This is a genomic window from Candidatus Latescibacter sp., from assembly GCA_030692375.1.
Classification (GTDB): domain Bacteria; phylum Latescibacterota; class Latescibacteria; order Latescibacterales; family Latescibacteraceae; genus JAUYCD01.
In genome coordinates this window covers 1-55,915 of the sequence record JAUYCD010000054.1, presented here as the reverse complement: position 1 = coordinate 55,915, position 55,915 = coordinate 1, and the positions used below count along the sequence as shown (strand labels likewise).

Below are 55,915 nucleotides of genomic sequence, written 5' to 3'. Positions count from 1 at the left end.
GGGCGGGTGAGGTTTTACGCCAATTTGAAAAATAATTGGAATTAGATCCTGAAACGAGTTCAGGATGACACGTGTCATGCCGAACTTGTTTCGGCATCTATTTTTACATCATGGTAATCCTCTAATCCAGTGAATCATGGTTCAGACATTTTTATATTTTTTTTCCTCTCATTTCCTCGGCTTATCGATAGTCTTTTGCAATACCCGCAGGAAATTGCCGCCCCAGACTTTCTTTATTTCTTCTTCGGTCAATCCGCGAGCCATCATGGCGCGTGTGAGATTCACCAACTGCGAAACTTCGGGAACTACCGGAATCGTTCTTCCCAGGCCGTCATAATCGGTGCCGATTCCTACCGTGTCGATACCAACCAGGTCCGCCGCATACAGGATATGATCCACCACGCGGTCGACAGTTGCCTTTGCGGGATCGGCGTCGATGAACATGGGGGCGAAGGCGATGCCCATGACCCCGCCTTTTGCGGCGAGCGCCTTGATCTGGTCGTCCGTAAGGCACCGCGCGTGCTGGCAGAGAGCGAACACCGCCGTATGGGACATGATAGGCGGCCTCGTGGAATGCTCCATGACATCATAAAAGGCCTTGTCGTTGATATGGGCCGTATCGGTGACGATACCCAGCTCATTTTCCGCCTTCAGAACCTCAAAGCCGAACGGAGTCAGCCCAATCGCGTTCTTTCGGTCGGCTTCACGTTCTTCCATAGTGCAGGGACGGTAAAGACTTGGGGAACCCTGGAGGTTGTTCGGGTCTTTCCCGCCTTCCCCGTGGGTGATGCCCACAAGACGCACCCCAAGACGATAGAATATATGAAGGGTTTCGATTCTCCCTTCGAGCCATTTTGCAGCTCCCTCTATGGAGAGGATGACGCCTACTTTTCCCGACTTTCCGGCGCGTACCGCATCGGCAGAGGTAAGCACCTGCATGATATCTTTCGGGTAGAGATCAATCGTGTCCATAACCCGTTCGGTAGTGGCCCAGACATTGGCCACAAGGCCGTTCCCAACGATCATGAATGCTGTGTACTGCTGCCCGTTTCCCTTCATCCTGGGGATGTCGGTATGGTAGGACATATCCTTCTGCATCCAGTTCATCGGATTCTCTTTCCGCGCGACCCGTTCGACCGGGGTATCATTGTGACCGTCGATGATGAGGCATTTCTTATGCACTTTCCAGGCCTCTTCCAAAGTGATGCCGCTTTTGGCAACTCTTTCTTTCGCAAAAGCAGGCGCTACCCTGGATGCAACGATTCCGGCAATTCCGGCTGCCGCTGTTTTCTGCAAGAATTCACGCCGTGTTTCCATATTTCCTCCCGTTGTGATTGAACAGTGATTTATTGTACGTTTAGGCAACCGATATACCTGGGATAATAATGAAAGGATGAGCTGCACCAATAATCTTTTCGATACTGAGTAATAATACTTTTCGATTCTGTAAACAAGTTTTTTTCAGTTAAAAAGTAAATTTGAGCTTAAAACTCAGGACAATTGATTGATTTTCAAATCGTTCTTGTCCTTTTTTTACCCATCTGATATATTATAAAATCTATCATAAAACCCTGTGATAGAAAAATACCCATAAGCGACAAACCTATGTCATGCCGAATCTGAATCTGTATTTTCCAAGAGAAATATTTCATTTTAATCAATACCCATAAACGCATACCTTAACCATCAGGGGAAGTTCATGAAAATAATCGTTCCGATAAAACAGGTCCCGGAGACCGGCAATGTAAAAATGGATGAGAAAACGGGCACGATGATCCGTGAAGGAGTGGAGAGCATCGTAAACCCGCTCGATCTTTATGCAATAGAATGCGCCCTGCAGCTCAAGGAACAGTTCGGCGGGAATATTTCGGTGCTCTCGATGGGGCCGCCGAAGGCGGAGAAAGCCATACGCGAGGCGCTCTCCATGGGGTGCGATGACGGCGTCCTTTTGACCGATAAGGCGTTTGCCGGCTCGGATACCTGGGCAACCTCCTATGTGCTCTCCCAGGCGGTAAAAGATCTCGGTGAATTTGATATCATTGTGGCAGGTGTCCGCGCCACTGACGGTGACACGGGCCAGGTGGGGCCGGAGATGGCTTCCATGCTGAACCTTCCGGTGGCGACTTTTGTGAGCAAAATCCTCAGCATCGAAGGAAATACGGTGACGGTCGAGCGGCTCATCGAGGGCGGGTATGAGACGGTGCGCCTTCCGCTGCCCTGCCTGATCACTGTGGTAAATGAAATAAGCTCGCCGCGTCTTCCTACACTCCGTGGGAAGCAAAGCGCCCGTAAAAAAGCAATTCCGGTCAAGGGCAAGGACAACCTGACTGTGGCGGAGGATGACCTGGGCCTCAAAGGCTCTCCGACCCGGGTGGTGAAAATCATGCAGCCCAAGGTAACCCGTAACGGCGTTCTTGTGGACATGAAGAAGACAGGGGTGAAGAAAGCGGTGGAGCAATTGGCGGATTTTCTCGCAGAGAAGGATTTTTTATAAGGAAAAATTGTCTGAACCACTGATTCGCATGATGAGAATGATAAAATATGAGGAGGATCGGTTTTGGCCAAAGGTGTGTGGACATTCGCCGAACAATACGAAGGGCGCCTGGAGCCGCTGGCTTTTGAACTGCTTTCCAGGGGCCGCGCCCTGGCGGACAAGCGCGGGACAGAGCTGGCGTGTGTGCTCATCGGAGCGGATATTGACCGTGGAGGCTTACAGGAGCTTTTCGAGCGCGGAGCCGACAAGGTCTACCTGGTCGAGGAGCCCCGTTTGAAATACTATGTAAACGAGCAGTATTCCAAGGTTCTGGTTCATCTCATTAAAACATACGACCCGGAAATCTTCATTGCAGGGGCGAGCACCCAGGGACGGACACTTATGCCCTATGTGGCCGCGAAGATCAAAACCGGTCTGACCGCCGACTGCACGGAGCTGGATATTGAGGCGGATACCGGCAATCTCCTCCAGACCCGCCCGGCCATCGGCGGCAACATCATGGCTACAATCAAAACTCCGAATTACCGTCCCCAGATGGCCACAGTCCGCCCGAAATCGACTCCGATTCCGAAACGAACACCGGGCCGTAAGGGGAAAATTGTCGAGGTAACAATACCCGAAGAACTACTGCAAGGCCGTGAGGAACGACTCGGTTTCCGTCCGATTGTGACCGGTGATGTCAATATCGAGGAAGCCGACCGCGTGGTGAGCGGAGGGCGGGGGATGAAAAAGGGCGAGAATTTCAAACTGATCCAAGCGCTGGCCCACACGCTCGGCGCGGCGGTGGGCGCAAGCCGGGATGCGGTGGACCGCGGCTGGGCGGAATATCCCCAGCAGGTCGGTCTCAGCGGCAAGACGGTGGTTCCGAAGCTCTACATTGCGGTCGGAATATCCGGTTCCATCCAGCACCTGGCAGGGATGAAGACCTCCGAGACCATCGTGGCGATCAACAACGATCCGGACGCCCAGATTTTCCATGTCGCCGATTTCGGGATTGTGGGCGATCTGTTCGAGGTGGTTCCGGAGCTGATGAAAGAACTGGACCAGCGAAAAGCGCAAAAGGGAATGTGATATGAGCCAATATCAATACGGAAAAGTGGATAGAGAGGTGCTGGAACGGCTGCGACTGATTCTCGGGGAGCAGTTTGTCATCACCGATGAAGAAAAAATGGAGCCCTATTCCCACGACGAGGTGGCGGAGGCGGAATACGCCCACATGCCTGAGGTGGTGGTCAAGCCCCGCACTGCTGAAGAAATCGCCGCCATCGTGCGCCTGGCCAACGAAAAGCGGATTCCGGTCACCCCGCGCGGGGCAGGCTCCGGCCTATCCGGCGGTGCGGTTCCTCTGTACGGAGGAATTCTCCTCTCGATGGAACGGATGAATCGTATCCTTGAAATCGACGAGCGGAATATGATGGTGGTGGTCGAGCCCGGTGTGGTGACCAACGAGATAAACAACCGCATCAAGGACCTCGGCCTTTTCTTCGCCGGATACCCCATGAGCCTCGAGACCTGCTATGTGGGCGGAAATGTTGCCGAGAACGCTGGCGGCGGCAAAGCGGTCAAGTACGGGGTCACCGAGCGCTATATCATGGGAATCGAGATGGTCACTCCCACAGGCGAGATAGTATCGTTCGGCGGCAAGCGCATGAAAGATGTTTCCGGCTATAACATCCGTATGCTCATGGTCGGCTCCGAGGGGACTCTCGGCATCATTACCAAGGTGATCATCAAGCTCCTCCCGCTTCCCAAGGCCAAAGTCGATCTTCTGGCGTTGTTCCCTGATGTGCAGACTGCAATCAGCGTGGTTCCCAAAATCATGACCCAGGGCGGCATAATCCCGACCGCAATCGAATTCATGGACCAACTTTCGGTGCACACCTCCTGCAACTACCTCAACGAGAAGATTCCCTACCAGCAGGCGGGGGCGATGCTCCTCATCGAGGTGGATGGCACCAACGAGCAGGTGGTCGAGGGCGAATACGACACCATCGGCAACCTCTGTATGGACAACGGCGCCCAGGAAGTCTATGTGGCCGACAACTACACCACCCAGGAGCGTCTCTGGAGCGTCCGGCGCAATATCGCCGAGGCGTTCAAAGTGGTCAGCCCGCATCAGAGCCTCGAGGACATCGTGGTTCCCACAGCGCAGATTCCCGACCTGATGCCGGAAATCGCCCGCATCTCCAAAAAGTACGACATCCAGATACCCTGCTACGGACACGCCGGCGACGGCAACCTGCACGCTACCCTCATCAAGAATCCGTCGCACACCATGGAGCAGTGGTACGGCATCATTCCGCCCGCGCTCGAAGAGCTCTACATCGCCGCCAAAAAGCTCGGCGGCACCATCTCCGGCGAGCACGGAATCGGCCACAAGCGCAAGAAATACATGCACATTGTCAACACCGACGCAGAGCTTGAGTTCATGCGCAAGATCAAGCGCGCGGTCGATCCCAACAACATCATGAATCCGGGGAAGATTCTGGATGTATGAGGGGGAAAAAGATTAGCCGCGGATTTCGCGGATTGACGCGGATAAAAGAAAGGCTCGCTTGGAGGTGGGCGGGCCTCTTTTGATTATATATAAAAACCATTGACAAATATTGTTTATAAATTTATAATTATAAAGCAATTTTATCTACCCTCAACCAAAGAAATGAAAAATACATGTCTTCAAACAACCCAAAGGAGAGCAACTATGACAAATTTTTTTAAAAAGATATTCTCAAATCAGATAAGTGAAAATGAAACTGATTTGAAGTCAATTTGTCCATATTGCAAAAATATTCTTGAACAAAAGCCTACACGAAAGAAGAAATGTCCTTTCTGTAACAATTTTATTTATGTGAGAACATTGCCAACAAACAAAAAGAAGGTATTAGTAACTGAAAATGATGCTAAGAAAATTGAAATGGAATGGGATAAGATAAATTATAGAAAAAGTATAATGCAACTATTGGGTAATTATGGAATAACAGAAAAAGAATATGATAAACGCAAGAAAGAACTTACTATAAAATTAACATCGGAAGCAAATGATAGAGATGTTATATGGTCATTATTTAATGAACTTATTATGAAAAAAATTAAAAATAATGAATTGGGAGAATTATATATAATATATTATCAAATGGCATTATTCTGTAATAGAGAAAGAAGAGATTGTTTCCATTTGCTAAAGAGTGCAGCGGAAATGTATTTATTACATGAAAAACAAAGTGGAATAACAAAAAAAGTAAAAATAAATACCATGGGTACAAATTCTTGTGAAGCATGTCAAAAATTAAATGGGAAAGTTTTTACAATTGAAGAAGCATTGGAAAAGATGCCAATCCCATGCAAAGAATGCACTCACAAACAATATGATGATGAAAGAGGTTTTTGTAGATGCCAATATACTGGTGTTTTTGATTGAAATTCTTAAATATCGAATTCAATGATGTTTGCGTCGGGGATGAATAAGATTAAATATTTTCCTTATATTGTCGAGATATAGCCGAGACAACTCGGCTTCATAGGACAACCTGTACCACTTTTTATGAGAAATTATTCTGAAAAAAACTTGCAAAGATTCCTTGAAATAGTATATACAATGCATATTATAGGAGGGTGGTATGATATTTCATTTAAAAATCCAGAAATGGGGTAACAGCCTGGGAATTAGAATTCGAAAGACCACTTCCGAGCAGTTGAATCTGAAAGAAAACACAGAGGTTCTTATCAGTGTCGAAGGAAACAGTCTTGTTTTGACTCCCATCCAAAAGAAAAAGACTCTTAAGGACATGCTTGATGGAGTCACTCCGGAAAACCTTCATCCAGAAATTGATTTTGGGCCACCAGTGGGGAAAGAGATATGGTGAAAAAAAACCAAGAGCTCTTCAACTTAATCCGTAAGTTCCATTATCTCAATTTACTTATAAAGTAAACAGGGGTTTCCCCCTCTGTTACTTGTAAGAGAGGGGGATCAAGGGGGTGAGTTTAAAATGTATGATTTGAAATTTCCGGGCAATTTTATTATGTTAAGGCGTTGAATACGTTGATTGTCGCCCCGGAAAATTTTATGATACGCTTCTTACTCCTCTTCTCCGCCATTATCTGTCTGCATCTCCCTTCTGTATCTTTCTCGGAAACCATCACTACTCCCCATTTCACCGTCACCTATGACGGCTTGAGCGAAAGGTACGCCCGGAATGTGGCGGATGCGGGTGAACGGAACCTGGCGCGCATAACCCAGGTGCTGGGGCATGCTCCGGGAGGAAAGGTGGCAATTACACTGACCGCCAGACAGGCGCAGTTCAACGCTCTAACCGAGGGTAGGCTGCCGGACTGGAGCGCCGCGGTTGCGCTGACCGGGCGAAGGATCGTGGTTTCCCCCCTTGCCGGGCACAAGATAGAGATCGAGCGCATTCTGGCCCATGAGCTTGTGCATGTCATCATCGAGGAGAGCGCCGGGGACGGCTTTGTACCGCGGTGGTTCCATGAGGGCTGCGCGCAGATTTATTCCGGCGAGTGGGGTATAAAGAACGAAATGTACATGGTCTGGAAGGTCTCGCGGGGGAACCTGCTCACTTTTGAGGACATCCAGAATGTATTCACCGCCGGGAGCCTGGACGCCGGCCTCGCCTATGATCAGTCCATGATCGCGGTGCAGCGGCTGATTTCCATTTTCGGACCCAGGGTACTCCCCGCAATCCTTGATGGTATGAGCCGAGGCCGGGAATTTCCCCAGGCGCTCCGTGACGCAACCGGTTTCTGGCCCAGCGAGTTCGAAAAGGAGTACCTGAAATATCTCCGGGAGAATTACGGCCCCAAGACTCTCCTTACTCTGGTTCCGGGAACCTGGGTGCTCATTGGGGTGCTGTTCCTGGTGGTTTATGTCATCAAGCGCTTCCGGGCCAGGAAGAAGCTCAGGGAATGGGAGGCGCAGGAACCGCGAGAAGAACTATCTATGGGATTCAATGAGGAAGACGATAGAGATGAGGCTGCAGGGATTCGCCATGTTGAACCTTTTCCCGATGAGTTCGATGAGGAAGATGAAGGTGACGAACCTGAAGGGAGACGAGATAATGTCATCCCTTTCAAACCCCGGCCAAAGAAATATGATTAAAGCAACAACCGGAAGCATTTACTACAATGACTTAATTTTCAATCAGATAAAAACCTTCTGAATATAAATAACATGCAAAAAGAGTTGCCATCCCGGTTTCTGTTTGTATCTTCTCAACAGAGCCTTTTTCAAAAGTCGTTTTAAATATAAAGGCTATACCGGGCGTGTTGAATATGATGATGAAGCGAAAGTATTCCACGGCGAACTTGATACGAAAGATGTAATCACTTTCCACGGTACCACGGTTTATGAGATAGAGGCTGCTTTCCGAGAATCCATCGATGATTATCTCTCATCCTGCTGTGAACGCGGCGAAAAGCCTGAAAAACCATTTTCCGGCAAGTTTGTTTTACGGATCCCGTCCGAATTACATCATAAGTTATGTATTGAAGCAAGTAAATCCGGAAAAAGCCTGAATAATTGGCTTGTTGACGTATCGAAAACTGTAATAAATGAGGCTTTCCTGAAAAATGCATAAATACTTGTAATATATAGAGATAACAGTTGACGTCTGCTCATTTTCTGCATATATTTCAGTATAAGAGGACGAAGGATATTGCGGAAAGGAGAGCTAAAACCGGGGGAATCCCCGTCAATTCCGGGAATAGTACTGTGGAAAAAAATTAGTATAGTAATTTCATAAAATAATGTATTTTGTTCGAAATGATCCCTTTAATTCTTGGTCGCGGGGCAGGCCATGATCAAATACATCTTGATAGTATTTTCCGTGCTGTTTCTGGGGGCTTCGGTAGTCGGTTTCTTTCGTGTAACTTCCGGTTCCATGGAAGATACACTCCTCACAGGAGACAGGCTAGTGGTTCTGGAATATTGGTATGGTATTAAGTTTCCGTTCAGCGACTATGTGATTTTCCGCGGCCGCGAGCCTGTAAGGGGCGATATCCTGTTTTTCAGGAATCCCAGGAATCCAAACGAGACTATGGTAAAACGATGCGTCGCTGTAGGAGGACAGACTGTCCAGATACGAGCGAAAGAGCTTTTCGTGGATGGCGTTGAGATACCGCTTCCGCCCAAGTGAAAAAATACTGATCCTTCGATTTTCCCCAGGAACACGAGCGAGAGGGATTTCCTGGACCGGGTGACAGTGCCGGATTCCACCATTTTCGTCCTGGGTGACAACCGTGATTTTTCCGGCGATTCACGGGTATGGGGTTTCCTTCCGAAAAAGAACCTGATTGGCAAAGCGTGGATAGTCGCCTGGAGCCTCGATCCCGGCGTGCCCTTGAAAGAGTTCAAACGCAAGCTGAGACAGGACAGGATGTTTCTGCGGGTAAAGTGAATCAGAATTGGGCTCTTTCCCCCCTTAATAGGGGGGATACAGGGGGGGCAATACGCCAGAAAAGGTTATTAGTCAATGAATAAAAACTGTAATGCAGCCGGTTTTCCCCTTGCTGAAGGACTTTATGATCCGGCGTTCGATCATGACAACTGCGGGGTCGGTTTCGTGGCCCGCATGGATGCCCGGCCTTCGCATGTCATCGTAGAAAACGCGGTGCAGGTGCTTATCAACCTGGAGCACCGGGGGCCGCTCGGATATGACACCGCGGTTAGCGGCGACGGGGCCGGCCTTCTCATGCAGATACCGGATGATTTTTTCAGGAGTGAATGCCAGAATATCGGAGTGTTTCTTCCCGATAAGGGATATTATGCGGTCGGCATGGTTTTTCTCCCTTCGGATGAAATTCTCGCGGAGCGATGTGTGCGGGAGTTTGACCGTATATCGCTAAGCGAAAAATGCGAGATTCTGGGGTGGCGGAAGGTTCCGGTTGAATGGAGCTGCCTTAGCGAAACCGCCCGCTCGACCAAGCCGCAGTTTTGCCAGGTATTTCTCAGACCCGCCGATGATGATTTCAACTCCTTCGAGCGGCGGCTGTACATTATTCGGAGGCGGCTGGAGAAAGAGATTTCTTCGTGGAACGACTGCGATCCGAGCCAGTTTTATATTGCCAGCCTTTCCGGGAAAACCGTGGTGTATAAGGGACTTCTCACCGGAAGCCAGCTTCAGGTCTTCTTTCCCGATCTTCAGAACAAGGATTTTTCCAGCTCTTTTGCCATCGTGCACCAGCGTTACAGCACCAATAACCTCCCTACCTGGAATCTGGCGCAGCCTCTGAGACTGATCGCCCATAACGGCCAGCTCAATTCCTTGAGCGGAAATGTCAACCAGATGCGTATCCGTGAACCGATCCTGAAATCGGACATCTTCGGACCGGACATAGAAAAAATCAAACCGGTCGTGGTCGAGGGAGGCAGCGATTCCTCGGCGTTCGACAATGTGCTCGAGATGCTCTGTCACGGCGGGCGCTCTCTCCCGCACGCCATCATGATGATGATCCCCGAGGCCTGGGGCGGCAAGTTTTACATGGGGGATGACCGTCGGGCTTTCTACGAGTATCATTCCGCAATCATGGAGCCCTGGGACGGTCCCGCGGTTATGGTATTCACAGACGGCCGCTATGTGGGGGCCACACTGGATCGCAACGGTCTCCGTTCTGCGCGCTATACCATCACCCGCGACGGCATTGTTATTCTTGCCTCCGAAACAGGTGTGCTCGATTTCCCCGGGGATCAGATACGCTCGTACGGTCGTTTGCAGCCCGGGAAAATGTTCCTGGTCGACCTGGAGCAGAACCGCGTCGTTCCTGATAACATAATTAAATCCAAGATCTGCCGGCAAAAACCCTACCGCCACTGGGTGAAAGACAACCGGATCGAGCTTCGCGGACTCCTGGCGCCTGCCAAATTTCCGCCTGAAGATCCGGAAGCGCTTCTCCGGAAGCACCATGCATTCGGATATACCGCCGAAGAATTGAAAATGGTCGGCATCCCCCTGGTGTATGGCCAGGAAGCCATCGGGGCAATGGGGGACGATACGCCGCTCGCCGTTCTCTCAAACCGCCCGCGTCTCCTTTTTTCGTATTTTAAGCAGCTATTCGCCCAGGTGACCAGCCCTCCCATCGACCCGCTAAGGGAAGAACTGGTCATGTCTCTGATGAGTTTCGCCGGAAGGAAGAGAAATCTTCTCGAGGAAACCCCCGAGCATTTCAGAATTTTGAAACTGCATCATCCGATTCTTACCCCGGAAGACCTCGAACGCATCAAGACAGCGAACCATCCGGACATCATCGCCCGTGAAATAGATATCCTTTTCCCCGCTGAAGGCGATGGCGAGGCTTTGAAAGCGGCTATCGAGGAGGTATTTCAAAAAGCTGAGGTATTCATTTCGGAGGGCGCGACCTTTATCGTTCTGACCGACCGAAACATGGACGAGGACATGGCGCCGATCCCCTCGCTTCTCGCCACCTCCGGATTGCACCATTACCTGATCCGGAAAGGCCTCCGTACTTCCGCCGGGCTCATCGTGGAAACGGGAGAGGCGCGCCAGCCCATGCATTTCGCCATTCTTATCGGCTACGGTGCCAATGCTGTCTGCCCCAAAGTTGCCTACTCCACCGTGCGTGACCTGGCGGAGACCATGTACGAGAAATCCGTAACCCCCGATGAGGCGGCCGATTCCTATATCACCGCTATCAAGAAGGGGATACTGAAAACAATGAGCCGGATGGGCATTTCCACCGTCCGCAGCTATTTCGGCGCCCAGATGTTCGAGGCGATCGGCCTGGACCGCGAGCTGGTCGACTCCTATTTCACCGGAACCTGCTCGCGGGTCGGAGGGATCGGTCTTGAGGAGATCGCCGCCGAAACCATGCTCCGTCACCGGAAAGCCTATCCGGAGTCCGGCAAACCTTCGCCTCTTCTGGATGTGGGGGGAGAATACCATAACCGCTACGGCGGCGAGAAACACCTTCTTTCGCCAGATGCCATCTGCAAACTCCAGCAAGCCGTCCGTGACGATGATTACCTTGCTTTCAAGGAATATGCCCGGATGATCGACAACCAGGCGGATGAACCGGTAACCCTGCGAAGCCTCCTCGACTTCCGTAACGAAAGCCCGATACCGCTCGAAGATGTCGAACCCGTGGAAAAAATCCTTCCGAGATTTTCCGCCTCGGCCATGTCATTCGGCGCTCTCAGCCGGGTTGCTCATGAAACCATAGCTGTCGCCATGAACCGACTGGGCTGCCGCTCCAATACCGGCGAGGGCGGGGAAGATCCTGCACGGTACAAGGCGCTCCCCGACGGATCGAGCCGGCGCTCGGCGGTGAAACAGATCGCTTCCGGCCGATTCGGCGTCACTACGGAATACATCGTAAATGCCGATGAACTTCAGATAAAGATCGCCCAGGGCGCCAAACCCGGAGAAGGAGGCCAGCTTCCCGGAAACAAGGTGAGCGGGGAGATCGCCCGTGTACGTCACACTACTCCGGGAGTCACTCTGATCTCTCCTCCGCCGCACCATGATATCTATTCCATCGAGGACCTGACCCAGCTAATCCATGATCTTCGTGCGGTCAATCCGAAAGCGCGGATTTCGGTGAAACTGGTGGCCGAAGCCGGGGTCGGCGCGGTCGCGACCGGAGTGGCAAAATCGCAGGCAGACATGGTTCTCATCTGCGGCCACGATGGGGGGACCGGCTCTTCGCCGATCACCTCCATCATGCATGTGGGCATCCCCTGGGAAATCGGTCTGGCAGAAGTCCAGCAGGCGCTCATAAGGAACCGTATCCGAGACCGGATCGCAGTCCAGGTGGACGGTCAACTCAAGACCGGACGCGACCTGGCGGTTGCGGCGCTCCTCGGCGCGGACGAGTTCGCATTCGGCACCATCATCCTCGTTGCCATCGGGTGCGTGATGCTCCGGAAATGCCATCTCAATTCCTGCTCGGTGGGAATCGCCACTCAGGACCCCAGACTGGCAGCCAATTTTCACGGAAAGCCGGAATATGTGGAACGCCTGATGCGCTTCATAGCCATGAATCTCCGTGAATATATGGCGGAGTTGGGATTCCGTTCGCTCGACGAGATGATCGGCCATGTGGAGATGCTCCGGACGAACCCCACCTCCAACGGGCATCGCAAGGCGCATTCACTCGATTTCAGCGCGATTCTCGCATCTCCGGGTAACGGCGGTGCGGTTCCGCTCCGGTGCACCCGCAAACGCGATATTCACCCGGACTCTCCGTTTGACGAAACCCTGCTGCGTATGGCGCAGCCCGCTCTCGATACGGGAGAGCCGGTGCATATTGCCATGCCGATTTACAATATCAACCGTTCTGTCGCATCAGCCTTAAGCGGGAAGATTGTGCGGCGGTACGGGGCCAGAGGCCTGCCGCCGGACACCATCCGCTTCTTCTTCAAAGGCACCGCCGGGCAGAGTCTCGGCGCATTCCTTGCTCCCGGCGTAACCATCCGTGTCGAGGGGAGCGCCAATGATTATCTCGGCAAGGGAATGTCCGGGGGAAGAATTATCCTGGCTCCTTCAACCTATGCCGGTTTCAAGCCCTGGGATAATATTATTGCAGGGAACACCGCCCTTTATGGCGCAACCGGCGGCGAAGTATACATATACGGAATCGTCGGTGAGCGTTTCGCGGTGCGGAACAGCGGAGCCTCCGCGGTGGTGGAGGGAGTGGGCGATCACGGCTGCGAATACATGACAGGCGGAGTGGTGGTTATTCTGGGAACTGTGGGGAACAATTTCGCCGCCGGGATGAGCGGAGGCATTGCCTATGTGTATAATGAATCGGAGATGTTTGAATCACGGTGCAACCTGGACATGGTGGACCTTGAGAGCGTCTGGACGGAGGAGGATAAATCGCGGCTCTATACCCTTCTGGAAAACCACTTCCTTTTGACCGACAGCAAAAGGGCCGGCCAGATACTGGAGAACTGGGAAGCCGACCTCCCGATGTTCATAAAGGTGATGCCTATCGATTACCGTCTTTCCCTGGAAAGGATGCGGCTGTCCGAACGCTCCGAAACCGAGACCCCGGCGGCGACCGAGGAGGTATACAATGCCTGATCCTTTCAGCTTTATTGTATATCCCCGGGAGAATCCGCCCCGCCGTCCTGTCGAGGAGCGAATCCGCGATTGGCATGAGGTGGAACAGATGCTTCCACCCGGCCGTCTTGAACACCAGGCCCTGCGATGTATGGATTGCGGAGTTCCTTTCTGCGAGATGTATGGCTGTCCCCTGAGAAACCGCATCCCCGATTGGATAAGCATGGTGTGCGGCAACAACTGGCGGATGGCCCTTGAGCTGCTCCATTCCACCGACAACTTTCCGGAGATAACCGGGAGGGTGTGCCCTGCGCCCTGCGAACCGTCCTGCACGTTGTCAATCAACGGCTCGCCGGTGACCATAAAGCACATCGAGCTTCAGATTGCGGAACGCGGCTGGCGTGAAGGTTGGATAGAACCCCTGCCTGCTTTGAACAAAACCGGGGAAAAGATCGCCATAATCGGCTCCGGCCCGGCCGGTCTTACCGCCGCCCAGCAGATGGCGCGATACGGCCACAGTGTGACTGTTTTCGATCGCGACCGCCGCATCGGAGGCATCCTCCGGTACGGCATTCCTGAGTTCATGCTGGAAAAATGGGTTCTCGACCGCCGCATCGACCAGATGCGCAGGGAAGGGGTTATCTTCGAGACAGGGGTCGATGTAGGAGTTGATCTTTCCATCGGGTATCTTAAACGCACCTTCGACTCCGTGGTGATTATAACCGGATCGCGGATACCCTATGATTTGCAGGTTCCGGGCCGCAAGCTCGACGGTATTTATTTTGCATATGATTTTCTGGCCTGCCAGAACCGGCGTCTATCCGGCGACACTATTCCTCCGGCAAAAAATATCACTGCGGAGGGCAGGGAGGTGGTTATTATCGGCGGGGGAGACACCGGCGCCTACTGTATCGGAGTCAGCCGCCGTCAGGGCGCTTTGGGAATAACCCAGGCGGAAATCGAGTCCGCGCCTCCCGAAAACGGAGGTATCGCAGGGATTCAGCATGCTGAACCCCTGCAACATACATGGCCTCTCTTTTCCGGTATTCCGGAAACTACCGGTTCCCACGATGAAGGGTGCAACCGGCTTTGGGGCGTCAAGGTTAAAAAATTCCTGGGGAAAAAAGGGCGGGTGAGTTCGGTCATTTTAACCCATGTAGGGGTTCAGCATGCTGAACCCCTAAGAAACGGGAATAATCATGAAATTCCCGGCGCCGAATTCGAGATTCCTGCCGATATGGTAATCCTTGCGATGGGCTTTGTCCACATGGAGCAGGGGCCCCTCATCCAGAATCTATCCCTCGTTACCGACGAGAAGATGAACCTCAAAATCAACGACAATTACATGACTTCGTCGGAAGGAATTTTTGCCGCCGGTGACTGCGTTCTGGGCGGTTCTTCGGTGGTTCAGGCCATGCACCAGGGAAGGGAAGTCGCCGAAGCGGTGAACGGGTATCTGATGGATTAGATGCCGAAACGAGTTCGGCATGACATAGGTGCGCGTCATCCTGAACTCGTTTCAGGATCTGAACCCATTTCCTTTCATAAAAATTGATCACATTGAATATAAACGGTTTGCCTGCATGTTGAATCAGCTTGAATGTTTCCACGCAACTGTTGATCACCGCGCCCATCAGGGCTTCCTCTTTTATGCTGGTTTTACTCCCCATCTTGAAAAGCGGATAAGAGAGGAATACGGCATCGGCTGCGGGGATATACGGGACTTTTTCGGTATGTACAATCCGGTCATGCCTGAGATGCTGCCGCCGGATGGATATGAGCCTCCGGATTTTTCCGTGTATTTCGAGGAAATGCATGGAGCGGAAAATGCATTCATCAATCCCCTGGGTGTTCTTGAGATTCCCGGCAGCATGTACCATTTTACGAGCTATATCAGTCCACTTCGGCATGTTCAGCGGTTTGTGGATATTGAAACCTTTCCATATCCTGGTATCAGGGGATTCTCCTCGCGCAATTTTGCCGGAGAGGTGAATAAAGCCCATGCGCTCGGAAAAGTCGCCGGATGCTGGATTGGGCACATGTATGAGGATTCCTGGCAGATCAGGGGGTATGAACAGTTTCTCATGGATATGATCGACCGCCCCGAATGGTGCGACTACATTCTGGACAGGGTGAAAGAAAGGAATCTGGAAATGGCGCGAGCCGCGGCTCATGCCGAGGTGGACTGGATCAAGACCGGGGATGATGTGGCGAACCAGAAAACCATGATGTTTTCACCGGAGCTCTGGCGAAGATTCATGAAACCACGGTGGGCGGAGGTTTTCTCTCTGGCGAGAAGCATTAAACCGGACATGCAAATCTGGTATCACAGCGACGGGAACATCGAAGCCATCATTCCCGAACTAATCGATATCGGAGTGACCATCCTCAATCCGGTTCAACCTGAATGTCTCGACCTCAAAACGGTGAAAAGAGAATACGGCGACCGCCTTGTTCTGGACGGGACCATCGGGACCCAGACCACTATGCCCTTCGGAAACCCGGAGGAAGTATCCCGTGTGGTTCGGGAACGGGCGCGTGATCTTGGATATGACGGCGCTCTTATTCTTTCGCCGACCCATGTTCTCGAGCCGGAAGTTCCTCTCGAAAACATACGGGCTTTTGTTGAAACCGCGAAGACGTTTGCGGGAGAGGGGGCAGGGGGTGAGGGTTTATGATCCGAACCAACAATCTCACGAAAACATATACTGCCGGAGAGGTGAAAACCGTCGCCCTCAGCACGGTGAATCTGGCGGTGCAGGAGGGTGAATTTGTTGCGGTCATGGGACCATCCGGCTGCGGGAAATCAACCCTGCTCAATGTGCTTGGCCTGATCGACACCCCCACCGGAGGCGAATATTATTTCCTCGGAACCGAAGTGTCGCAGCTTATCGAACGTGAGCGCGCCTCCCTGCGGAAAAAGAACATCGGATTTGTATTCCAGAACTTCAATCTCATCGAAGAGCTGACTGTGTATGAAAATGCCGAGCTCCCCCTCCTTTATCTCGGCATGCCTCCTATCAAACGGAAAAAACGGGTGCAGGAAGTTCTCGACCGGCTGGAAATCAACTCGCGTCAAAATGATTTTCCCCGCCAGCTTTCCGGCGGCCAGCAGCAGCGTGTGGCGGTTGCCAGGGCAGTGGTCACCCATCCGCGGCTGATTCTTGCCGATGAGCCTACCGGCAACCTTGACTCCCGGCACGGCGATGAGGTGATGAAACTGCTCGGCGAACTGAATGCGGAAGGCGTCACCATCGTCATGGTCACCCACTCCCCGGAATACGCCATTTACGGGCGAAGGCGTATTCATCTCTTCGACGGGCATATTGTTTCGGAAAATATCCGGGGAAAACAGTATGGTTAGGAATTACCTGAAAATCACCCTCCGCAGTCTGTCCCGGTATAAAATCTTTTCCTTCATTACCATTTCCGGGCTGGCGGTGGGAATTGCCTGCTGTTCCCTTATTTTTCTGTATGTCTGCGATGAGCTCAGCTACGACAGATATCACGCAAACGCCCGTGAGATTTTCCGGGTCGCCTGTGAATACCATACCACGGGGAAGTCGGTTCAGGTAGCGGTTACTCCGGGACCGCTGGCCTCCGCAATTAACGGTGAGTTCCGCGGATTGATCGAAGCAGTCCGGTTCTATCATGAAAGCGCCGTGGTGAGCGGGCCGGGCGGCAGTTTTCACGAGGAACGGTTCTTTTTCTGCGATCCTGCCGTTTTCACGGTTTTTACTTTTCCCCTGATTCAGGGCAGCCCTGAGCATGCTCTGGTGCAGCCTTTTTCCCTGGTTATCACAGAAGAAGCAGCCTCAAGGTATTTCGGGAAAGAGAATCCTCTCGGCAAAACGCTCACCGTGAACATCGGGGGAGAGCATGAGTACCGGATCACGGGGATCGTCAAGAATGTTCCCCGCAATTCGCATTTCCGTTTCGATTTTCTCGCATCGCTTTCAAGCCTTGCTGAAACCCAGGGGCATATTTTCCTTGACTGGCAGAGAGCAGGTTTTTATACCTACCTTCTCCTTCCGGGGAATTACAATAACCCCGGGGAGCTGGAACGAAAATTCCCCGCGCTCCTTCGAAAATACCTTGATGTGGAGGATATTTCAAGGATGCGCTTCTTCCTCCAGCCCCTCACCTCCATCCATCTCCATTCCCGCCTGGAGAGCGAAATAGAGGCCAACAGCGACATCACCTCGATCTATGCGTTTTCCGCCATTGCTTTTTTTATTCTGCTTATCGCCTGTATCAACTTTATGAATCTTTCCACCGCCCGCTCGCTCGACCGTTCCCGCGAAGTGGCTGTCCGCAAGGTGCTGGGGGCCGGACGAAGCCAGCTTGTGCTGCAGTTCGTGGGGGAGTCGGTTATTATTACTTTCATCGCTCTGGTGTTCGCATTGTCTTTTGAGGAGCTTGTCCTGCCTGTATTCAATACCCTTACCGGAAAGGACATGAGTATTCTTTACTACCATAATTTTTTCTTCCTGGGAATTCTTCTTGTTGCTGCTCTTCTGGTCGGGCTGATTTCGGGGATATATCCGGCAATATTCCTTTCACGGTTCACTCCGGCTCAGGTTTTTAAAGGGGTATTTGCTGACCGGAGATCGGGCGCTCTTTTGCGGGAGTTGTTTGTTGTCATGCAGTTTACCCTGTGCACTGTGCTCATCATTAGCGCAGGAATAATCCGGGAGCAGATGAGCTACATCAAACACAAGGATCTCGGTTTTCAGAAGGAACACATAGTGGTTATCCCCCTCAGGAGCCGGGATGCCCGGCAGAAATGCGAAGTATTTAAAACTGAGCTTCTGAAAAATCCCCATGTAATTCAAGCCGCCGCATCCTCGAATGCCCCGGGGGACCGGGATATTTCAAGGTATGAGTTCAAAGCTGAAGGTTCGCCCCCGGACCGGCTGGTAGCGATGTACGGCATCATGGCGGATTATGACTTTATTGACACGTTCGGTATCACCCTTCTGGCGGGAAGGAATTTTGCCCCTGACAGTCTATCGGACCGTGAGCGGGCTTTTCTCATCAATGAGGCCGCCGCACGGAAGCTGGGATGGGATACTGGATCTATAGGGCGGGAGCTTTCCCAGGGGATTCCGAGGAGCGGCTCGGTCATCGGCATAATGCGGGATTTTAATTTTCTCTCGCTGCATGAAACCATCGAGCCGCTCGTACTGTTCATGGCGCCGAACCGGTACCAGTATCTTTGCGTTCGCATTCTTCCGGATGCGCTCCCCGCCACACTGGACTTCATGAGAGAGTCCTGGCAAAAAATCTTTCCAGGCGGTCCTTTCGAATACTCTTTTCTCGACGAGAGCTTTAACAGTCTCTACCGCACTGATGAAAGGGTCGGCCGGATACTCGGTTATTTTGCCATGCTCTCCGTATTCATCGCCTGTATCGGATTGTTCGGGCTCACCTGGTTCACCACCGGGCAGCGCACACGGGAAATCGGAATCCGCAAAGTACTCGGGGCCTCGTATAAAAACATAATCCTTCTCCTCACGAAGGATTCGGTCAGATTGGTGATCGTCGCGGAGGTAATCGCCTGGCCGGCGGCTTATTTCATCATGCGCTCCTGGCTCGGCGCCTTTGCCTATCATACCGGCATGAATCCTTTGACATTTATAGCCGGAGGAGGTATGGCGCTGGCTGTCTTTCTCTTCACCATCAGCTTCCAGACAGTCAAAGCGGCGCGCGCCAATCCGGCAGATGCCCTGCATAATGAGTGAAAAGCTTGAAATCATGCGAATCATGGTTCAGACAATCCTTTTCTTGATTTCCGGGCGGCAAAAACCTATATTCATCCATGAATCCACCGGCCCGGAGGTTTAATGAAAATAGACAGCTCAAAGCCCAAAGCCCAAAGCCCAAAGAAAAAGACGATTTTCATCCTTCATCTTTCATCCTTTATCTCCTTCCTTTTGCTGGGATTTCTCGTTTCAGGGTACAGTAATTCTGCATTTGCCCAGAATGCAACCAATCGTTATTCAATCCTGTTCGGATGGAAAACGGAAGGCTCCCATGAGCTTCTGGCCAAACAGGCCGCCGCTTTCAAACAGATCAAGGATTTCCGCTCTCTTGCCATCAGTTTCGGCGCCCTCCTCGGACCAACTCTGATTGTTAAACAGGATAACGGCGCCCAGTTTTTGGAAGCTGCCCGTCAGGCCGGACTGGATTACATTATTCCTGCAGCCCCCGAATTCATGTTTGGTGTCGAGGCGCTCCGGAAAATGGCTGAGAGCGATTCCTTTCCCCGTTTTATTTCCGCCAATGTGGTTGACGAGAAAACCCGCCGTCCGATGGTCGATCCCTATGCGATGTGGTATGTGGCCGGCCAGAAGATTTGTATCGTGGCCCTGTCCGATACCAACATCATCCGTAATTCGAAAGATGAGAATGTCGCAGGAATCGATATCGTCTCCTACGATGAAGCGCTGAACAATCTCACGGTGAGCATGGCGCGCGAAAACCCTGATATTGTCATTGTGGCGGGCCGGATGGACCGTACGAGTATCGTGAACATGGCGGTAAAATATCCTTTTGTGAATATTTTCATCACCAATAACCAGGCGGGAGGATTTTCCGATCCGAAAGGAACTTCCACAACCGCTTTCTTTTTCGGGAAACCGGTATTTATCGGCCCGGAATCCGGGAATCAGCTCGGCATATTCAGTGTGAAAGACCAGGGCGGCGTCGAATCGAAGGAATTCATGAGCCTCACACTCGGGGACGCGTATCCCCCGGACAAGGAAATTCTCGATTCAATGAACCGTACCATCAACGAGCTGAAGCAGAAGGATACTGAAGAAACAGCGATTACCCGCACCGGCGGGGCTGTGACATCCATTCTAAAAGATATGTACAAGGCGGATGTGGTGCTCCTGGAACGGCAGAGCCTGTTCTACTATCCGCTTAAAGACAGCCTGACAATTTTCAATGTCCGCAGCGTCATCAGGCCTTTTGAGAAACTGGCGCTCTATGACTTGAAAGGCTCGGATCTGAAATCCATCGGAAAGATGAGTATAAGCCAGTCAGACCCCAGTCTCCGGCTGCTTATTTCCGGAATGACCGCCGATGGCAGGGTGGATTCCATCCCGGTTATAGACGACAGTATCTATAAGGTTCTTACCACCACCCATCTCCGCTCCGGCGGGAACGGGTACAGCCGCTTTAAAGCCGGTACCGATGAACGATTCACCAATGTAAACATGCTTGCAGCGGTGGAGCGCTATATTGTCGACAAGGATGAGCGGCTGCGCCGCGCTGCGAAACAGAAGATTTGGACGCTCAATTTGAATCTGACCGTTGGTTCCAATTTCAACAGGGTCGATGTGGATGTAAACAAGCCTAAATATGGAAGCGCCATCACCACACAACAATTCAAAGACTTGAAGGAGCAGTTTTTCGGCTATGTACGGTTTGCTTCAGAGAACAATCTGTTCAACCTTAAAAAGGATCGTCATATATTAACTGTCCAGGTCGATATGCGTTACAAGAGGCAGGGATATAAACCACCGGATAAAACCACCATCTATACAAAAACAGATGATTATCTGATGCTAAAGAACACCTATCTCTACAATATATCGTTCTTTTCATCGCAGCCGATCGCCAAGGTTACCGCCTATTCCATACTCTACTCCGGGAAGGGCAAACATCCCATAAGAATGGATATCAGCACCGGACTGCAGCGTCAGTATCCCAAAATATGGCTGGAATCCGCCTCAGTCGAGCTGAACGCATCCCGCAATTATTTCACCAACCTGAACACCCTGGGTACCAAAACTTCCTTCAAATTTAAAAAAACCTTTGCCCCCAAGTCATTTTTGACCGATCCGGCGGTGTTTACTTCCACAACCGATGTTTTCTGGGATCCGACCCCGCAGTACCATTACCGGTTCAGCCATATCAATACCAATCAATTGACCTTCAAAATATATAAGCAGTTCGGGCTGGATTTGAATGTGAGAACGTATTCTTACCGGGATAATACGATAGACAAGGCTACGCTCGGATTCGTGTATGATTTTTATCTGACCTATATGATGCAGTGGAAGCTATGAAATGGATGAAGCCGTCTGTATCCGTGAATTCGTAAAACTGGCGGAGCGGCTCGGCATTGAGATACGGTATGCTGTCGACGTGCCTTCCGGTCTTTGCATGGTGAAAGGGAAGCGGGTTTTCTTTATCGACAAAACCTTGGACCCCCCAGGCACGCTTTCTCTTTTTGTCCGCGAGATGAAAACCCTCAAACCCCTGGAGGGTGTTTTTGTGGTTCCCCTGCTCAGGAAACACCTGGGACTGGAAGATGAAACCTCGGAATGGTAGGAATCGGGTAAGAAGAGCGGCCGGTTATCTCAATGCCTGCGCGGGATTCCTCGCCCGTTCCGATCGGTCATTCGGCGCGCCGGTAAGCTGCTTTATCGAGCCGACCAATCTCTGCAATCTCCGGTGCCCGCACTGCGCCGCCGGTTCGGGCGACCTCCGGCGTTCCCGGGGAATCATGGGCATCGAACAGTTCGAACATATCATCGGAAATCTTCCCCTCGGAATAACCGATCTCTACCTCTGGGGGCAGGGCGAGCCGTTCATCGCCCCTGATTTTCTCCCCATGGTGAGCCTGGCATCCGGCCGGGGATTCCGGACGATCGTGTCGACAAACGGCCACTTTCTCGATAATCCCGGGGACATTATCGCGAGCGGCCTCCATACCTTGATTGTATCCCTTGATGGAGTCGACCCGGAAACCTACGAATCCTATAGGATTGGAGGTTTTTACCATAAGGTTCTGGAGGGGATACGCGGTGTATCGGAAGCAGCAGCCCGTGAAAGGTCCGGCCCGGAAATCGAGCTCCAGTGCGTGGTAAACAGCCGGAATGAAAAGGACCTCAAGCAATTCAAAACGCTGGCCCGGTCGCTGGGTGCGCACCGTACGGTGTTCAAAACTCTCCAGGTTTCTTCCCTTTCCGGGGGAGAATCATTAAGCTCCTACCTTCCCGGCGACCCGAATCTCACCCGTTACCGGAAGATGAAACGCGGGAAAGATATACGGCTTGAAACCGACCGCCGACGGGTGCTCCGGGATCGCTGCCTGAGATTGTATTACAGCCTGCAGGTTGACTGGGAAGGGAATGTGGTTCCCTGCTGTTTCGACAAGAACAGCGAATATACCATGGGGAACCTCCTCGGCGAATCATTTGAATCTATCTGGAATGGGGAGTGGTACCGGGCTTTCAGAAATGTATTAAACCGGCAGGGACGGGTGCTCCCCATGTGCCGCAACTGCACCGAAGGCCTTCGGAGGATGAATATACATGCCTGAGTGGGTGAAAAGCCTCTCTGTCCGCTTCCGCCGCTTTTACAGTGTGGCGCGGTTCATCGTGGTAATTGCCCTTTTTGCGGTGCTGCTTCATGTAGTGAAGCTCTCGGAGATAACCGCCGCTTTTAAGCAGGCCAGGCCGCAGTACCTGATTCTGGCTCTTCTCCTCCTGCCCCTTAGTCTGTGTCTCCAGGTATTCAAGTGGAGGTATATCCTCGGCGCAGTGAACACAAAACCGCCGCTCAGGTCGGTAATCATCTCGCTGTTCGGCGGTTTTTTTCTGGGGGCGGTTTCTCCGGCCCGGTCGGGGGAATTTGCCAGGGGTTTTCTCGTACCAGGGCACTCCCGGATGAAAATCGCTTCGCTCACCCTGCTGGAAAAGGGGCTGAACCAGGCCATGATCTACTGTTTCGGGTTGATTGCGCTTATTTTTCTGCTCCCTCATCCATTCAAAGCGCTTCCGATTATTGCTGAAATCCTGCTCATGGTCATACTGTTCAATATCGACCGGCTCCGTCCGCATCTGGTAAAGATTGTGCGGCGGTTCTCGACTGAAGACACAGTCAGGAATTCTCTTTCCGCATTTGATGCCCTTACAGCCGGGAAAACCGGGATCATGCTATTCCTTTCCCTGATCTTTTACCTGGTCTATAGTATTCAGTATTACTGCCTCTTCCTCTGTTTTACCGATCTTTCCTGGCAGACGGCATGTAAAACCATACCGGTCATTTATCTGGTGAATGTTCTCCTGCCGATCTCTGTCGGCGACCTGGGGATCAAGGAAATGACCTCCATCAAACTGCTCGCGCCCTTCGGTATCGCTGCCGGAGCCGCTTTCAGCGCTTCGCTCACTCAGAACGTGCTGACCTTTATCATCCCCAGCTTTATCGGGGGTGTCATGATTGCAGCTTCTCGTCTGCGGCCTCTTCGAGGAGCCCGGCCATCAGACGGCTGTACTGTTCCTGAGTCAGGGAAATGACATCTTCCAGCTTTTTCCGAAATCGTCGTACATTCCTGAACCCCAGGAGCCGGGCCGCACGGGCCAGGTCCACCCCCGGCTGCGGCAGGGTGTTTACCGCTCTCCCCGAACCGATTCTCAGAGCCTTTTCGGTATCCTGAAGAAACCGGTATGATTCCGTGAGCGTCAGGGCGTCATGACGGTCGATGAGACGGGCGGCGCTGAGCGCTTTAATAATGTCCAGCGTATGACGGCGACGTATTTCCGGTTTTTCCTTTCCATAATGAACAGTGCGGGCCTGCACTGCAAAGTCAATATCCGCCAGACCTCCCGGACCGGATTTCACATTGATCTGGCCCGGATACCGTTTCTGCGAGCTTTCCGCCATTTTGGCCCGGATGTCCAGAATCCGGCTGATTTCCGCGCGGGTCAATCTTCCGCTGTAGACGAAGCGGCTGACGGTTTTTTCGATATCTGCGGCCAGCCGGTCGTTCCCCGCCACCGGTCTCGCCCGCATCAGGGCCAGCCTCTCCCATTCCACCGCCCGGGTATCCAGGTATTTCCTGTATTCATCCAGCGAGATCGCAAGAACCGAGGTTCCTCCTTCCGGCCGAAGCCGGGTATCCACATCGTATATTTTGTTGACCCCTCCGCCTCCGGTGATAAGGGAGAGGATAAGACGGGCAAGCTTCACCGAATATTCGGATATTTCCGCCTCATTCTCTTTCACGGCAGCGCTCCGGTAAACGAAAATGAGGTCAAGGTCGGAACCGAAATCCATCACCCCGGCGCCCAGCCTTCCCGCAGCCAGCACGGTAAATGCATAATCACGGCGGCGTGAGAAATCCGTACCGCCGAGAAGACTGAAAGCCCTGCCATACACAGTTTTCACGATACATTCCGCCAGGACGGCCAGATTGGCGAAAGTTTCGCAGGTTTCCTCAAGCCCCGTTATGCTTCTCGAACCGATGCGCAGCTCCTCGCGGTTTTTAACCAAGAGGCAGGCTTTGGTGAATTCCTCGTTCGACTCATGCTCGCGATCGACAGCACGAAGTTCTTTCAGGATTTTACCTTCATCCGGCGGATTGCGAATCTCGCCAACTTCCACAAGCCAGTCAAGGAGCGAGGGGTCTTTGACCAGTATATCGGTCAGAAATACCGAGCCGTGCGCAATGGCGGCCAGAAGTTCCATGAAGCGCGGGCTTTCGGCAAGTACATCGAACAGGGTGTACCGTGCGGAATAGGAATCCACGATATGGGTGAGACGCTCCAATGCACCCCCGGGGTCCGGCAGATCGGAAAGGGTCCTGAGCAGCATGGGAACGAACCGTTCGACAGAAGGGTGGATGGCGGCTTCACCCCCCGGTTCATTGCCGGTGACCAGCCGGAAAAGATACCGAGCGCTCTCCCCCGGTTCTGGGAACCCCAGACTTTCCAGGAATCGCTTCTCCTGATCATTACCGGCCTGACCCAGGGCCGCCTCGATCGCCATTTCATCAAATGAATCATGACTGCCGGGTGAGAATATGTCCCGGTATATGGCCCGCACCTGTTCACGGAGTTCTTCGATCTCGCGCCTGATATCCCCCCTGCCTTCGGTTTCCCCCCTTAATACGGGGGGACAGGGGGGATTTTCCCCGCTCTCATAACCGATGAATTCCGCCAGTTCGTTCAGGTCGGAAAGGGTATCGGGAAGGGTGAAAGCCGGGAGAAGTTCTTTCCATTGAAGAGCGTTCTCTGTCTGACGGTATCTCCGATAGGCGCCGGACAGGATGCGGTGCTCGTCTTTGCTCAACGCTCCCGCCTTATGAAGTTTGCCCGCCGCAGGTATGGTTCCGGAAGCGCGCACTTCGGGATGCATGCCGCCCATGAGAAGCTGCAGGCACTGCACGATGAACTCGATATCACGAATGCCGCCGGGCATGAGCTTCAAGTGGGTTTTCTTGCTTCCTTCCACGATCATGCGCGCCTCGATCTGGTTTTTCAGCGCCACTATTTCACGGTTCGGGCTGCGGGTGATGGTGGTGGTGAAAATGAACCGTTCAAGGGAACGGAGAAATTCCCCGGCGGCTTCCCGGTCTCCGGCTACCGGGCGGGCTTTCAGGAGCATCTGGCGCTCCCAGGCTTCTCCGCGCATTTCCAGGTAGCGGAAGTAATCCCCGGTCGAGCGGACCAGCGGTCCCGAGGAGCCGTCGGCCCGAAGCCGAGTATCCACACGGTAGAGCATCCCCGCATCGGTCGCTTCTGAGAGGAAACGGGTCAGGCGCTCGGCAAGAAGAGTATGGAAAGTAATCCGATCGTCGTTTCCCTGATTTTCCGATTCACGGTAAAGGTAGATAAGATCGATGTCTGAGCTGACATTCAACTCCATTCCGCCGAGCTTGCCCAGGCCGAGGACGATGAGGGAATGAGACTCAGGCTTTATCCCGCATTTTGCAGGAAGATCTTCCAGAGCCGCATCCAGACAGGCTTCGATAACCGACTCGGCGAGGAGAGAGAGTTCGGCATTTATCTCGGAAATATCCGTTTGAGGATCTGCGTTGCGTGCGCAGATGCGGATGAGCTGCACTGTATGCATACGGTGAATTGCCCGTATCTTTTCGGAAATGAGTCTATGATTTCCGGTGAGCACCCGGATGGCATCCCGGTAGTATGCCCGGTCGAGCTGAGGCGTGAGCGGATTTTCCAGGGATGCCAGAAGAGAAATCAACGAAGGGTCTCCGGTAAGTCTTCCTGTTAATGCTCCGCTCCAGGAGAAAATTATTGCCAGTATGTCTGACAAAACTCGGGAATCTTCCGGCGCGGCCAGACTATTCCCAGCCGATCGCAGGAAACGCTCCAGCCGCAGGAGCCCCCGGTTCGGGGAAGGCAACTGGATGATCGCGGCCATGATACGAAAAACGGCGTAAGGGGATTTAGATGAATATATATTCAATATTATTTGAATTTCACGAATAGTTTCCGGCGGAACTCCGCGGGAGAGGAGAATACCAGGGTCGCCCCGGGACAATTCGATGATGCCGGAGGAGAGAATATCCGATAAGCGCTGGTTTATTACAGGCATGAATCGTATTCCTTTCCCTGTAAAATTAGTGAACAAGGAAAGAAAATGCAAGAACTCCCCAAAAATAACTTGCATTCTTATTGAATAATTATTAATTTATTGCATTACAAAACACTATTTCCTTCATTCCGGGATCGCCTGCATGAAAAAGATTGAAGCCTATATCCGCCCGTTCAAACTTGATGAGGTCAAGGATGCCCTCACCCGGGTCGGGGTCAAAGGTATGTCCGTCTCCGAGGTAAAGGGATTCGGGCGTCAGCGGGGTCATAAGGAAATCTACCGCGGCAGCGAGTATACAGTGGATTTCCTGCCGAAAATAAAGATAGAAATCATTGTCAAGGACAATGAGCTGGAAAATGCGATCGATGCGATTATGGAAAGCGCAGCCACAGGAAAGCTCGGAGATGGGAAAATATTCATTTATGATGTGCTCGACGCCATAAAGATTCGAACCGGAGAGAGCGGGGAAACGATTCTATGAACGCTAAAGACAAACGTCACGAAGTCATCCGAGCCATCCTTGAGAATCGTTCCGGTTCCACGCAGGAAGAAATCAAGGAAATTCTGGAAAGCCGGGGTATTTACGCCAGCCAGTCAACCCTTTCCCGCGATCTCCGTGAAATGGGAGCGGTGAAGATCCCCCTGGAGGATGGGGGAGCGAAGTACATGCTTACCGGCCCGGAACATGGAGGATTGGGGCTCAGCGAGATAGGCCGCGCTGTGCAGAATTTCGCGGTTGATTATGAGCCGGTCGGCAATTTCCTGGTAATACGGACCACAGCGGGAAACGCTCAGGCGTTGTGTGTAATTCTGGACCGTCAGAAGTGGAGTGAAATAGTGGGGACAGTTGCAGGTGATGACACCATTCTGGTAATCGCCCGCACTGAGGACGATATCAAGAGTGTGGTGTCCAGGCTGGAACAATCTGTCAAAGAGGAAACTGTATGATCCGCGCAGGAATCTACGGCGGTTCCGGGTATACGGGGCAGAGGCTGGCGTACTACCTTTCACGGCATACTCAGGTGGAGATTGCTTTCATCACCTCCCGTCAGGACAAAGGGAAGCGTATGTCCGAATTGTATGGCTCGCTTGGGCGCATGTGCGATCTGGTGTTTTCGGATCCGCAGGATGTGAAGGGTATAGATATCGATGTCCTTTTCACCTGCGCCCCGGACCAGACCTCCATGCGGGTGGTTCCCGGATTCTATGACCGGGGCATCGCCATTGTCGATCTGGCCGGCGACTACCGGATGGACTCCGCCGAGGCTTACTGTTGCTGGTACGGCGAGGTGCACGAGTCGCCCGATTACATCGACAAGGCTGTCTATGGTCTCACCGAGGTCTACCGTCACCGGATCAGGGAATCGCGGTTTGTTTCCAATCCGGGCTGTTATCCCACCTCGGTGCTCCTGGGGCTGTTCCCGCTCCTGCGGGCCGGGCTGATAGTCTGCGACGCCATCCATGTGAATTCCATCAGCGGCATCAGCGGCGCGGGACGGACGCTGAAAATGTTCAAGCATTTCTACGAGGCCGATTCCAATGTTATGCCCTACAGCCTGGGGCGCAGCCACAAGCATGTAGGTGAAATCGAGCAGGAGCTTTCCAAGATCGCCGGGGAAAGCTGTATGATCACCTTTGCTCCCCATGTGGCGCCGATGAAAACGGGGATTGTATCGACCATGCTGGTCACCTTGAAAAAATCCCTTACGAAAAATGAAATCGACCGGCTGTACCGTGAAACCTTCGCGGGAGAATTTTTCGTGCGCTATCACAGCGACTCAACCCCGGAAAGCAAGTTTGTGGCCGATACCAATTTCTGCGATATCGGAACCAGCCTTGCCGAGGGGACCGATAAATTGATCGTTATATCCGCCATCTGTAATTTAGGTAAGGGAGCTTCCGGGCAGGCTGTGCAGAATATGAATGTCATGTTCGGATTCGATGAGAAGGATAGTCTCTTGTGAGCGGAAAAATCGTGGTAAAAATGGGCGGGTCCACTCTGGATGACGAGTTTATTCTAGAACAGTTTGCCACAGCCCTTACCATGATTCCTCAAGACCGTGATGTGGTTGTAGTCCACGGCGGCGGGAAAGACATAGGACGTCAGCTCGACCGCATGGGCAGGCAGTTTCAGTTCATCGATGGGCTCCGGGTGACAGACGGCGACACCATCGATGTGGTGGAGATGGTGCTTTCCGGGCTGGTCAACAAATGGATCGTGCGCGCCCTGGAAAGAGAAGGAGTGAGAGCGGCCGGCATCAGCGGCACCGACCTGGGGCTGTTCCATGCCGCCAAGCTGACATCGAAAGGCGGCGACCTCGGGTATGTGGGTATGATTGTGGATGTTAATACCGAGATTATCGAAGTTCTCCTTGCACAGCGAATTGTCCCTGTGGTTTCACCCATTTCCATCGGACCGGAATGCCGGGCATACAATGTGAATGCCGATCATGCCGCCCAGAAGCTCGCCGAGGTCTGGAAAGCCGACGACCTTATTTATATCACCGATGTCCCCGGCATAAAAATCGGCGGGCAGGTGCGGCCGCGAATCGGTATCGGGGAAGTCGATCATTTGATAGAAACTGGTGAGGTCACCGGGGGCATGATTCCCAAGCTCAGAAGCTCCGCTGCGGCGGTAAAAAATGGGGTGGGCCGGGTGCATATCATCGGCTGGAAAGGCCCGGAGAGCATCATGGATTCCCTGCGCCAGGAAGTGCATTGGGGAACGGTGATTTATTGATAAAGCAGGCGCAAAGCAGCCCCCTTCCTGTCCTTTGGACATCCTTCCCCCGGAGGGGGCAGGAACATATTGTGAAGCAACGACTTCCCTTGCCCCCTTCGGGGGAAAGGGACAGAGGGTTAGGGGGCTGTATCGAGCTTATCATTTTTTCATTTAGACCCTGAAACAAGTTCCGGGTGACACGTGTCATGCCGAACTTGTTTCGGTATCTAAATTTTTTACAAAAAGGAACGAACATTGACCACACAGGATATTATCGGGAAAACCGAGCAGTTTGTGCTGAAAACCTACGGACGTAAGCCGCTCGCTTTCGAGAAGGGGGAGGGTGTGACCCTCTGCGACACCGGCGGCAGCCTTTACCTTGATTTTGCAAGCGGACTGGGGGTGAACGCTCTGGGGTACGCCCACCCGCTGGTCTCCGCGCTGATTAAAAAGCAGGCGGATCTGGTAATCCATACATCGAACCTGTACCACATTCCCTCTCAGGCGCTTCTGGCGGAAAAAATCTGCGGAACCTGTTTCGGGGAGCGGGTTTTTTTCTGCAACAGCGGGACTGAGGCTGTCGAGGGCGCATTGAAATTCGCTCGGAAATGGGGGAAAAAATTTACCAGGCCCAAAATCGGTTTCGTGGCTTTTAAAAACTCTTTCCACGGCCGCACGATGGGCGCTCTATCCGCCACCATGCAGGAAAAGTACCAGAAAGCGTTCGAGCCGCTGGTGCCCGGTTTCCGGGAAGCTGTATTCAATGATATCGATTCGGTGAAAAACGCGGTTACCGATGAAACCGCAGCGGTGATCATCGAGCCGCTCCAGGGAGAAGGCGGAGTGAGCCTTGCCGCGCCGGAATTCATGAAAGCCCTGGAAACGCTCTGCCGGGAGCGGGAGATGCTCCTCATCGTTGACGAGGTGCAGTGCGGAATGGCCCGTACCGGGAAACTTCATGCCTACACCCATTACGATGTCACTCCGGACATCATGACCCTTGCCAAGCCGCTCGCCGGCGGGCTGCCCATCGGGGCGGTTGTGACAGGACCGCGTGTCTGGCCGGAAATAAAACCCGGCGAACATGCATCCACCTTCGGGGGGAACCACTTTGTCACCGGAGTGGCATGCGGAGTGTTCGACCTGCTCAGCGATCCCTCATTCGTGCGGTCGGTGGCGGAAAAGGGAGAATACCTCCGGGCTGGACTGGTGCGCCTTGCGGAGAAATATCCCTCGATAAAGGAAATCCGGGGGAAAGGCCTTCTCATGGGAACGCTGGTGGAATTTCCCGCCTCCGAAGCGGTGGAATTCTTTGAAAAGGAGAAGATACTGATCTGCGCCGCAGGTCAGCAGGTGGTGCGTTTCATCCCTCCGCTGATAGTGGACAGGGGAGATATAGACCGTGTTCTGGATACATTCGACCGCTTCCTCTCCGGGAGAACATAAGTGCCTGAAAAGGCCAAAAAAACATTTGATTACACACTCTGGGCGCTCCTGGCGATTCTGCTTGTCAACGCCCTGCTCAAGTGGCGTTTTTTCTGCGGGCTGACCCAGGCGGACGATTTCTCCTATGGAGTGTACAGCTATTCTTTTTTCCGGCTGCCCCTGCCCTGGGATATGAGCATGGATTTCCGGGCGCTCCGGTTGTCCCTTCTTTTGCCGGTCAGTCTGCTGTTCAGAATTTTCGGACTGTCGGAATTTATCGCTATTCTCTATCCCATGCTCCTCTCGTTCGTGACTATCGTGCTGGGATTCCTAATCGGGCGGAAGCTGTACGGGCCGTATGCGGGGATGCTCGGCGCTTTTGTGCTGGCCACATTTCCAGGGGATGTGGTCTACGGTACGATGCTCCTCCCCGATACAATTGTGCCCTTTTACCTCGCACTCGCAGTCTGGGCTTTTCTCACCGCCGAAGAAAGCCGGGGATCGAAGGCAAAATGGTGGTATCTACTGGTGGGGGTAAGCGTGTTTCTGGCTTTCAACGCCCGTGAGAATTCCTACTATTTCCTGCTTTTTTTCCTTCCCTTTGCGTTCAGCTCTTCGCGATGGAAGCGCGGGCTGTACCTGGTGGGAGCGGGATTTGCAGCGCCGGTGCTCCTGCTCTATCTGGTTTATGCGTTCAAATCGGGGGATTTCCTGTTCAACATTCACTTGGCAGAGCACCAGCGGGACCCGCTCATTCAGTCCGGGTATATCCCGAAAAATTCATTGAACTGGTTCACCAACCTGAGATATATGTTCCCCGGATTTTTCCAGGGCATGGATGGGAAATTGCCCTTCCTGAGCAGCTTGTTCGGCTACACCTTTTATTTCGGCATCCTCTGCGTTGGGTATGCGGCCTGGAAGGGAATAAGCCGGCGTTCCTGGAAATTGCTGATCGTTCCCTGGTGGTTTCTCATCGGGTATCTGTTCCTGGAATTTGGCAGTGTTTCGTTCACCTCGTTCCAGATGATGGTGAAACTCCCCAGGTTCCTGCTTACCGTTACCCCCCCGATGGCCATTGCCTGCGGTCTCGTGATGAATGACGCCCTGGGTCTGGGAGCCAGGAAGGTGCGCAGACTCTCTGACTTCAAGATTCGATGGGTTGGCGGCGGTATTGCGCTTGCGGCCCTGGCCTGGCTTCTTTTCACTTCGTACGGAGCGGCCCGGGGCCAGAAAGATTCGCTTGCATACAACATGCACCAGTACCGGTGGGCTTATCGGGAAGTGCTGAAGAACCGCCCGCACCTTCCCCTCTACGGGACAGGCGGGTGGTGGTGGAACAAGCTTTCGCTCTGGTATCTGCCCGATATCCGCTTCGCCGACATGCCCTGGAGGCGCTCTGACATGCTGCGTGACCTCAAGGCGGTGAAAAATCCGACAGACTTGGGAGGCTCGTACATCATTCTCGACCGTACCAATTTCACCGGCCAGAACGACCTCCGGATACGGCATTCCTATGATGATTTCGGGACCTGGGTGCTCCTGCCTCCCCGGGAATGGAAGCTCCTCGGCGATAGTGAACATGTGGAGATTTACGAAGTACCCGCCGGCTGGACTTACCGTGAGACGGACGGGAAAGAGCTTGCCAACGGTTCTCTTTTGTTCGCGCTTTCCGAGGACGATCCCATGCTCTTTCTCTATAATCTTCATCCGGATTTTCTGGCAAAGCTGACACAGGAGAAGTTCTGGGGCCTGTTCAACGTGTTGAAAAATACGGCTGACCCGCAGCGGGCCGATCTTTTGAATAACCGTCTCGAATACAAAGAGAACAAAGGCAAATGGAAGATACTGTTCAAACTGGATTGAGGAGACAGTATGAATAATGTAAAAAAGGTGGTGCTTGCATATTCCGGCGGTCTGGACACTTCGATCATCATCCCCTGGCTCAGGGAGAATTATCACTGCGAGGTCATCGCCATGGCCGCAGATGTGGGACAGGGTGAGGAATTGGACGGCCTGGAGGAGAAGGCGCTCAAATCCGGCGCGTCCAAGATTTACATCGAAGACCTCCGGGAGGAATTTGCCTCCGAGTTCGCTTTCCCGACCATGATGGCCGGGGCGGTGTACGAGGGGAAATATCTCCTGGGCACTTCGTTCGCACGGCCCCTTATCGCCCGCCGTCAGGTGGAGATCGCCCGGAAAGAAAACGCCGACGCTGTCTCGCACGGCGCCACCGGCAAGGGGAACGACCAGGTGCGGTTCGAGCTGGCCTATAAAGCCTTCGCCCCCGATCTGGCCATCATCGCGCCCTGGCGTGAGTGGAATATCAAGAGCCGCGAGGATGCCATCGAATACGCCGCCGCTCGGAACATACCGATTGCCCAGACGAGAGAGAAGATTTACTCCCGCGACCGTAATCTCTGGCATATCAGCCATGAGGGCGGAAAGCTCGAGGACCCCTGGAACGAACCTCCGGAAGATGTCTATGTTCTGACCGTTTCCCCGGAAGCGGCCCCGGACAAGCCTGAATACATCGAGATCGGGTTCGAGCAGGGGCGGCCGGTTTCCCTGGACGGCGTCCTGTGCGGCCCGGTGGAAATTATTGAGAAGCTGAATACTGTTGCAGCTCGGAACGGAGTGGGACGCGCCGATATCGTGGAAAACCGCCTGGTCGGCATGAAATCACGCGGAGTGTATGAGACGCCAGGAGGGACAGTGCTGTATGAAGCGCATGGCGCCCTCGAAATGCTGACTCTCGACCGTGACACGCTCCATTACAAGCAGGGAGCAGCGCTCCGTTACGCCGAACTGGTCTATTTCGGCAAATGGTTCAACCCGCTCCGTGAGGCCCTTGACGCTTTTGTAGCCAGCACCCAGCGCCGGGTAACAGGGACTGTGCGTGTCAAGCTCTACAAGGGAAACTGTACCGCGGTCGGGGTAAAAAGTCCGTACTCGCTCTACCGTGAGGATATAGCCACATTCTCGCGGGATGCGGTTTACAACCAGGCGGATGCACGGGGATTCATCAACCTTTTCGGCCTGCCGGAGACTGTGAGCGCCCGGTTCCGGAACTTGGGAGATCATTAACATGGCGGATACGACCCCAAAACCACTCTGGGGCGGACGGTTCAGCGAGGACCCGTCACAGGGCATGGTGGAGTTTGGAGCATCAATCGATGTGGATATCGAGCTTCTCCGGGTGGATATCCTGGGGAGCATTGTCTGGGCCGAGGCCCTTGAAAAAGCCGGAATTCTTTCAGTCAGAGAGCGGAGAAAAATCGTATCCGGCCTTAAGGAAGTTCAAAAGTCCATGGAAACGGATATAGCCAAACCGGGGTATGTTTTTGATCGCTCGACAGAGGATGTGCACATGACGGTGGAGGCTCGTCTTACCGCGCTTATCGGCGAAACCGGCGCCAAACTCCATACGGGACGGTCGCGGAACGATCAGGTGGCGCTCGATGAGCGGCTCTACCTTCTCGGCGCTTTGGATAGCCTGGGCGATTCCATCCGGATGCTCCAGGAGAGCATCGTGGCATGCGCCGAGAACCATGCGGATGATATAGTTCCATCGTACACTCATCTCCAGCAGGCGCAGCCGGTGCGTCTCGGCCACTATATTATGTCCTGGTTCTGGATGCTGGAGCGTGACCGGGAGCGCTTCCTCGACTCCCGGAAGCGCGCCGACAAGTGCCCGCTCGGCTCCGGCGCGGTTGCCGGAAGCGGATTTGCTGTCGACCGTGAATTCATCGCCGAAAAGCTCGGCTTTTCGGGAGTGACCGAGAACAGCATGGATGCGACCTCCGACCGGGATTACTTGGTCGAGACTCTGTCCGCCGCTTCGATACTCATGATGCACCTTTCCCGGATATGCGAGGACCTCATAATCTGGTCTTCCGCCGAATTCGGATTTGTGAAATTGTCCGATCGGTATTCAACCGGCTCATCCATGATGCCGCAGAAGAAAAATCCTGACTCCCTGGAGCTTATCCGGGGCAAAACGGGGCGCGTGTACGGCAATCTCATGGCTCTCCTAACCGTTATGAAAGGGCTGCCGTTCAGCTACTGCCGGGATATGCAGGAGGACAAGGAGCCTTTCTTCGACACCCTGAAGACGGTTTCAGATTGCCTTCTGATCCTGAACGGCGTGGTTCGGACGATGGTTTTCAATACCGCACGGATGGAAGCGGCCATAGACCGGAGCATGTTTGCCACCGATCTTGCCGACTATCTTACCCGGAAAGGAATGCCGTTCCGGAAAGCCCATGAGACCGCCGGGAAGCTGGTTCGTTGGGCGCAGGAGAACGAAACGACCCTGGACCGGATACCGACGGAGGTCTACAAGAAGCATTCCGAACTTTTTGAAGACGATATCGGGAAAATATTCGATCTGCGGGTATCCGCCGACTGCCGCACAGTGACAGGCGGCGCCGGGATGGATGCGCTGCATAAACAGATTATGCAAGCAAAGAGAATCCGGGCAAAGGAGGATGTATAGTTGATAGAAGTAAACGCAGCAGTGGTGAGAAAAGCGCGGGTGGTCGATGTCCCGGCCATTGCGGAAATTGTGAACTGTCAGGCCCAGAAAGGACTCATGCTCCCGCGGCCTCTCGCCTGGATATATGATAACATCCGTGATTACATGGTGGCCGAGGTCGATGGAGAGATGATCGGCTGCGGGGCGCTGCATGTCATGTGGTCGGATCTGGCGGAGATACGGGGCCTCGCACTCCGTGAAGATTGCATCGGCAAAGGATATGGCCGTCCCATCGTCGAATTGCTTCTCGCTGAAGCCGGAGAACTGGGAATCGAGCGTATTTTTGTGCTGACCTACAAAGAGAAGTTCTTTGAGCGCCTGCATTTCAAGGTGATCGACAAATCGGAGCTTCCTCATAAAATCTGGAGCGACTGTGTGAACTGCGTGCATTTTCCAAACTGCAATGAAATCGCCATGATTTATCTGGTAAAAAACGGGGAATGCGCATGATCAAGGCAGTGGTTTTTGACCTGGATAACACGCTCATGGATTTCATGGCCATGAAGGAGAGCGCCATCACCGCCGCGGTCACCGCAATGATCGACTCCGGACTGGTCATGGACCCGAAAGAAGCCAAACGGGAGCTTTATGCCATTTATGACAAGAAGGGCATCGAGTTTCAAAAGGTGTTCGACAACTTTCTCCAGGAGCACCTGGGGTATATAGACTTCAAGATTCTGTCGAGCGGCGTGGTGGCATATCGACGGGCGCGCGAGGCATCACTCGTTCTCTACCCTCATGTAAACATGACTCTGACCGGGCTTCTCCGAAGGGGATTGAAACTTGCAGTGCTCTCCGACGCCCCCTGCCGTGAGGCCTGGCTGCGGGTGTGCTACCTCCAGTTGCAGCATGTTTTCGATTCGGTTATCACGTTCGAGGATACGGGGTATAAGAAGCCTCACCCTATCACTTTCCGCAAGGTGCTCACAACGATCGACTGCGAGCCCCAGGATACCATCATGGTCGGGGACTGGCCTGAACGCGACCTGGTCGGGGCGCGCGAAGTGGGAATGCACACCATATTCGCCCGCTACGGCTTCGTATTCGACCGCCCGTCAGTGGGGAAAGAAGGCGCGGAGTATGTGATCGATGACATCCGGGAGATACTCGCCATCATCGATGAACTGAACGGAACGAAGGGAGAATGAACATGGAAGATACAAGGTTTATCAATTCGATATGGATTCAAAATCTTCTCTCATTCGGACCAGACAGTAAACCAGTAAATTTAAAGCCTCTTAATGTTCTCATCGGCCCAAATGCTTCGGGGAAATCGAATTTCATCAATGCGATAAGTATTTTACAGGCCGCGCCGAGAGATATAAGCATGCCGTTGAGAGAGGGTGGTGGAGTAGGAGAGTGGATATGGAAAGGGAAGGGTGAAAAAATTGCCGAAATGGGTGTTGACTTTATAATACCCTATGAAAATATGAGCATTGACTTTATACAGCCCCATGAGAAGAAAATAGTTAGTTATACACTGAGAATCGGCTCAACCCCACTTGATAGGCTGTATATCGACACAGAAACTGTTATGAATGAAATTGGAAATTTTTTGTACAGTAATAAAAATGGGAAAGTAGAATTTGGTATATCGGAGCTTTTTGCAGGAATATCCCCTGCACCCGAACCCCATTTGTATAAATCAATATTATCCCAGTTTGGCGGACTACACTCAGGTTCAGAATTAACAAAACTTGCAAATAGCCTTCAGGAATCGAAAATATACAAAGACCTTTTTGTTGTAATAAGTTCGATAAAGCAACCCCAAAAAACCGATTGGCCTAGTGATTTTCTTTTAGAAAGTTTAAATAACTTTGCCCTAATAGCTCATGATCTCAAGGAAAGGCGAGAAACCGCTGGAAAAATAAATGAATTGATGCGGTCGTTTTATGAGAGATTTGAATCGATTCATACAAAAGTATTTGGAGGAATAATCCAAGTTCTTTTCAATGAGAAAAATCTTAAAGACCCTATTCCCGCCTCTCGTCTGTCCGATGGTACTTTGCGATTTCTTTGTCTTCTCTTGATTCTCTGTCATCCCTCACCTCCTCCGCTCATCTGTATCGAAGAGCCGGAAGTCGGGCTGCACCCCGACATTCTCCATACCGTTGCAGAACTCCTTGTAGAAGCATCCAAACGCACCCAGCTCATTGTTACAACTCATTCCGACATTCTCGTTTCTGCGCTTTCAGAACAGCCGGAGTCGGTACTGGTTTGCGAGCATGACGAACAAGGGACGCATATGAGGAGGCTTGATCAGAAGAAGCTGAAAAAATGGCTTGAGAACTACACACTCGGTGAACTGTGGCGTATGGGCGAGATAGGCGGTAACAGATGGTGAAAGAAATCAGGGTGTATGTCGAGGGCGGCGGCGACAGTGTGGAATCCAGAGCCCAGATGAGAGAAGGTTTCACCGTTTTCTTTAATAAGTTGCATACCATGCCTGAAGTGAAAATACTTGTAGTAGCCTGTGGTACAAGAGGTAATGCATACCGCGACTTCATGGCGGCATGGGAAGACCATCCCGATGCCTTTAATGTACTTCTTGTCGATTCAGAAATCGGGGTGACTACTGACCCGTGGAGTCATCTCGCATTACATGATCAATGGTTATTTGAGGACCATCATCATGTGCATTGTCATCTCATGGTTCAAATTATGGAAGCATGGTTTTTAGCAGACAGGGACGCACTCAAAATCTTTTTCGGTACTGGCTTCCGTGAAGAAAAACTACCTCGAACAACAAGTGTGGAGAACATAACAAAAGGCACTATCAGAGTTAAATTGAATGCCGCAACACGATATTCATATAAAGGGAAATATCATAAAATCCATCACGCCTCGAAAATTCTTAAAATATTAGACCTTAACAAAGTCCGTAGTGCCGCTCCCCACTGTGACCGCCTGTTTACCACCCTTGCCGAAAAAATTGGAGTTGCCCTATGAAAGTCTTCACCGGCGAACAGATGGCGGAAATCGACCGCCGCTCGATCGAGTGGGGAAAACCCGGCATCGAGCTCATGCGGGCGGCGGGTAAGGCTGTCTGTGAATTCATGGCTGAAGTATACTCCGATCTATTCGATAAAAGGGTGGTTGTGCTAGCTGGAAAAGGAAACAACGGCGGAGACGGTTTCCGGGTGGCTGAACTCCTGAGGTTGAGCGGGATTCCGGCCGATGTATTCCTGATCGGAAGAAAGCGTGAAGTACGGGGCGACGCCCTCGCCTGTCTCGGTGCCCTTGAGAAAACCGGCGGGAAAGTGGAAGAGATACACGGCCAGGAAGACCTTGGCCTGTTCATCGAGCGGATCGAGTCCGCCGATGTGATTGTGGACGCCCTCTTCGGGACCGGACTCCGGGGAGAGATTACCGGCCTTGCCGCCGCGGTAGTGGAGTTGGTGAATCATGCACACGCCGAGGTGGTGGCGGTCGACATTCCTTCCGGTGTGAACTCGAATACCGGCCAGGTTTCGGAAGCCGCGGTGCAGGCCGATTATACGGTGACCTTCGGGTTCCTGAAAGCAGGAATGGTAATCAAACCGGGGCGCTTTTTCTGCGGAAGCATTCAGGCGGCGGACATCGGCTTTCCCCTGGAAGTGTCTGATATGATAGCGCCGTTCGCTCATACACTTTCACGGTCGGAGGCTGCCGCTCTCATACCGGTGCGGCCATACGATGCGCATAAAAATTCAGCCGGAAAGGTTTTTATTCTTTCCGGATCGGTCGGAATGACCGGGGCGCCCGCCTTATGCGCCGCTTCCGCCATGCGGTCAGGCGCCGGACTGGTAAGGGTGGGCTGCCCCGAGAGTCTCAGTGATATTCTCGCAGTCAAGTTAACCGAAATCATGAATCTCCCCCTGCCGGAAGTCCGAAAAAAACGCTGCCTTTCCCTCCGTGCGCTGGGAAAAATCCGCGAGGCGGTGGAAAATATGGATGCGGTGGCTGTCGGCCCGGGATTGGGGACGTATTACGAAACCTCGGAGCTGGTCAGGCGCTTTCTGGACGAGTACCGGGGCAAAGTGATTCTCGATGCGGATGGGATCAACGCGTACCGTAACAACCGGGCTGCTCTTACGAAAACTCCCTGCGATATGGTACTCACTCCCCATGCCGGAGAGCTTTCGCGGCTGATGGAGAAACCGGCCGCTGAGATCATGACCGATCCAATCGGCGCAGCGAAACAGGCAGCCGCTGAACTGGGGAAAATCGTTCTGCTGAAAGGACCGACTACGGTGACTGTCAATCCTGCGGGCGAGGTCTGGCTTAATCCGACCGGAAACCAGGCCCTGGCAACAGCCGGAGCCGGGGATGTGCTGACGGGAACGATCACCGGTCTCGCCGCCCAAGGGCTGGACCTTTTCCCCGCCGCTGTCCTGGGGGCTTTCGTGCACGGTCTGGCCGGAGAGATGGCCTCGGAGGAAATGGGTATACGGGGGGTGATGGCCGGAGATGTGTTAGAAAATCTGTCTCAGGCTTTCGATGAAATTGAGGCGGAGACAATATTCGATCTGTAAAGAAAAAACTAAGAGCTTGTCCGTAAATAAGAAATTCGCCGGTTGCACCTACTCAATGCCCCCTTACCCTCGATCCCTTTCCCCCATAAATGGGGGCAAGGGAATTTGAGACGCCACATGCTTTTCCTGCCCCCCGCAAGGGGGGAAGGTGGCCTGAAAGGCCAGAAGGGGGCTGCCTTAAAACGAGTGAAAATCCTTACGGATAAGTTCTAAGGCATAATGGCGCAAAAGAACAAAGGCACAAAGTAAAAAAGACAAGGATGAAGGATAAAGGATGAAAGAGCCTTTTCTTTCTCTCTGTGCTTGGGATTTTGATTGTAATCTTTTCATCATCTTTTATCATTTACATCACGCGCATTAGTGGTTCAGACAATCTTTTCTTTAGGATTCTTTTGTCTTTTCTTTTGTCTTCTATAAACAGGAGGCTTCAATACCCATGACTCGAGCAAAAATCATCTGTACTCTGGGTCCGGCAAGCCAGGACGAGATAACCATCCGGGGTCTTATTGAAGCCGGAATGAATATCGCCCGTATCAATTTTTCCCATGGCGCCCCCGAGGAGCTTGCCGGGATTATCGTCAAGGTTCGAAAAGTGGCCGCAGAGAAGGGGATTCCCATCGCCATTCTCGGCGATCTGGCCGGTCCGAAAATCCGGGTGGGAGATGTTGCAGGTGGAAGTGTGTTCCTGGAGGCAGGAAAAGAACTGACCATTACCACCCGCACGGTCATGGGCTCAGCATCCCTGGTGAGCACCACCTACCCCAACCTGGTCAGCGATGTGGAGAAAGGCGACCGTATTCTCATCGATGACGGCAACCTGGAGCTGAAGGTTTTGGAGGTCAGCCCGGAAGAAGTGAAGACCGTTGTGGTGATCGGAGGGGATCTCAAGCCGCACAAGGGGATGAATCTTCCCGGAGTGAAGGTATCGGCGCCTTCCATCAGCACCAAGGATTTTTCAGACATGGAATTTGCGGTCAAAAACGGGCTGGATTTCCTCGGCCTCTCGTTTGTGCGGACCCCGGATGATGTGTTCAAGGCGAAAAAGCTTCTGTCCAACCTGGGATCGGATATGCCGGTCATCGCCAAGATAGAGAGACAGGAGGCAGTTAACGCCTTTGACGCCATCCTGGAAAATGCCGATGGAGTCATGGTGGCGCGGGGCGATTTGGGTGTGGAGATGCCTTCCGAAGAAGTGCCGCTCATCCAGAAGAAAATCATCGAAAAATGCAACATAGCCGGTAAGCCGGTGATTACCGCCACCCAGATGCTCGAATCCATGACCTACAATCCCCGCCCGACTCGCGCGGAAACTTCGGATGTGGCCAATGCTATTATCGATGGCTCGGACGCAGTGATGCTTTCCGGCGAGACAGCGGTGGGGAAGTACCCGATCAAGGCGGTGGAAACCATGCGCAGGATTATCGACGATGTAGAAAAAGAAGAGACGTACCGCGGTACGTCTCTCCTCGGAAAGGGCAGGTGCATCCTTGACCCTAGAGAACAGGAATCAACCATCCAAGGGGCGGTGACCATCGCGGCCTGCCGGGCGGCGGAGATTTTGAACGCCACCGCCATTGTCGCCTATACACAGTCCGGCTCCACCGCCAGGCATCTTTCCAAGCATCGTCCCAAAACCAGCATTGTAGCCATTACTCCTTCTGAAACTATTCGGCGCCGTCTGGCGTTATATTGGGGCATTCATACGGTGCTGGTGCAGGAGGTGGTCGATACAGACAGCATGGTTGGTGTGGCTGAATCGGCGGCAAAGAATTGCGGGTATGCCCGAGCGGGAGATATTATTGTGATCACCTCAGGCACCCCTATCGGTGTTTCCGGTTCCACAAATCTCATGAATATCCATCATATACAGTAAAAGGAAAATCGTTCCGAGTCCTGCTTGCTTTTCGGGAGATGTTTTTATACTTTTAAACTATGGGAAAATGGACTGATCAAAGAATCAAGCAGCAGGTAGAGGAGGTAATCGAGGAATCTTACCTTCTCAGTCTCAGCAATTCGGAAATACAGCAAAACCTCCGGAATTTTATAGATATCTGTGAAAACATCCTCCGTGAATCTGTTCAGGAAGGGAGGGATATGAAAGTCACAGAAATCCGGATAGCGATTTTGAAAGCATATCTTTTGTTGAGCCTTGATACCTATCCTCTTAAAAAACATCAGAATGGCGCCGCCGCCTCTGATAAATCATCACATAATCTTCTGGCTGAACAGGTTGTCGCCACAAAAAGTCTCATTCTCAGGCTTATCGATGAATACGACTCGAAACTGGCTGAAACAGTCCTTGAGGGAAACCTTGAGAAAGGCGCACTAGTCCGGAAACGAAGGATTCGTAAAGCCAGGTTTCTTTCATTTCTCGTGCAATCAGGGTATATTGCACTGCTGGCTTTGACAGGTTTCATTCTGTGGGTTGTGTTGTTTCATTGAGCCGCCACTTATTCAGGAATAGATATGCCAAAAAGAACCGATATCCGCTCTATCATGGTCATAGGCTCCGGTCCTATAGTCATCGGACAGGCCTGTGAATTCGATTATTCCGGTACCCAGGCCTGCAAAGCCCTCAAGGAAGAGGGGTTCAGGATAGTCCTGGTCAACTCCAATCCCGCCACTATCATGACCGATCCGGAAATCGCCGACCGTACCTATATTGAACCGATCACCCCGGAAATTTGCGAAAAGATCATCGCCCTGGAGAAACCGGACGCCCTGCTCCCGACTCTGGGAGGCCAGACCGGATTGAATGTCGCTGTACAGCTTGCCGAGCAGGGAATTCTGGACCGTTATGGGGTGCGCATGATCGGAGCGAACCTTGAATCAATCAAAAAAGCGGAGGACCGGCGGCTCTTCGCCGCTGCGATGAACCGTATACGGGTAGATCAGCCCCGAGGAGGATTCGCAAATTCCCTTGATGAAGGGTGGAAAGTCCTTGAAATAGTCGGTTTCCCGGCAATCATACGGCCTTCTTTCACCCTCGGGGGAACCGGCGGCGGAATTACCTACAACCGCCAGGAATTCGAATTCCAGGTCAAACATGGGCTGGAGCTCAGTCCCATCTCCGAGGTGCTCATCGAAGAATCGCTTATCGGCTGGAAAGAATTCGAGCTCGAGGTCATGCGTGATTTGAACGATAATGCGGTAATTATCTGCTCCATCGAAAACCTCGATCCCATGGGAGTCCATACCGGCGACTCCATCACGGTGGCGCCCATTCAGACTCTCACCGACCGCGAGTACCAGCGTATGCGCGACTGGGCTATCGATGTGATCCGTGAGATCGGGGTGGAAACGGGCGGGTCCAACATCCAGTTCGCCCAGAATCCTGCTGACGGCCGTCTGGTTATCATCGAAATGAACCCCCGGGTGTCGCGGAGTTCCGCTCTCGCCTCAAAAGCGACCGGATTCCCCATCGCAAAGATTGCGGCAAAGCTTGCGGTCGGCTATACCCTCGATGAGATCGCCAACGATATAACCCGCAAAACCAAGGCCTGCTTCGAGCCGACCATCGACTACTGTGTGGTGAAGATTCCGCGTTGGACATTCGAAAAATTCCCGAGCGCCGACGCGCGCCTCGGCATCCAGATGAAGAGCGTCGGCGAGGTGATGGCTATAGGAAGGACGTTCAAGGAAGCGCTTCAGAAAGGCATTCAGGGATTGGAAATCAACCGTTACGGTCTTGGCGGGGACGGTGTGGACGATGCCTGGGAAAAAGCGGATTGGCTGGCGTATGTGAAAACGCCATTCGCCGACCGGATTTTTGGAATTCGGAAGGCGTTTCTGGCCGGGCATTCGGTGGATGAACTGTATGCGGCGACCAAAATCGACCGGTGGTTCCTTTCGAATATGCAGGAAATCGTTGATATGGAGTGTGAACTGAAGGGGAAGACATTCGGGGAAGCAGACAGCGTCACGATTCTCGATGCAAAGAAAATGGGATTTTCCGACCGCCAACTGGCATTCCTCTGGGGAGTTTCCGAGAACGCCGTCCGGGAGCGCCGTAAACAGTTGGGAATTGAGAGCGTTTTCAAGACGGTGGATACCTGCGCGGCGGAATTTGAGGCCTTCACTCCCTACCATTATTCCACCTATGAATCCGAATGCGAGGTGGTTCGCTCCCCCCGGAAGAAGATCATGATAATCGGCGGCGGACCGAACCGGATCGGGCAGGGGATCGAATTCGATTACTGCTGCGTCCACGCCTCATTCGCGCTCAAGGAGGACGGGTTTGAGACCATCATGGTCAATTCCAATCCGGAGACCGTTTCCACCGATTACGATACTTCCGACAAGCTCTACTTTGAGCCGCTCACCCTGGAACATGTCCTTGCGATCTGCGAAAAGGAGAAACCGGACGGCGTCATCGTCCAGTTCGGCGGCCAGACCCCGCTGAAACTGGCAAAAGGACTGGAAGCCGCCGGGGTTCCGATCATCGGCACCTCTCCGGATTCGATCGATATCGCGGAAGACCGGAAACGGTTCGGCATGCTGGTGGACAGGCTGGGTATCAAACAGCCGCCCAACGGTACAGCGACCGACCTGGAAGGCGCCCGTAAAATTGCCGAGCGTATCGGCTACCCGGTCCTTGTGCGGCCCTCCTATGTGCTCGGCGGGCGGGCCATGATGATCTGCTATAATGAAAACATCCTAAAAACCTACTTTGATGCTGCAATCAATGTATCGGAAGAACGTTCTGTACTCGTAGACAAGTTCCTCGATGCTGCAATCGAGATCGATGTGGACGCCATCTGCGACGGCAAAGATGTGGTGATCGGGGGCATCATGCAGCACATCGAGAACGCGGGCATTCACTCCGGGGATTCGGCATGCATCCTTCCGCCCTATAGTTTAAGCCCGGATATCATCTCCCGCATCCGCGAGAGCACCCATGCTCTGGCGCGCAATCTGAACGTTATCGGGCTCATGAATATCCAGTACGCCATAAAAGACAATGAAATATATGTCCTAGAGGTAAATCCGCGTGCATCCCGGACGGTTCCCTATGTGTCTAAATCCATCGGTGTTCCGCTGGCCAAGCTCGCCGCCCGGGTGATGACCGGGAAAACGCTCCGGGAACTTAATTTTACCGAAGAGGTCAATCTCGATTACTACTGTGTCAAGGAAGCGGTGCTGCCGTTCATTAAATTCCCCGGGGTGGATTCCATCCTCGGCCCGGAGATGAAATCGACCGGAGAGGTCATGGGCATCGATCCGGATTTCGGGGTGGCGTTTGCCAAATCACAGATGTCGGTGAACGCCGGCCTTCCGACCTCCGGCCGTATTTTCATCAGTGTCGCAGGCCGGGACAAGGATGCTATCGTCCCAATTGCCGCACGGCTCCGCGATGCCGGTTTTACACTGGTGGCAACCTCCGGCACCCGAGAGAGTCTGGAAGCGCACGGCATCCCTGCCGGGCTGATCATGAAGATCTACGATGGCCGTCCCAATGTGCTCGACCTGCTCACCGACGGCTCGATCGGTCTCATGATAAACACACCGATAGGCACCCAATCCCACCAGGACGATTATGAGATACGGCGTGCGGCCATCATTCACAACGTACCGTACACCACGACCATCGCGGGGGCAACCGCCGCGGTGGAGGGGATACTCGCCCTCCTTTCCAAGCCGCTTCAAGTGAAATGCCTCCAGGAATACCACAAAAGAACTCACCCCCTGGATGTTGTTGCGCAATTAGATCCTGAAACGAGTTCAGGATGACACGTGTCACTTCGACAAGCTCAGCGCTCGGACAGCGGGCTCTGAGCCTGACGAAGAGCAGGATTTACTTCAAAAGGGAATAATGTGAAAATTAAAAAGAACCTTTCCGGAATAAAATCGAAACCCGATGGAAATACCGGAATGTATGGAGAAGAATTCGCCGTTCTCCCCTTCTCGGCGGAGCTTGAACTTTATCATATTCTCTTCGAAAAAGTCGCAAAGTTCCTGATAAAGCGGTATCGGCGTTCAGTTTCTATGGCGTTCGATGTTTTTAAAGATGTAAATGGGCTTGATGTTGTTGAAACGGATATTGATGATCTTGATGAAGCCTCTCTGGTGCAGTTTTACGATTGGATTATTCATACCCCCGGTATCGTGAAGTCTGGCTATACAGGCATCGAATTCTATATGGAGAAGTCCAAGCAGGTAAACGGTGCAGAAATGGTCGTGCTCCGAAAAATGAACGATTCAGTGGTGACATTGTTCCAGGTACATTTGTCAAAATCAAGGAATAAGTTGTTTTTCGATGACCTCCTGCTCAATTACAGATGCGAAATAGATTCTAAAGGAACGTTAGATTTTCTTAATGGGTCGCTTGTTTTAGCTCGTGTAATTACATTGGGAGGGAAACCGACCTTAGGTTTGGGATTTTACCCATTTGAGATAAAAAAGAATTCCTTCCTAAAAATGATACGGGAATTGTTTGCAGAATATCAAAAGCAATCGCCGGATTCGACCTTGGAGAGCTTTTTGAAAAAGAAAACTCCTCTCCTGCTATTGTGGTTCGAGTTCAGGCGTGTTTTGAATCATGAAGATGGGAGAGAAGAGGAAGAGGAAATATCCGAGATAATCATGTATACTTCACTGTTCGATGTTCTCGATAACCGGGCTGTAAAGAAAAGGCTTGCAACCATTCCTCATTTCAACAAGTTTAAAAAAGATACATTCGAGTGGACAGGTGAACCCGGAGATGCCGAAGAAGCTGAGCTTCAGGGAATAATAACAATCACGAACGAAAAAATGGCACTGGTCACCGCTTCACCGGAACTGCGGGAAAGGGGGAAATTCCTCCTTCTCTCTGCCTGCCGCGGCATTATTCATCACGACACGGACTGCGCAGAAACGAAATATTTGAAAGAGGATTGAGATTGCGCAATTAGATCCTGAAACGAGTTCAGGATGAAGCGACTCTTCGACAGGCTCAGAGCCCGCTGACAGAGCACTGAGCTTGTCGAAGTGCACGTGTCATGCCGAACTTGTTTCGGCATCTATATCCGAAAAAATGAGCTGATATGTCGGTGAAAAGAATAAACAGACGAATTGTTCATGGATTTCTTTTGATTTTCCTGCTCCTCGCGGGAGTGGGTTTTTCCGGATGCGCATATTTCAATACCTTTTATCTCGCACAGCGGAATTACAATGACGCCGAACGGCTGCGAAATAGAGATAACAATGTCAGCCCCGAAGCTGGTAAGAAATATAAAGACGCCGTCGACAATGCTTATAAGATCCTCCAGGACTACAAAACTTCGCGGTATGCGGATAACAGCGTGTTCATCATCGGCATGTCCTACTATTACATGAAAGATTATACCCGCGCCCGCACCAAGTTTGAGGAACTTCGGAAAGCTTTTCCCTCGAGCGAATTCGTTCCGAAGGCGCGATACTATAAAGCACGCTGCATGATAGAGGTCGGCCTCACCGATGAGGCCCGTATTGAGCTGAACGATCTGGCCTCAACGGAAAAGAGTGCAATTAAAGGTGAGGCAGGGCTCACCCTGGCGGAGATAAACTATAAAGACGGCCAATGGGAGGATCTCATCGCCGCCGCCCGGAAGGTGGCAGGTTCCGATCCGGGAAAAAAAATCCTGTACCAGGCGATGTTATACAAGGGAGAGGGGCTTTATAATCTGAATAAATACCAGGAGGCGGCGGAAGAACTTCAAAAGCTGGCTTCCAAAAAGATCGAACCGAGGATGAAATTTCGAGCCAATTCATTGATTGCCCAGTCGAAGGCGAAGCTGGGGAAATATGATGAAGCCCTGGCTTTCCTGACGAGTATGCAGAGCAAGGGTGAATTTGTAAATTTCGCCCCGGGTATCCGACTTGAGATCGGAAAGATCTATGAATTGAAAGGGGACGCCGAAAAAGCAGTGGAGACCTACCGCAACATGGCAGGGGATTTCCCCGATTCTCTGGCGGCCAAAGAAGCCTGGTATCATGTCGGAAACATCACCATCCGTGATCTGTCCAAGGCGAACGAAGCCAAAGATGCCTACGTTAAGGTCAGCCAGGGAAATGTCCGCGTTTCCGAAAACTGGTTTGCGGACGCCAAGAACCGATCGGCCCAGATCGACAGCTTGAATGCATGGACGAATGATATCGACAAGCTGAAGGACAAACCGGAGGAACGGGCTCATAAACGCTTCCTTCTTGCGGAGCTTTTGACGTATTCCCTCGATCATGCCGATTCAGCAGTCACCCAGTACGATCTGATCCTTAAGGAGGCGCCCCAATCCGAATATGCGGTACGGAGCGACTTTTCCCTCGGATTGTCTCAGTTGAAGCTGGAAAAAAAATATTCGGAGGAAGCGGAAAAAGCTCTTATGCAAACAATCATTCATAAGTATCCGGAAAGCCAGTTCTCTCAGGAATTGAAAGTTCACCTGGGGATGATCAGCGTTCCTCCGGACCTGAAACTGTATCGCGATGCCGAGCTTGCCCGCATGGAAAACAAGGGGCCGAAAGTGTATCTTCCTCTCTATCAGGCGGTGGCGGACAGCTTCCCAAAGACCAAGAGCGCCTTCCAGGCCCGTTTTGCCATCGCCTACTTCTACGAACATGACGCCGGTGACATGAATAAGGCACTCGAGCTTTATAAAAAACTTGCCGAGGAAAAGCCGAACGAGAATAATAAAGTATTTGTAGAACTGTCCGCCAGGAAACTGTCCTTCATCGTGGACGAAAAGAAAATTGTCACGGATATCCAGAAGAGTATCGCATACTATTCTTCCGACGAGGCACGGGCAGCGTCAGCGGCGCAGGCGCCTGCGGTTTCCGGCCCCGCCTCGGCTGCGGAGAGCGAGTTAACAGAGATGAAAAAGATAAGAGAGAGAAATGCGCGAATACGAAGCAGGTATTTTGCGAACTGAACGCCGCACACCAGGCGGGTATATCATCGAGGTCGCCTGCGGTGAGATCGCGCAAAACGCGGTTCCGGGGCAGTTTGTCCAGGCTCGGGCAGGGCGGGGAACGGATCCGTTCCTCCGGCGGACGTTCTCCATCTGCGGAAGCCGGCCGGAATATGGAATCATAAGCCTGATGATCGATGTGGTCGGTTTGGGAACAGCGCTCCTCTGCTCCCTGAAACGCGGCGAGATGTTGAACCTGGTAGGTCCTCTGGGGAATGGCTTCGATCAAAGCCTTGGCGGAAACGGAAGCGTAGTTCTCGTCGCCGGGGGATTCGGCGCTGCGCCGCTGCTCTTTTTGGCTGAATCGATACGGCAGTCCGGGAAAAGGCCGGCAGTGTTCCTGATGGGCGGAAAAACTGTAACCCACCTTTCTCTCATCGAAGGACTGATATGTGAGAGTGTGTCGGTTCTGGAAGCCACCGATGACGGTTCGCGCGGATATCACGGCCTGGTGTCTTTTCTCCTTGAAGAGCGTATGGGAGAACTCTCTCCGGGCGCCCTGTATGCCTGCGGCCCCCGTCCAATGATGAAGGCGGTGGCGAAGATCGCCAAAAAGTCCGGCGTGCCCTGCCAGGTAAGTCTCGAAGAACGCATGGCCTGCGGTATCGGCGTCTGCCTGGGCTGTGCGGTGCGTATGGCCGACGGTTCCATGGTGCGGTCATGCAAGGAGGGACCGGTTTTCGATGCGGATGAGGTTTCCTGGTGAATGAGGTAAGTCTGTCCCAGAGGCTTTTTGGCCTGGAATTCAAAAATCCCGTGCTCGCGGCCTCCGGGACTTTCGGGAACGGCGAGGAATTTGCAGAGTTCTACGATGTTTCACTCCTGGGCGGGTTTGTAACCAAAGCTGTTACACCGGAGGCGCGCCTCGGGAATCCGCCGCCCCGCATTATCGAAACCCCTTCCGGGATGCTCAACGCCATCGGTCTTCAGAACGAAGGACTCGATGCCTTCATCAAAAAAGTCATTCCCCGTATATCAGGGCTGGACACGGTGGTCATGGTAAATGTCGCAGGACGCACTGTGGATGATTACCGGAAGGTGTGCGCCGGCCTTGACCGCGAAAGCGCTGTCCGGGCATTCGAGATCAATATTTCCTGCCCAAATGTGAAAGAGGGCGGGATTACGTTCGGCGCCTGCCCGGAATCGGCGTTTTCCCTGGTAAAGCGACTCCGTGAAGAGACCAAAAAGCCCATTATCGCAAAACTTTCCCCCATGGTGGCCGACATCGCCGGTATTGCCCGTGCGGTTGAATCGGCCGGCGCGGACGGCGTATCGCTCATCAATACGATTTCCGGTATGGCGATAAATGTCCATACCCGGCGTCCCATGCTGGCGAATGTGACCGGAGGGCTTTCCGGGCCTGCGATCCGGCCGGTTGCGGTGCGCATGGTTTACGAGGCTGCCCGATCTGTTTCCATTCCGGTTATCGGCATGGGAGGTATCTTTTGCGCCCGCGATGCTCTTGAATTCATTATCGCAGGAGCTTCGCTCGTGCAAATCGGCTGCGGGATGTTTGTGAAACCTCTTTTGCCGCTGGAAGTCATAGCGGGCATACGCGAATATCTTGTCCGGTCCGGTTTTAGCTCACTTGGTGAAATCATAGGAAGTCTCCAGATCGCGGAGGATTGATTGCGGAATCTTATAGCAGCGCTGATTGTGCTCTTCCTTTGCTGGGGTTGCGCTCCTTCGCCCAGATATACGATCATCCGCGCCGGCGGTAAGTCAACCGTGCCTTTCCTGACCGGTAAAGTTCTCATGGAAAAACCGCCGATCGGAACAAAGTTCCGTGGGGTCGCTTCCTTTTACGCCGACAAATATCATGGGAAAAAAACTTCGAATGGCGAGGTATTCGATATGTACGGGCTTACCTGCGCCATGAATATTCTCCCGTTCGACACCTGGCTGGAGGTGCTGAACCTGGCCAACAACCGAACTGTCATTGTCAGGGTGAACGATCGCGGTCCTTTTGTTGACGGGCGGATTATCGATCTCTCGCTGGGCGCCGCAAAAGAGCTGGGGATGGTCAATACCGGAATACAGGAAGTGGAAATCACGGTGATTCGCTGAAGAAGTGACAAAGTGACAAAGTTACAGAGTGACAAAGTAAGTGCAAAAACTTTGCCGCTTTGCCGCTTTGTCACTTTGTCACTTATAAAAGGTTTTTATGACTGATTTTGCCATTATCCGTTCTTTTATTGAAAAACGCTGGAAAGCCTTCCTCGTTGGCTCGGTTTTTGTGGTCGTTACCAACATTCTCGATGTGTTTATCCCCTCCTATGTCGGAAAAGCCATAGACATCATTCGTTCCCATTTCGCATTCAGCGACCTGTACCGTGTGGTAGGTTTAATCTTCGTCATCCAGACTGTCAAGGGCATAACCCGTTTCTTCATGCGGTACATCATTATCGGAGCTTCCTGGAAAGCAGAGAACGATGTGCGGAAACGCCTATTCAACCATCTGCTACGGCTCCCCCTGCCGTTTTATAACAGCTCCCGTACAGGCGATCTTATTGCGCGGTTAACCAACGATCTTACTGCGGTGCGGATGATGATCGGCCCGGCGGTCATGTATACCATGAACGCCCTGGTCCTTCTCCCCGCTGCGCTGGTTTTCATGTTCGCCAAGGATGTACAGCTTACCCTGTATGCCCTCATTCCGTTTCCTTTTCTGGCCTTTCTGATAAACCGCGTGGGACGCAGGATACATACCGGATTTACCAGGGTGCAGGAATCATACTCCGACATTTCCGCGCACATCCAGGAAAACCTCAACGGCATTCAGGTGGTAAAAGCGTATGTCCTGGAACAGAAAGAGCTGGAAAAACTCAGGGAGCTGAGCGAAGGGTATGTGAAAAATAACCGCTACATCATTCGCCTCCAGTCCATAATGTGGCCTCTTCTCGATATATTTTCCAGCCTCGGATTGATTCTTGTTCTCTGGATCGGGGCGCACAAGGTGATTTCAGGCCAGACCTCTCTCGGAACCATAGTAGCCTTCATCCTGTACATCGGATTATTGGCATGGCCGGCCATCGCCCTTGGATGGGTAGTGGCTATTTTCCAGCGCGGTACAGCTTCCGCGCGCCGTATTCAGGAGATTCTCGATGTAGAGCAGGAACGCCCGGACGCCGATCCCGATACTACACCCCTTCACGGCGCAGTCAGCGTACAGAACCTCCATTTTTCCTATAACGGAGACCGTGAGGCGATTGAGAGCGTTTCGTTCGAGGTGAAGCCGGGAGGTACATTGGCAATCGTGGGAAGGACCGGTTCGGGAAAGAGCACCCTTTTGAATCTATTGACCGGAACCTTTTCAATACCCCGCGGGATTATTTTTTATGATGGCATGGATATAAACGACATTTCGCTCACCCGCCTGCGCTCATCCATCGCCTATGTTCCCCAGGAGACATTCCTCTTCAGTGAGACAGTGGCGGAAAATATTGCGTTCGGCAAGGAAGGGGCGGACATGGAGAGCATCAAAAATGCAGCCCGGCTCGCCGCCATCGATGAGGAAATTGCCGCGTATCCGGCGGGATACTACACGGTCATAGGTGAAAGGGGCATCACCGTGTCCGGCGGCCAGCGCCAGCGCATCGCCATAGCCCGGGCGTTTATCAGCGATGCACCTATCCTGTTTCTCGATGACAGCCTTTCCAGTGTGGATACCGTTACGGAAATGACCATACTGAGGAATGTTCACGATGTGATACGGAATAAAACCGCCATAATAATCACCCAGCGCCTGGGAGCGATACGGAATGCTGACGAGATTCTCTATATGAGCGATGGAAAGATCATTGAACGCGGAACACATGAATCCCTCATGCGACTGAACGGAGAATATGCGGCGCTCTACAACGAACAGGAAGCTATAGAATCGTTGGATCCTGCAGACCCTGAAACAAGTTCAGGGTGACACGTGTCATGCCGAACTTGTTTCGGCATCTAATAGAAAAAAAACATGCAGAATCAGAACAACAATAGGGGCATCACTCCTGACACTGTCAGGGAATACACCCCATGGACCGCGTTCAAACGCCTGGCCGGATACATCCGTCCCTTTGCAGGCATGGCTGTTTTTGCGCTGGTGTTCAGCATCCTGAGTTCGTTGCTTCTGGTCGCCCGGCCTTACCTGGTGAAAATAGCGGTGGACAACCATATCACCACCGGGAATCTCAAGGGATTCGATCTTCTCATGATCGTGTTCCTCGGGCTTTACTTCATCAAGTTTGCGGTAGATTATGCGCTGAACTTGCTGACCGGCGTTCTCGGCCAGAAGATCATGCACGATCTCCGCATGGATGTGTTCGGGCACATCCTCTCCATGGAAATGAGCTTTTTCGACCATAACCAGGTGGGAAGGCTCATGACCCGCACCACAGACGATGTCAGCACGCTGAATGATCTTTACACCACCGGGGCTGTGAGCACATTCAATAATCTGAGCATCATCGCCGGCATCATCGGAGTCATGTTTTACATGGACTGGAAACTGGCCGTTATCACTCTGACTGTCGTTCCGCTCCTTTACCTTCTTGCGGCGATGTTTGCAAACAAAATACGTATCATTTATCGGATCATCCGTAAGGGTACCGCCCGCCTTAATGCATTTTTGCAGGAAAGCATTCTCGGCATGAGGCTCATTCAGCTCATGCGCAGGACAGACTGGAGCTACGGAAAATTCTCGATTTATTCCGATCGGCTGATGGGGGCGAAAATATCCAATGTCTTTTATTACGGCATTTTTTTCCCGCTCCTGGAATTCATCGGGATGCTCGGCCTGGCGCTCATTCTCATCTCCGGCGGGCACCGTATCTTCCAGGGAACCATCCAGATCGGGGTGCTGATAGCGTTTATCCGTCTTGTGGACATGTTTTTCTGGCCGATCCGTGAGCTTGCGGAAAATTTCAACACGCTGCTCTCCGCCTTGGCCTCGAGCGAGCGGATTTTCACCCTCCTCGATACAAAAGCCCGGGTTGTCGAGCCTGCCCGTCCTCTTCCCCTTTCGGGCAGCCGTGACATCGTTTTCGACCGGGTCTGGTTTGCCTACGAAGGCGTGGAATGGGTGCTCCGTGATGTTTCGTTCCGTGTGGCGGCTGGAGAACGGGTGGCGTTCGTGGGACCTTCCGGAGCGGGAAAGACGAGCATCATCAACCTGCTCCTCCGGTTTTACGATGTCAATCAGGGAAGCATTCTCATTGGAGGGAGGGATATTAGGGGTCTCTCGCTCGAAGAGCTTCACGCGCTTTTTTCGCATGTGGGGCAGGATTCGTTCCTGTTTAACCGCTCGGTGGCCGATAATATACGCCTAGATGGGGATGCGGTCTCCCGCGAACGTATTCAACAGGTGCTTTCCCGTATGGGCTCCGACCGCTTCTTCGAAGGCCTCGAGGACGGTCTCGATACTATTGTTATGGAACGCGGCTCTCGGCTTTCCCAGGGGCAGCGACAGCTTGTCAGCTTTGCCCGCGCCCTTGCCGCAGACCGTGAGATACTCGTTTTAGACGAAGCTACCGCAAGCGTGGATACGTTCACAGAAAGCCTTCTCCAGAAGGCAGTGCCGGTACTTATGGAAGGACGGACTTCGATTGTAATCGCTCACCGGCTCTCCACAGTCAGAAATGTGGACCGTATCCATGTCCTCGCCCGCGGCAAAATCCGTGAGACTGGAACCCATGCCGAGCTTTTGAAATTGAACGGAATCTATGCCAAGCTGAGCCGGATGCATTTCGGGTAGGGTGCAAAAGGAGTTTGAACCTGACGACATATTTTATTGCGTTTCTTTTTAAAATAGATGCCGAAACGGTTTCATCGTTCCCGCGAAGCGGCAACAAATTCGGCATGACACGTGCACTTCGACAAGCTCAGTGCTCGGTCAGCGGACTCTGAGCCTGTCGAAGAGTCCGCTACATCCTGAACTCGTTTCAGGATATAAACACTCAAAAGATAAGGATACAATTCATGAATGTCCATGTTCAAAAAAAGAAATGGCTGCGATTATTTACACTACTTCCGGGTTTGGCGGTGAGCGCCGGATTATTCCTGTTCCTTGCCGGATGTTCCGGAAAGGCGGTCAAAGCCGCTTGGCAGGAAAACGAGCGCTTACAGGCGGAAAATGAAAAGATGAACCGTGAAATTGTCATTCTCCGGGCTCGTATCGAGGATATAATCAAAAGCCAGCCGGGACTCACCGCCGAAGAAAGGGAAGAACTACAGAAAAAAGGCCTCAAGGATCCGGTGGAAGATCTCGTCAATGACCTGGGAAGCCGTGAGGATCTCATGCCCTTCAAAGGTATTTTCGGCGCCCGGCCTTCCTTTTACAAGGATGTGCGCATGTACGTCCTCAACTCCATATGGGTGTATGCCACCTGGGACTCGGGGAACGCCATCGGGCAGCAGTTATTTGAATACACCGTTTCAGAAAGCGGTAAAATTTCCTGGAAGAAAATCGATACGCTCCTGAAAAAATAGTTCAGGCGCAAGTTTGATAAGCATGCGCCTGTTGACTTTGGCTGTGTAAAACGTTATTTTTGAAACCGGAAATCCAGCCCCCATAGCTCAGGTGGATAGAGAGACGGTTTCCTAACGCATACAGGGCATTTATCGTAAAGCCTTAATCAAAAGAATTCCTCGAAGCTCTGCTTCGGGGTTATCTTTTGGGTATGAGCGAACACATACTGAAGAGACATAATAAGAGTATACTCCTCTATCACATTGAATGTCCGGCGAAATATTGGTGGAAGGTACAGAGGAAGTAGAAAGGACTCTGAAGGAGACCTGTTTGGGAATAGGGGAGCGATACGAGATACATTTTATCGAAAGAGATATTTCGAAGAAACCCGGAGGTGAGAAAGGTTCTCTGTGGCGGTCAGATATGGACGACCGGTTCTACATCAATACTGTGGGTGCATATGCG

At 52.5% G+C, this 55,915-nt stretch carries 42 protein-coding genes and 1 pseudogene; 41 read left to right on the top strand and 2 right to left on the bottom strand.

The features are described 5' to 3' along the window. Positions 1 to 168 precede the first annotated feature (168 nt). Entirely contained in the window at positions 169 to 1,317 is a 1,149-nt protein-coding gene (locus tag Q8O92_03720) for a dipeptidase (protein MDP2982420.1), read from the bottom strand. Between the two features lie 382 nt (positions 1,318 to 1,699). Here Q8O92_03720 and Q8O92_03715 point away from each other — a divergent pair, with 382 nt between their 5' ends. The 17 genes and pseudogenes from Q8O92_03715 (at position 1,700) to Q8O92_03635 (ending at position 23,837) form a co-directional block, all read left to right on the top strand. Beyond that, positions 1,700 to 2,494 (top strand): electron transfer flavoprotein subunit beta/FixA family protein, encoded by a 795-nt coding sequence (locus Q8O92_03715; GenBank protein ID MDP2982419.1) that lies wholly within the window; start codon positions 1,700 to 1,702, stop codon positions 2,492 to 2,494. 63 nt (positions 2,495 to 2,557) lie between these two features. Then, complete coding sequence (locus tag Q8O92_03710; GenBank protein MDP2982418.1) at positions 2,558 to 3,565, top strand: electron transfer flavoprotein subunit alpha/FixB family protein; 1,008 nt, start codon at positions 2,558 to 2,560, stop codon at positions 3,563 to 3,565. A gap of 1 nt (position 3,566) precedes the next feature. Next, positions 3,567 to 4,991: an FAD-linked oxidase C-terminal domain-containing protein gene (locus Q8O92_03705; GenBank protein MDP2982417.1), complete on the top strand. Its 1,425-nt coding sequence runs from the start codon at positions 3,567 to 3,569 to the stop codon at positions 4,989 to 4,991. 204 nt (positions 4,992 to 5,195) lie between these two features. Next, on the top strand, positions 5,196 to 5,912 hold the full coding sequence (locus tag Q8O92_03700; GenBank protein MDP2982416.1) for a hypothetical protein: 717 nt from the start codon (positions 5,196 to 5,198) through the stop codon (positions 5,910 to 5,912). A 199-nt stretch (positions 5,913 to 6,111) separates the two neighbouring features. After that, positions 6,112 to 6,357, top strand: a complete 246-nt coding sequence (locus tag Q8O92_03695; GenBank protein ID MDP2982415.1) for an AbrB/MazE/SpoVT family DNA-binding domain-containing protein — start codon at positions 6,112 to 6,114, stop codon at positions 6,355 to 6,357. Between the two features lie 200 nt (positions 6,358 to 6,557). Then, a complete protein-coding gene (locus Q8O92_03690; protein MDP2982414.1) occupies positions 6,558 to 7,604 on the top strand; it encodes a peptidase MA family metallohydrolase in 1,047 nt (348 codons plus the stop codon). 103 nt (positions 7,605 to 7,707) lie between these two features. Continuing rightward, complete coding sequence (locus tag Q8O92_03685) at positions 7,708 to 8,082, top strand: type II toxin-antitoxin system HicB family antitoxin (protein MDP2982413.1); 375 nt, start codon at positions 7,708 to 7,710, stop codon at positions 8,080 to 8,082. Positions 8,083 to 8,301: 219 nt separating this feature from the next. After that, positions 8,302 to 8,901, top strand: a pseudogene (gene lepB, locus Q8O92_03680) (signal peptidase I). A 75-nt stretch (positions 8,902 to 8,976) separates the two neighbouring features. Next, positions 8,977 to 13,545, top strand: coding sequence for a glutamate synthase large subunit (gene gltB, locus Q8O92_03675; GenBank protein ID MDP2982412.1), 4,569 nt, complete (start codon positions 8,977 to 8,979; stop codon positions 13,543 to 13,545). Continuing rightward, positions 13,538 to 14,992, top strand: a complete 1,455-nt coding sequence (locus Q8O92_03670) for a glutamate synthase subunit beta (protein MDP2982411.1) — start codon at positions 13,538 to 13,540, stop codon at positions 14,990 to 14,992. Before gltB ends, Q8O92_03670 begins: the two co-directional genes overlap by 8 nt. Positions 14,993 to 15,107: 115 nt before the next feature. Next, the gene (locus tag Q8O92_03665) at positions 15,108 to 16,202 is read left to right on the top strand and encodes a uroporphyrinogen decarboxylase family protein (protein MDP2982410.1); all 1,095 of its coding nucleotides are present in this window, start codon (positions 15,108 to 15,110) and stop codon (positions 16,200 to 16,202) included. After that, positions 16,199 to 16,888 (top strand): ABC transporter ATP-binding protein, encoded by a 690-nt coding sequence (locus Q8O92_03660; GenBank protein MDP2982409.1) that lies wholly within the window; start codon positions 16,199 to 16,201, stop codon positions 16,886 to 16,888. Before Q8O92_03665 ends, Q8O92_03660 begins: the two co-directional genes overlap by 4 nt. Beyond that, entirely contained in the window at positions 16,881 to 19,268 is a 2,388-nt protein-coding gene (locus tag Q8O92_03655; GenBank protein MDP2982408.1) for an ABC transporter permease, read from the top strand. Before Q8O92_03660 ends, Q8O92_03655 begins: the two co-directional genes overlap by 8 nt. Before the next feature lie 102 nt (positions 19,269 to 19,370). Further along, a complete protein-coding gene (locus tag Q8O92_03650) occupies positions 19,371 to 21,602 on the top strand; it encodes a hypothetical protein (protein ID MDP2982407.1) in 2,232 nt (743 codons plus the stop codon). A gap of 1 nt (position 21,603) precedes the next feature. After that, the gene (locus Q8O92_03645) at positions 21,604 to 21,867 is read left to right on the top strand and encodes a hypothetical protein (GenBank protein MDP2982406.1); all 264 of its coding nucleotides are present in this window, start codon (positions 21,604 to 21,606) and stop codon (positions 21,865 to 21,867) included. Beyond that, positions 21,848 to 22,861, top strand: coding sequence for a radical SAM protein (locus tag Q8O92_03640; protein MDP2982405.1), 1,014 nt, complete (start codon positions 21,848 to 21,850; stop codon positions 22,859 to 22,861). Before Q8O92_03645 ends, Q8O92_03640 begins: the two co-directional genes overlap by 20 nt. Continuing rightward, complete coding sequence (locus tag Q8O92_03635) at positions 22,854 to 23,837, top strand: lysylphosphatidylglycerol synthase transmembrane domain-containing protein (GenBank protein ID MDP2982404.1); 984 nt, start codon at positions 22,854 to 22,856, stop codon at positions 23,835 to 23,837. Before Q8O92_03640 ends, Q8O92_03635 begins: the two co-directional genes overlap by 8 nt. On the opposite strand, the gene Q8O92_03630 is transcribed toward Q8O92_03635, so the two are convergent. After that, entirely contained in the window at positions 23,755 to 26,880 is a 3,126-nt protein-coding gene (locus Q8O92_03630) for a hypothetical protein (GenBank protein ID MDP2982403.1), read from the bottom strand. The genes Q8O92_03635 and Q8O92_03630 overlap by 83 nt on opposite strands. 142 nt (positions 26,881 to 27,022) lie before the next feature. Here Q8O92_03630 and Q8O92_03625 point away from each other — a divergent pair, with 142 nt between their 5' ends. The 24 genes from Q8O92_03625 to Q8O92_03510 all read left to right on the top strand — a co-directional run bounded on the left by Q8O92_03625 (position 27,023) and on the right by Q8O92_03510 (position 55,470). Beyond that, positions 27,023 to 27,361: a P-II family nitrogen regulator gene (locus tag Q8O92_03625; GenBank protein MDP2982402.1), complete on the top strand. Its 339-nt coding sequence runs from the start codon at positions 27,023 to 27,025 to the stop codon at positions 27,359 to 27,361. Next, positions 27,358 to 27,828 carry an arginine repressor gene (gene argR / locus Q8O92_03620; protein MDP2982401.1) on the top strand — a complete coding sequence of 157 codons (471 nt, stop codon included), beginning with the start codon at positions 27,358 to 27,360 and terminating at the stop codon, positions 27,826 to 27,828. Before Q8O92_03625 ends, argR begins: the two co-directional genes overlap by 4 nt. Continuing rightward, positions 27,825 to 28,844 carry an N-acetyl-gamma-glutamyl-phosphate reductase gene (gene argC / locus Q8O92_03615; protein MDP2982400.1) on the top strand — a complete coding sequence of 340 codons (1,020 nt, stop codon included), beginning with the start codon at positions 27,825 to 27,827 and terminating at the stop codon, positions 28,842 to 28,844. Before argR ends, argC begins: the two co-directional genes overlap by 4 nt. Next, complete coding sequence (gene argB / locus Q8O92_03610) at positions 28,841 to 29,620, top strand: acetylglutamate kinase (GenBank protein ID MDP2982399.1); 780 nt, start codon at positions 28,841 to 28,843, stop codon at positions 29,618 to 29,620. The genes argC and argB overlap by 4 nt, the downstream gene beginning before the upstream one ends. 237 nt (positions 29,621 to 29,857) lie before the next feature. Further along, positions 29,858 to 31,048, top strand: a complete 1,191-nt coding sequence (locus Q8O92_03605) for an aspartate aminotransferase family protein (GenBank protein ID MDP2982398.1) — start codon at positions 29,858 to 29,860, stop codon at positions 31,046 to 31,048. Then, positions 31,049 to 32,890 carry a glycosyltransferase family 39 protein gene (locus Q8O92_03600; protein ID MDP2982397.1) on the top strand — a complete coding sequence of 614 codons (1,842 nt, stop codon included), beginning with the start codon at positions 31,049 to 31,051 and terminating at the stop codon, positions 32,888 to 32,890. It begins immediately after the preceding gene. A gap of 9 nt (positions 32,891 to 32,899) precedes the next feature. Then, positions 32,900 to 34,111 (top strand): argininosuccinate synthase, encoded by a 1,212-nt coding sequence (locus tag Q8O92_03595; GenBank protein MDP2982396.1) that lies wholly within the window; start codon positions 32,900 to 32,902, stop codon positions 34,109 to 34,111. A gap of 1 nt (position 34,112) precedes the next feature. After that, positions 34,113 to 35,522: an argininosuccinate lyase gene (gene argH, locus Q8O92_03590; GenBank protein MDP2982395.1), complete on the top strand. Its 1,410-nt coding sequence runs from the start codon at positions 34,113 to 34,115 to the stop codon at positions 35,520 to 35,522. Then, positions 35,523 to 36,011 (top strand): N-acetyltransferase, encoded by a 489-nt coding sequence (locus tag Q8O92_03585; protein ID MDP2982394.1) that lies wholly within the window; start codon positions 35,523 to 35,525, stop codon positions 36,009 to 36,011. Then, entirely contained in the window at positions 36,008 to 36,709 is a 702-nt protein-coding gene (locus tag Q8O92_03580; protein MDP2982393.1) for an HAD-IA family hydrolase, read from the top strand. Before Q8O92_03585 ends, Q8O92_03580 begins: the two co-directional genes overlap by 4 nt. 2 nt (positions 36,710 to 36,711) lie before the next feature. Then, positions 36,712 to 37,905: an AAA family ATPase gene (locus tag Q8O92_03575; protein ID MDP2982392.1), complete on the top strand. Its 1,194-nt coding sequence runs from the start codon at positions 36,712 to 36,714 to the stop codon at positions 37,903 to 37,905. Continuing rightward, positions 37,899 to 38,510, top strand: a complete 612-nt coding sequence (locus Q8O92_03570) for a DUF4276 family protein (protein MDP2982391.1) — start codon at positions 37,899 to 37,901, stop codon at positions 38,508 to 38,510. The genes Q8O92_03575 and Q8O92_03570 overlap by 7 nt, the downstream gene beginning before the upstream one ends. Further along, positions 38,507 to 40,075 (top strand): NAD(P)H-hydrate dehydratase, encoded by a 1,569-nt coding sequence (locus tag Q8O92_03565; protein ID MDP2982390.1) that lies wholly within the window; start codon positions 38,507 to 38,509, stop codon positions 40,073 to 40,075. The genes Q8O92_03570 and Q8O92_03565 overlap by 4 nt, the downstream gene beginning before the upstream one ends. Before the next feature lie 436 nt (positions 40,076 to 40,511). Further along, positions 40,512 to 41,948, top strand: coding sequence for a pyruvate kinase (pyk, locus tag Q8O92_03560; GenBank protein MDP2982389.1), 1,437 nt, complete (start codon positions 40,512 to 40,514; stop codon positions 41,946 to 41,948). A gap of 221 nt (positions 41,949 to 42,169) precedes the next feature. Then, positions 42,170 to 42,517 carry a hypothetical protein gene (locus tag Q8O92_03555; protein MDP2982388.1) on the top strand — a complete coding sequence of 116 codons (348 nt, stop codon included), beginning with the start codon at positions 42,170 to 42,172 and terminating at the stop codon, positions 42,515 to 42,517. Between the two features lie 24 nt (positions 42,518 to 42,541). Next, positions 42,542 to 45,805: a carbamoyl-phosphate synthase large subunit gene (gene carB, locus Q8O92_03550; protein MDP2982387.1), complete on the top strand. Its 3,264-nt coding sequence runs from the start codon at positions 42,542 to 42,544 to the stop codon at positions 45,803 to 45,805. A gap of 84 nt (positions 45,806 to 45,889) precedes the next feature. Next, positions 45,890 to 46,951 (top strand): hypothetical protein, encoded by a 1,062-nt coding sequence (locus Q8O92_03545; GenBank protein MDP2982386.1) that lies wholly within the window; start codon positions 45,890 to 45,892, stop codon positions 46,949 to 46,951. A gap of 146 nt (positions 46,952 to 47,097) precedes the next feature. Next, positions 47,098 to 48,957: a tetratricopeptide repeat protein gene (locus Q8O92_03540; GenBank protein MDP2982385.1), complete on the top strand. Its 1,860-nt coding sequence runs from the start codon at positions 47,098 to 47,100 to the stop codon at positions 48,955 to 48,957. Then, complete coding sequence (locus Q8O92_03535) at positions 48,923 to 49,702, top strand: dihydroorotate dehydrogenase electron transfer subunit (GenBank protein MDP2982384.1); 780 nt, start codon at positions 48,923 to 48,925, stop codon at positions 49,700 to 49,702. Before Q8O92_03540 ends, Q8O92_03535 begins: the two co-directional genes overlap by 35 nt. After that, the gene (locus Q8O92_03530; protein MDP2982383.1) at positions 49,699 to 50,625 is read left to right on the top strand and encodes a dihydroorotate dehydrogenase; all 927 of its coding nucleotides are present in this window, start codon (positions 49,699 to 49,701) and stop codon (positions 50,623 to 50,625) included. The genes Q8O92_03535 and Q8O92_03530 overlap by 4 nt, the downstream gene beginning before the upstream one ends. Further along, positions 50,626 to 51,063 (top strand): septal ring lytic transglycosylase RlpA family protein, encoded by a 438-nt coding sequence (locus tag Q8O92_03525; protein MDP2982382.1) that lies wholly within the window; start codon positions 50,626 to 50,628, stop codon positions 51,061 to 51,063. A 97-nt stretch (positions 51,064 to 51,160) separates the two neighbouring features. After that, entirely contained in the window at positions 51,161 to 52,915 is a 1,755-nt protein-coding gene (locus tag Q8O92_03520; GenBank protein ID MDP2982381.1) for an ABC transporter ATP-binding protein, read from the top strand. Between the two features lie 45 nt (positions 52,916 to 52,960). Beyond that, positions 52,961 to 54,736 (top strand): ABC transporter ATP-binding protein, encoded by a 1,776-nt coding sequence (locus tag Q8O92_03515; GenBank protein MDP2982380.1) that lies wholly within the window; start codon positions 52,961 to 52,963, stop codon positions 54,734 to 54,736. Positions 54,737 to 54,960: 224 nt separating this feature from the next. After that, the gene (locus Q8O92_03510) at positions 54,961 to 55,470 is read left to right on the top strand and encodes a hypothetical protein (GenBank protein ID MDP2982379.1); all 510 of its coding nucleotides are present in this window, start codon (positions 54,961 to 54,963) and stop codon (positions 55,468 to 55,470) included. The last annotated feature ends 445 nt before the right edge of the window (positions 55,471 to 55,915 follow it).

Excerpts from the sequence above, each read along its gene's own strand:
- Q8O92_03720 (MDP2982420.1), bottom strand. The coding sequence starts at position 1,317 with ATGGAAACACGGCGTGAATTCTTGCAGAAAACAGCGGCAGCCGGAATT.
- Q8O92_03715 (MDP2982419.1), top strand. The coding sequence starts at position 1,700 with ATGAAAATAATCGTTCCGATAAAACAGGTCCCGGAGACCGGCAATGTA.
- Q8O92_03705 (MDP2982417.1), top strand. The coding sequence starts at position 3,567 with ATGAGCCAATATCAATACGGAAAAGTGGATAGAGAGGTGCTGGAACGG.
- Q8O92_03700 (MDP2982416.1), top strand. The coding sequence starts at position 5,196 with ATGACAAATTTTTTTAAAAAGATATTCTCAAATCAGATAAGTGAAAAT.
- Q8O92_03695 (MDP2982415.1), top strand. The coding sequence starts at position 6,112 with ATGATATTTCATTTAAAAATCCAGAAATGGGGTAACAGCCTGGGAATT.
- Q8O92_03690 (MDP2982414.1), top strand. The coding sequence starts at position 6,558 with ATGATACGCTTCTTACTCCTCTTCTCCGCCATTATCTGTCTGCATCTC.
- gltB (MDP2982412.1), top strand. The coding sequence starts at position 8,977 with ATGAATAAAAACTGTAATGCAGCCGGTTTTCCCCTTGCTGAAGGACTT.
- Q8O92_03670 (MDP2982411.1), top strand. The coding sequence starts at position 13,538 with ATGCCTGATCCTTTCAGCTTTATTGTATATCCCCGGGAGAATCCGCCC.
- Q8O92_03665 (MDP2982410.1), top strand. The coding sequence starts at position 15,108 with ATGTTGAATCAGCTTGAATGTTTCCACGCAACTGTTGATCACCGCGCC.
- Q8O92_03660 (MDP2982409.1), top strand. The coding sequence starts at position 16,199 with ATGATCCGAACCAACAATCTCACGAAAACATATACTGCCGGAGAGGTG.
- Q8O92_03655 (MDP2982408.1), top strand. The coding sequence starts at position 16,881 with ATGGTTAGGAATTACCTGAAAATCACCCTCCGCAGTCTGTCCCGGTAT.
- Q8O92_03650 (MDP2982407.1), top strand. The coding sequence starts at position 19,371 with ATGAAAATAGACAGCTCAAAGCCCAAAGCCCAAAGCCCAAAGAAAAAG.
- Q8O92_03645 (MDP2982406.1), top strand. The coding sequence starts at position 21,604 with ATGGATGAAGCCGTCTGTATCCGTGAATTCGTAAAACTGGCGGAGCGG.
- Q8O92_03640 (MDP2982405.1), top strand. The coding sequence starts at position 21,848 with ATGAAACCTCGGAATGGTAGGAATCGGGTAAGAAGAGCGGCCGGTTAT.
- Q8O92_03635 (MDP2982404.1), top strand. The coding sequence starts at position 22,854 with ATGCCTGAGTGGGTGAAAAGCCTCTCTGTCCGCTTCCGCCGCTTTTAC.
- Q8O92_03630 (MDP2982403.1), bottom strand. The coding sequence starts at position 26,880 with ATGCCTGTAATAAACCAGCGCTTATCGGATATTCTCTCCTCCGGCATC.
- Q8O92_03625 (MDP2982402.1), top strand. The coding sequence starts at position 27,023 with ATGAAAAAGATTGAAGCCTATATCCGCCCGTTCAAACTTGATGAGGTC.
- argR (MDP2982401.1), top strand. The coding sequence starts at position 27,358 with ATGAACGCTAAAGACAAACGTCACGAAGTCATCCGAGCCATCCTTGAG.
- argC (MDP2982400.1), top strand. The coding sequence starts at position 27,825 with ATGATCCGCGCAGGAATCTACGGCGGTTCCGGGTATACGGGGCAGAGG.
- Q8O92_03595 (MDP2982396.1), top strand. The coding sequence starts at position 32,900 with ATGAATAATGTAAAAAAGGTGGTGCTTGCATATTCCGGCGGTCTGGAC.
- argH (MDP2982395.1), top strand. The coding sequence starts at position 34,113 with ATGGCGGATACGACCCCAAAACCACTCTGGGGCGGACGGTTCAGCGAG.
- Q8O92_03580 (MDP2982393.1), top strand. The coding sequence starts at position 36,008 with ATGATCAAGGCAGTGGTTTTTGACCTGGATAACACGCTCATGGATTTC.
- Q8O92_03575 (MDP2982392.1), top strand. The coding sequence starts at position 36,712 with ATGGAAGATACAAGGTTTATCAATTCGATATGGATTCAAAATCTTCTC.
- Q8O92_03570 (MDP2982391.1), top strand. The coding sequence starts at position 37,899 with ATGGTGAAAGAAATCAGGGTGTATGTCGAGGGCGGCGGCGACAGTGTG.
- Q8O92_03565 (MDP2982390.1), top strand. The coding sequence starts at position 38,507 with ATGAAAGTCTTCACCGGCGAACAGATGGCGGAAATCGACCGCCGCTCG.
- pyk (MDP2982389.1), top strand. The coding sequence starts at position 40,512 with ATGACTCGAGCAAAAATCATCTGTACTCTGGGTCCGGCAAGCCAGGAC.
- Q8O92_03555 (MDP2982388.1), top strand. The coding sequence starts at position 42,170 with ATGAAAGTCACAGAAATCCGGATAGCGATTTTGAAAGCATATCTTTTG.
- carB (MDP2982387.1), top strand. The coding sequence starts at position 42,542 with ATGCCAAAAAGAACCGATATCCGCTCTATCATGGTCATAGGCTCCGGT.
- Q8O92_03540 (MDP2982385.1), top strand. The coding sequence starts at position 47,098 with ATGTCGGTGAAAAGAATAAACAGACGAATTGTTCATGGATTTCTTTTG.
- Q8O92_03535 (MDP2982384.1), top strand. The coding sequence starts at position 48,923 with ATGCGCGAATACGAAGCAGGTATTTTGCGAACTGAACGCCGCACACCA.
- Q8O92_03520 (MDP2982381.1), top strand. The coding sequence starts at position 51,161 with ATGACTGATTTTGCCATTATCCGTTCTTTTATTGAAAAACGCTGGAAA.
- Q8O92_03515 (MDP2982380.1), top strand. The coding sequence starts at position 52,961 with ATGCAGAATCAGAACAACAATAGGGGCATCACTCCTGACACTGTCAGG.
- Q8O92_03510 (MDP2982379.1), top strand. The coding sequence starts at position 54,961 with ATGAATGTCCATGTTCAAAAAAAGAAATGGCTGCGATTATTTACACTA.